The sequence below is a fragment of the Pseudomonas sp. FW305-3-2-15-E-TSA4 genome, assembly GCF_058787295.1.
The window spans coordinates 1-55,748 of the sequence record NZ_JBYSZP010000016.1; the positions used below are offsets into that span (position 1 = coordinate 1).

Sequence of the window (55,748 nt, forward strand, 5' to 3'; positions counted from 1 at the left end):
CCTGTAGGAGTGAGCCTGCTCGCGATGACGGCGGCACAGTCAACATCTTTACTGACTGGGCGACCGCTATCGCGAGCAGGCTCACTCCTACAGAGGGAGCGAGCTCAGCTCAGCACATAGTCCACCGGCAGCAACATCGGCGGCAGGTCGGTTTCGCCCAGTTCGCTGAGAATGTCACGCTCGATGGTGCGCACCAGCGAGTCAGTCGCCAAATCGTTTTCGTCGCGGCCGAACGGGTCTTCCAGTTCATCGGCAATCGCATCCAGACCAAAGAACGTGTAGCTGACAATCGCCGTGAACAGCGGGGTCAGCCAGCCCAGCGGTTCGGCCATGGCGAACGGCAGCAGGATGCAGAACAGGTAGATCGTGCGGTGCAGCAGCAAGGTGTAGGGGAAGGGCAGCGGGGTGTTTTTGATCCGCTCGCACACCGCTTGTGCCTGAGTCAGGCTGGTCAGGTGATTGGCCAGCAGCATGTAGCGCCACTCGCTCAGTTCACCGCTTTGATGCAGATCCGAACATTGCTGGCCGACCTGCTGCAGAATCCGTCCGCTGTAGTCCGGCACCTGCGCATCGTGTTGCGGGGTGATCCACTTGCTGCTGGCCGCCGCTTCGCTTTCCCGGCGCAACCGCGCGTTCAACGCATGAGCAAACCCGCAGAGGTTGAGCAGCAACGGCTTGCGCTGCGCCGATTCGCGGATGACATGGGTTTCGCGAATCACCGAACGAATGTGCACCAGCACATCGCCCCAGGCCTTGCGCGCTTCATACCAGCGGTCGTAGCAGGCGTTGTTGCGAAAATTCATGAAGATCGACAGTGACAGCCCGAGCAGGGTGAACGGCGTGGCGTTGACCTTGGTGAAGTTGCTCGGATGGAGCATTTCAATCAGCACGATGGCAGAAGCCAGCAGGGTGACCATCAGGGTGCGCAGGGCGATACGTTTGGCGATCGAACCCTTGAGGGTGAAGAGGATGGCGAATTGGTTGACCTTGGGTCTGATGATCATGCTGGGCGATCCCGGTTACGCAGGGTGAGGGCGGCTCAGCCGCCGGTCATGTTCATGAAGCGCACGACCTGAACGTCGTCGTTCACTTCGAAATTGTGCCGATACGGCTTGAGTTTCATCGCTTCGATGATGGCCTTCTCCAGCCGCTCTGGTTGCCCCGGATGAGCGCGCAGCACGGCTTTGAGATCCACCGAATGCTCGTTACCCAGACACAGTAGCAGGCGCCCCTCGACAGTCAGCCGCACCCGGTTGCAAGTACCGCAGAAATTGTGGCTGTGCGGCGAGATAAAGCCCAGACGAATATCCGGCGCCTCGGCCAGCCGCCAGTAGCGCGACGGGCCCTGGGTCGACTCGGCGGAGTCGATCAGGGTGTAGCGCTCGGCGATTTTTTCGCGCACCTGGGCGCTGGAGAAAAACGACTCCGCGCGGCTGTGTTCGCTGATGATCCCCAGCGGCATTTCCTCGATGAAGGAGACGTCGAGCTGGCGGTCGATGGCGAAGCTCACCAGATCGTTGATCTCCTGATCGTTGCGCCCCTGCATCACCACCACGTTGAGTTTGGTTCGGGTGAAACCGGCCTTGCGCGCCGCATCGATGCCGCTGATCACCTGCGCCAGATCACCGGTGCGGGTCATTTGCCTGAAGCGATCCGGGTCGAGGCTGTCGAGGCTGATGTTCAGTCGCTTGACCCCGGCGTCGAACAACGGCGCGGCGAGTTTGCCCAGCTGCGAGCCATTGGTGGTCATGCACAGTTCACGCAGGCCGGGCAGGGCGGCGATCTGCTCGCACAACTTGACCACGCCCGGACGAATCAGCGGCTCGCCGCCCGTCAGGCGAATCTTGCGCGTGCCCAGCGCCACGAAGCTCTGCGCCAGTTGATAGATCTCCTCCAGCGTCAGCACTTGCTGGCGCGGCAGAAACTGCATGTCCTCGGCCATGCAATACACGCAGCGAAAGTCGCAGCGGTCGGTGACCGACATGCGCAGATAGTCGACGCGGCGGTTGTAACCATCGATCAAGACACGCTCTGACATGACAGCCTCGCAGGAGTGGGAAGTCCGCATTGACGGAACCGGTTAGCGCAGATTATGGGCAACTTCAGATCTCGTCCAATCACTGTTTATGACTGCTTGATTGAGCGCGTCGATGATCAATTATTTTTGCTCGAAAGTTACCGCTTTAGTTTCGCAACACCCCGTAAATAAAGGGTTTTTAACCGTGATAGAGGGTTTCGATAGTGTGGTCATAAATAGCGATTAGACAATGTTTTGTAACGGTTCATATCCTTGCTCCGGCAACTGAAACGACCGCTTTATTGCTGTGCAAAGTCGGCCGTCGCTGTTTAACCAAGATCAGGTTTATGCCTGTGTGCATCGTCATGGAGATGTCCCATGTCACAAGTCGACCGTTACAAACCTTACAAGGGCGCCGCTGCCGGTTGGGGGGCTGTGATCAGCCTGACCAAAAGCTGGCTGGGCAGTGAAAACGCCCTGAAAAACATCCGCGCCATGCTCAAGACCAATCAGAACGGCGGCTTCGACTGCCCGGGCTGTGCGTGGGGTGAAGCGCCCGGTGCGAGCATGCTCAAGTTCTGCGAGAACGGCGCCAAAGCGGTGAACTGGGAGGCTACCGGGCGTTTGGTCGACCCGGCGTTCTTCAACAAGTACACGGTATCGAGCCTGGCCGAGCAGAGCGACTACTGGCTGGAATATCAGGGCCGGCTGACCCACCCGATGCGTTACGACGCGCGGGTCGACCGCTATGTGGAAACCACCTGGGAAGATGCGTTCGCGCTGATCGCCGAACATCTCAAGGGCCTGAAATCGCCGCACGAGGCCGAGTTCTATACCTCGGGCCGGGCCAGCAACGAAGCGGCGTTTCTCTATCAGTTGTTCGTCCGCGCCTACGGCACCAACAACTTTCCCGATTGCTCGAACATGTGCCACGAAGCCAGTGCGGTGAGCATGGGCGAGACGCTGGGCGTGGGCAAGGGCACCGTGGTCTACGAGGATCTGCATCATGCCGACGCGATTTTCGTCATCGGCCAGAACCCCGGCACCAACCACCCACGCATGCTCGAACCGCTGCGTGAAGCGGTGAAACGCGGCGCGCAGGTGGTGTGCATCAACCCGCTGAAAGAACGTGGCCTGGAACGTTTCCAGAACCCGCAGAACCCGCTCGAGATGCTCAGCAACGGTTGGGAAGCGACCAACACCGCGTACTTCCGCCCGGCGCTGGGTGGCGACATGGCGATGATTCGCGGCATGGTCAAATTCCTTCTGCAGTGGGAGCGTGAAGCCCAGGCCAGCGGTGGCGAACCGGTGTTCGACCATGCGTTTATCGCCGAGCACACCTCGGGTCTGGACAGCTACCTGGCAGAAGTCGACGCCACGACTTGGGAGCACATCCTCGAGCAGTCCGGCGTGCCGTTGCACGACATCGAACTGGCGGCGCGCATGTATGGCCGCGCCAAAAGCGTGATCATGTGCTGGGCCATGGGCCTGACCCAACACGTGCACTCGGTGCCGACCCTGCAGGAAGTCATCAATCTGCAATTGCTGCGCGGCAACGTTGGCCGTCCGGGCGCCGGTCTGTCGCCGGTGCGCGGGCACAGTAACGTGCAGGGCGACCGCACCATGGGCATCAACGAACTGGCGCCGAAGGAGCTGATGGACGCGCTGGAAAAACGCTTCAACTTCAAAGTACCGCGCATGCACGGCCACAACACGGTGATGGCGATCGGTGCGATGGAGCGTGGCGAAGCCAAAGTGTTTATCGGTCTGGGCGGCAACTTCGCTCAAGCCACGCCGGACACCCCGCGCACTCACGAAGCGATGCGCAAACTCGACCTGACCGTGCACATTTCGACCAAGCTCAACCGCAGCCATCTGGTCACCGGACGCGACGCATTGATCCTGCCGTGCCTCGGTCGCACCGACATCGACATTCAGGCCGAAGGCCCGCAAGGCGTGACCGTGGAAGACACCTTCAGCATGGTGCATTTGTCGTTCGGTCAGTTGAAACCGAAGTCGGCGCACTTGAAGTCCGAGCCGGCGATCATTGCCGGGATTGCCGCCGCGACCTTGGGCAAGCATCCAATCGACTGGGAGTGGGCGGTGGGCGATTACGGACGCATCCGCAACCTGATCGGCGACGTGATTCCGGGCTTCGAAAACTTCAACGAAAAACTGCTGACCCCGGGTGGCTTCCACCTTGGCAACGACGCCTCGGATCGGGTCTGGAACACCGAGTCGGGCAAAGCCCAGTTCACCCCGTGCGTGCTGCCGGAACACCTGATCAGCGAAGGCGTGCGCAACCTGCCGGTCAAGCCGGATCTGATCCTGCAGACCATGCGCTCCCACGACCAGTACAACACCACGCTGTACGGGCTCGACGACCGTTATCGCGGGGTCTATGGCATGCGCGACGTGATCTTCGCCAACGAACAGGACATCCAGCGTCTCGGTTTCGAACCGGGGCAGAAGGTCGATCTGGTGGCGCTGTGGGATGACGAGCGCGAGCGTCGGGTCAGCGGTTTCACCCTGATCGCCTACGACATTCCGCCCGGTCAGGCCGCGGCGTACTACCCGGAAACCAATCCGCTGGTGCCGCTGGAAAGCTACGGCGACCGGACCTACACGCCGACCTCGAAATTCGTCGCGATTCGCCTCGAAGCGGCCAAGGTCAGCAACCTGATCCCGTCGTCGCTGGCCTGACCCGCTACTTATAAAAACCTTGGCAATTTGACTGGCTGCAGGCGTTCGCGCCTGGCGGTGGCCCGGCGACGTGCTGCCGCTTTTCAGCCTGGATGAGGACATCATCATGCTCAACATGGAGGCACTGGACCTGGCGCGAATTCAATTCGCGTTCACGGTTTCGTTCCACATTATCTTCCCGGCGATCACCATCGGCCTGGCGAGTTTCCTCGCGGTACTCGAAGGCCTGTGGCTGAAAACCCGTGACGACACCTACCGCGATCTCTACCACTTCTGGTCGAAGATCTTTGCCGTCAACTTCGGCATGGGCGTGGTCTCGGGGCTGGTCATGGCGTACCAGTTCGGCACTAACTGGAGCGGGTTTTCCGACTTCGCCGGGAGCATCACCGGGCCGTTGCTGACCTATGAGGTGCTGACGGCGTTCTTCCTTGAGGCCGGTTTCCTCGGGGTCATGCTGTTCGGCTGGAACCGCGTCGGCCGTGGCTTGCACTTCTTCGCCACGGTGATGGTCGCTATCGGCACGCTGATTTCAACGTTCTGGATTCTCGCGTCCAACAGCTGGATGCAGACGCCGCAGGGCTTTGAAATTGTCGACGGTCGGGTGATGCCGCTGGACTGGCTGGCGATCGTGTTCAACCCGTCGTTTCCGTTCCGTCTGGCGCACATGGCGATCGCCGCGTTCGTCGCCACGGCCTTCTTCGTGGGCTCGTCGGCGGCCTGGCATTTGCTGCGCGGCAACAATACCGCGCCGGTGCGCAGGATGTTTTCCATGGCGTTGTGGATGGCGCTGATCGTGGCACCGATTCAGGCGGTGGTCGGTGACGCCCATGGCTTGAACACCCTGGAGCATCAACCGGCAAAAATCGCCGCCATCGAAGGCCACTGGGAAAACGCCGACAACGGCCCGACGCCGCTGGTGCTGTTCGGCATCCCCGACATGCAGGCGGAGAAGACCAAGTACGCGCTGGAAATCCCGTACCTCGGCAGCCTGATCCTGACCCACAGCCTCGACAAGCAGATCCCGGCGCTCAAGAGCTTCCCGAAAGAGGATCGGCCGAACTCGACCATCATCTTCTGGAGCTTCCGCGTGATGGCCGGGCTGGGCATGTTGATGATCCTCGTCGGTGTGCTCGGTCTGGCGCTGCGTCGTGGCGGCAAGCTCTATCAGCATCGCGGCTTCCAGCGTCTGGTGTTGCTGATGGGGCCGAGCGGGTTGATCGCGTTGCTGGCCGGCTGGATCACCACCGAAGTCGGGCGTCAGCCGTGGGTGGTTTACGGCTTGATGCGCACCCATGACGCCGCGTCGCACCACTCGGTGGCGCAGATGAGTACCTCGCTGCTGCTGTTCGTGGTGATCTACTGCTCGGTGTTCACCGTGGGCATCGGCTACATGATGAAACTGGTGCGCAAGGGCCCGCAGCCGCATCACGAACATCCGCCGGGGGGCGATCAGTTGCAAACCCCGCGCCGGCCTATTTCGGCGGCTACCGCCCCGATGAAGGAGCACTGAGTCATGGGTATTCAAGGTATCGATCTCTCGTTGATCTGGGGTGTGATCATCGCCTTCGGGGTGATGATGTACGTGATCATGGACGGCTTCGATCTGGGCTTGGGGATCCTGTTTCCGCTGATCCCGGATGAGCAGGAGCGCGACGTGATGATGAACACCGTCGCCCCGGTGTGGGACGGCAACGAAACCTGGCTGGTGCTCGGTGGTGCGGCGTTGTATGGCGCCTTTCCACTGGCCTACGGGGTGATTCTGGAGGCGCTGTACCTGCCGCTGATCCTGATGCTCTGCGGGCTGATTTTCCGTGGCGTGGCGTTCGAGTTTCGCTTCAAGTCGTCAGCGCAAAAGCGTCACTGGTGGGACAAGGCGTTCATCGGCGGTTCGCTGCTGGCGACGTTCTCCCAGGGTGTGGCGATCGGCGCCTACGTGTCGGGCATTCCCGTGGTGAATCGGCAGTTTGCCGGTGGCGGCCTGGACTGGCTGGCGCCGTTTCCGCTGGTGTGCGGCGTCGGTCTGGTGGTGGCTTATGCGCTGCTGGGCAGCACCTGGTTGCTGGTCAAGACCGAAGGCATGCTCGAGTCGCGGATGCGTCTGTTCACCCGGCCGCTGGCGTGGTTGCTGACGGCGATGGTGGTGGTGATTGGTGCGTGGACACTTAAGTTGCACCCGGAACTGGCCACTCGCTGGTCGACCAGCGGACACCTGATGGTGTTCGCCGGGTTGGTGGTGCTGGCGCTGCTGGCGTTGTTCGGGCTGCTGCGCACCTTGCGTCAGCGTCACACCCACTGGCCGTTCGTGTTCACTCTGGTGTTGATGCTGCTCGGTTACATCGGCCTGGCGTTGAGCATCTGGCCAAACATCATCCCGCCATCGGTGAGCCTGTGGGCGGCGGCGTCTCCGCCTTCGAGCCAGTTGTTCGCCTTGATCGGCGCACTGTTCATCCTGCCGGTGATCCTGATGTACACCTTCTGGAGCTACTACGTATTCCGCGGCAAAGTGAGGATTGGCGATGGCTACCATTGATTCGCGCGAGGTCAAAACCAGCCGCTGGTACAAGCGCCTGGGCTGGTTGTTGCTGATCTGGTTCGGCAGCATCGTGTCACTCGCCGTGGTGGCGAGTGTGCTGAAACTGGCGATGTATGCAGCGGGGATGAGAACCCACTGACAATAAAAAAACCGGAGCCATGACTCCGGTTTTTTTTGTGCCTGCAATTCTGAACATCGCAGATGTCCCCGGTGGGAGCGGGCTTGCTCGCGAAGGCGTCCGCTCAGTGGACATCGATGCTGAATGTGCCGGCCCCTTCGTGAGCAAGCCCACTCCCACCCTTTTTCTGGTGCACAGACACATCCTGCCAACAAACATGTTCGGCGCACTGTGATGGCTGATCTAGCCTTTTTTTGAATTCAACCATGAACAAGGCAAAGGAATGCCCAAGCGTTACTCATCACATCGCCTGCGAACCGGCCGTCATTGCGAAGAAAATCAGATCTACCTACTAACCGCCAATACTTTGGGGCGTGAGCCGGTGTTCACGGATTACAGGCTCGGCCGGTTGGTTGTGCATCAGTTCAGGCAGGCGCAGGAAGAGGGATTTGCCGACACATTGGCATGGGTGGTTATGCCCGATCATTTTCATTGGCTGATCCAATTGCAAAAAGGAACACTTGGCCAATTGATGTGCCAGGTCAAATCCCTGAGTACTCGTTCAGTCAACACAGCGAGCGGTAGATCCGGAGGCCTTTGGCAGCAAGGTTTTCATGATCATGCATTACGTCGAGAGGAGGATCTGGTGAAACTGGCCCGCTATGTAGTGGCTAATCCACTGCGGGCCGGACTGGTGGAAAAACTCGGTGACTACCCGCTATGGGACGCGGTCTGGGTTTGAACTCAGGATGCGCATTCACCGCATTACTTCAGAATAAGTGCGATCCCAGTGGGAGCGGGCTTGCTCGCGAAAGCGTCAGGTCAGTCGCCACCGATGCTGAATGTGCCGGCCCCTTCGTGAGCAAGCCCACTCCTACCCTGGATTTCGACCAGCCGCAAATCCTTCATCCAACAGCAATTCCCCTGTGATTTCGGCCAACCGTAAATCCCTGATGCACTGACTACCCCTGTGGGAGCGGGCTTGCTCGCGAAGGCGTCCGCTCAGTCGACATCGATGCTGAATGTGCCGGCCTCTTCGTGAGCAAGCCCACTCCCACCCTTGATAGCGGCCAGCCCTGAATTCTTCATCCACCACCAATCCCCACATCGGATCTTCGGTGTTTTCTGAAGGGGAGTTACTGCGCCCCAAACATCGCGGTCCAGTAAATCCCGGCGCTGCTCTTTGGATCGGTCGCGTAGGCGGCGCCGAGTTCTTTGTATTGCGGGTTCATCAGGTTGGCGCAGTGGCCGGGGCTGGCGAGCCAGCCGTCGACGACCTTGCGCACGGTGTCTTGCCCGGCGGCGATGTTTTCGCCGACCAGTTGCCCGCTGTAGCCGGCCAGTTCGGCGCGGTCACCGGGTGTGCGGCCGTCGCGGTCCTTGTGGTCTAAGTAGTTGTTGTTGGCCATGTCGCGGCTGTGATCCTGGGAAATGCTGCCCAATGTGGCGTTCCAGGTCAGTGGCCCGGCCGCGGCAAAGGCCTGGCCGCCGCATTGACGCGGTTGGGCGCGAGCAGCGTTGAGTTGTTCGAGCAACTTCTGGCCTTCGCTCTGCGCATCACCGAGTTTCGCCGAGAGCAACGGTCGCGCCAGCACAATGCGCCAGTCACGATCGGCGCGGCTGACACCGACATCGACGAACTGCGGATCCAGCACCACCTGACAGAAGCTCTCCTGAATCGCCTTCATCGCCGACGCCGCATCCCGTGGGCCGTTGAGGGTGATCGCCTGCACGTTGACCATCGGGTAGCTGGCGCTGGCCATGGCCTGTTGCAGATCGACCGCACCGGCGGCCGGCAGTCTCAGCCGTGGATCGGCCGACAGCGGTGGCAGTTCACTGGACGCCTGGCTGCCGCAACGCTGCGGTTGGCTGCGGTAGGCATTGATCGACTCGATCAGTTGCGACTCGTCGGCAGCCATGGCCGAGGCGGCCACGGCCAGCCCCACGGCCAGCGCGGCGAAACGCAAAACGGATGGCATGAAGCGCATGGAAATCTCCCTTGAGCTGAGTGCGCTCATGATGCGCGAAAGGCCCCCGGTCAGTGCAATGTCTTTTTCTTCATCGTGCGGATTTTTCTGCGGAACAATGCGCCGAAATTTGCCGTCTACACTCTCCGAAGGCCCCGGGAACCGGGCGTCTCCCCCACGAAACACCTTGCCCGGAACGGGCGCTGCCGGAAGAACAGACATGGGATTGAAATGGTTGGCTGGCTGTTTCGCATTAACCCTTATGGCCGGCGTTGTGAGCGCCACCGAACAGGCGCCGATCAAGGCCAAGGCCGAAGAGAAGGCTCAAGTGCTGGAAGAGAAGGCCGCCGACAAAGTCAGCGCGGCACCGGCACCCAAATCCGAAGCGATCACCCCCACCGAAGTGCAGGCGGTTGACCCCGCTGGCACCGCGCCGCTGGACGATCCGATCACCTGTCTGGCGCGCAGTATCTATTGGGAAGCCAAGGGCCGCGATACGCTGGAAATGGAGGCGGTGGCCAACGTGGTGATGAACCGCCTCGGCCATGACGGCTTCCCCGACACCGTGTGCGCAGTGGTCAAGCAAGGGTCGGAAACCAAGAGCTGCCAGTTTTCCTGGTGGTGCGACGGCAAGGCCGATCAGGTCAAGGAAGACGCCGAATACACCCTGGCCAAGGACATCGCCGGCAAGGCACTCAACCGCCAGTTGCCGGATCGCACCCATGGCGCACTGTACTTTCATGATCGCCAGGTGCATCCGAGCTGGGCCAAGGAGTACAAAAAGACCGCCGCGGTCGGCAAATTCCTGTTCTATAAACCGGCCGGCGGCGATGCGCGTTAGACGCAGACTTCCCGTACACAGTTGCGCAGCCAGCGGTGTGCCGGGTCGGCGTCCATCCGTGGGTGCCAGAGCATCGACACACTGATCGGCGGCATCCGGAAGGGCAGGGCGAAGCTGTGCAGGCCCATGCGCAGCTTGCTGGTGTGACGCTCCGGGACCGTGGCGATCAGGTCCGATTCGCGGACCAGCGTCAGCGCCGCCGAAAAGCCGCCGAATGAAGTAACGATATCCCGCGTCAGACCTGCGGCGAGCAACGCTTCGTCGACCGGGCCGCTGCTGCGCCCGCGCCGTGAGATCAGAATGTGCTGGCCGCCGGCAAAACGTTTGCTGCTGATCTTGCCCGAGCTCAACGGATGGCCCTCACGAACCACACCGATCCAGTGATCCTCAAACAGAATGCGGCTGTGCAGCGTCGGGTCGGTGCTGTCGTCGACCACGCCGGTCTCCAGATCGACCCGGCCTTCGCGCAGCGGCGTGCTGTCCTTGTCGGCTTTCTGCACAAAGCGCAGGCGCACGCCGGGTGCTTCTTCAGCGATGCGCGCGAGCAGCGCGGCGGCGAAGGTTTCGACAAAACCGTCGGTGTTGCGCAGGGTGAAGGTGCGCTGCAACTGGCCGGGATCGAGCACTTCGGCGGGACGCAACACCGCCTCGGCTTCCTGCACCAGAGCGCTGACCCGTTCGCGCAATTCCAGAGCACGCGGGGTCGGCACCAGACCTCGGCCGGCGCGCACCAGCAACGGATCGCCAGTGGTTTCGCGCAGCCGGGCCAGGGCACGACTCATGGCCGACGGGCTCAACCGCAGAATGTGCGCGGCGCGGGCGACGCTGCCTTCGCGCAACAACACGTCGAGGGTGATCAACAGGTTCAGATCCGGTGTGCTCATGACATGGCGTTCCGTGCAGGTATCAAGTGCAAAGCATGCGTCTTGCGCCTTGCCTTGTCGAGACGCAGGCTATGCCGTCTGACCTTTGCACCAGGAGCGCCCGATGCCCGGATCCCCCTTGCCCCCTCAAGCCCGCTGGGCGCTGACCAGTCTGGCGCTGTCGATGTTGATGCCGTCGCTGGACACCAGCATCGCCAATGCCGGATTACCGACCTTGGCTGCAGCGTTCGATGCGACGTTTCAACAGGTGCAGTGGATCGTGCTGGCCTACCTGCTGGCGGTCACCACGTTGATTGTCAGTGTCGGGCGTCTGGGCGATGTGTTCGGGCGGCGACGCCTGCTGCTGATCGGCATCGGCATTTTTACCAGTGCTTCGCTGTGCTGTGCGCTGGCGCCGGGGCTGGGCTGGTTGATCGGCGCGCGGGCCGTGCAGGGCCTTGGCGCGGCGATCATGTTCGCCTTGACGGTGGCGCTGGTGGCGGATGCGGTGCCCAAGGCGCGGGCGGGCAGTGCGATGGGCTTGCTGGCAACCATGTCGGCCACCGGCACCAGCCTCGGGCCATCGCTGGGCGGTCTGCTGATCACGCATGTCGGCTGGCCGTCGATCTTTGTCCTCAACGTGCCATTGGGCCTGCTCAATGCGTGGCTGGTTTATCGTTATCTACCGGCCGATCGCCCGGCCAAATCGGCAGTCGCGTTTGATTACCTCGGCACCGTGGTGCTGGTATTGACGCTGGCCGCCTACGCGCTGGCGATGACGCTCGATGGCTACACGCTGATGTTGCTGCTGGTCAGCCTGTGCGGGGCAGGGGTGTTTGTTGCGGTCGAGATGAACGCCAGGGCGCCGCTGATTCGCCTGTCATTGTTTGCCGACGCACGTCTGAGCAGCAGCCTGGCGCTAACGTTGCTGGTAACGACGGTGATGATGACCACGCTGGTGGTCGGGCCGTTTTACCTGAGCCGGGGCCTGGGACTGGGCAGCACCGTGGTCGGCCTGGCATTGTCGGTCGGGCCGCTGCTGGCGGCGTGTGGCGGGGTGCCGGCGGGGCGTCTGGTGGATCGCTTCGGTGCGCGGCGGGTGGTGCCGGGGGCGTTGTTCGGGTTGGCCGGTGGTTGCAGTTTGTTGGCGTTGTTGCCGATGAGATTCGGTCTGGTGGCGTATCTGCTGCCGATGGCTGTGGTTGCCAGCAGTTACGCGTTGTTTCAGGCGGCCAACAATAGCGGGTTGATGGCCATGGTCAGTCAGGATCAGCGCGGCGTGGTGTCGGCCCTGCTCGGGCTGTCACGCAATCTCGGACTGATCACCGGCGCGGCGGTCATGGGCGCGGTGTTCGCCTTCGCTACGGGTGACCCGACGCAAGCCCCGGCCGAGGTCATCGGCAGTGGCTTGCACTACACGTTCGGGGTTGCGGCGGCGCTGATGGTCGTCGCCCTGATCGTCAGCTGGCGTGGGTACTCAAGATGCTCGCCACTTGCTGCGGCTGGCAGTTGAGGTACGGCGAGGACTTCAGCCAGCGCTGGTCCGGGTACCAGGAGAACATGAACTGGCCGTCCTTGAGTTTATCGATCACCTGCTTCGCCACTTGCGGGCGCACCGCCGGGCAACCCTGGCTGCGACCGATACGGCCCTGACGCTTGCTCCACAACGGATTCACGTAGTCGGCGGCGTGGATCACGATGGCCCGGTCGCGGGCCAGGTCATTGAAGCCCGGTTCCAGACCGTCCATGCGCAGCGAATAACCGTGGGTCCCCTCGTAACTTTCCTGGGTGCGGAACAGACCGAGGCTGGATTGGTAACTGCCTTCGCGGTTGGAGAACTGGGTAGCGAAATTTTCCCCGGAATTTGAACCGTGGGCGACCAGATCGCGCAGCACCAGTTTCTTTCTGTTCAGATCGAAGATCCACAGCCGGCGGGCGGTGGAGGGCTGCGAATAGTCGATGATCGCCAGGTGGCGTGAGGGTCTCGCGCCATTGTTGACTGCGCATTGCATGGCGCTCAAGGCACCTTTCAGCGCTTGGGGATTGAGTTCCGGCGCGGCGTGGGCGAGGCTGGTGAAGAGCACCGGCGATGGTTTGCCGGCGGCGAAAGCTGGGCTGCTCACGACGACGAGGGTCGCGGTGGTCAGCAGAAGTCGGCGCAAATACGTCAACATTTATAAAGTGTCCTCACTTGCTACTTATTTGGCACTTTGGCTCCTGACTCCCAGTCATACCCGACAGACCCCTGTTTCGAGCCTGACTGTTCAGCGCACCTGATGTAAGGTTGACCGTCATTCAGACGGCCACGGATTGGAGTAAAGCAGTTGTTCAAAAAGTACGCATGCTACTTGAGCATTTGTTTGCTCGCTGCGCCGTTTGTCGCTTGCGCCGATGAGCCGCTGCCACCGTTGCAGACCCTACCGACGCCGCCGGCGGAAATGCCGCTCGAGCCGCAAAGTCCGCTGCAAGCGGTGCTGATCGGTTTACCCCAGGCGTGCCCGGCGATTGCCGCGCACCTGAGCGGCGCGGCGCTGACGCAATTGCAGGCGTTTTATCAGCAGCAGGACTGGCTGCCGGTGTGGGCCAGCGAGTCCGGGCGTTTGCCGGCCTTGCGCGCGCAGTTGCAGCTGTTGGCCGATGATGGCCTCAATCCCAAACGTTATCCAGTCGCCACTAATCCGCCGCAGGACGGCGAGTTGTGTGCCGATATCGATATCACTCGCTACTACCTGCAAGCCCTGCAGGATCTGCATTACGGTCGTCTGCTGCAATCGCATTTCGAACCGCTGTGGCATTCCGATGACACCCCGCGTGATCGTCAGGCGGAATTGCTGGCGATCGCCGTGCCCGGTCTGCAGGACATCAAGACTGCGTTCGATCTGGCGCGCCCGCGTCTGGCGCAATACCAGAGCCTGCGCCACCTCTACGCCAGCCAGCGGCTGCAGGCCTTGCCGCACTGGCAGTCGGTGGGCAACGGCCCGTTGCTGCGCCCGGCGATGGAAGACAAACGCGTGCCGGAACTGGCCCAACGCCTGTTCAACGAAGGCTATCTGACCCACGCCATCGGCACGCCCGGCAATGCCTATGAGGGTGTGCTGGTGGAAGCGGTGAAGAGCTTCCAGGCCAACCATTCGTTGCAGGCCGACGGGGTAGTCGGGCCGGGGACGATTGCCGAGCTCAACATCAGCCCGCTGACGCGCCGCGAGCAGTTGCGGGTCAACCTTGAGCGCTTCCGCTGGCTGGCGCAGGACATGGAACCCGACGGTTTGCTGGTCAACGTCGCCGCCGCTGAACTGACCCTGTATCAGGCCGGCGTGCCGGTCTGGCAGACCCGTACCCAGGTCGGTCGCGCCGAGCGGCAGACCCCGCTGCTCAAATCCCGGGTCACGCGCCTGACGCTGAACCCGACCTGGACCGTGCCGCCGACCATCTGGAAAGAAGACAAGCTGCCGGCGATCCGCAAGGACCAGACCTTCCTCAGCCGGCAGAATCTGCAGGTGCTCGACGCCCATGGCCAGCCGTTGGCCGCAGCGGATATCGACTGGGACAACCCCGGCAACATCATGCTGCGCCAGGAGGCCGGGCCGCGTAATCCGCTGGGGCAACTGGTGATCCGCTTCCCCAACCCCTTCGCGGTGTACCTGCACGATACGCCGAGCAAGGCCCTGTTCGACAAAGGCCCGCGCGCCTTCAGCTCGGGCTGTGTGCGGGTCGAGCACCCGATGCAACTGCGCGACCTGTTGCTGACCCCGGCGGAACGTACGCGCACCGACACCTTGCTCGCCACCGGCAGCACCCACGAATTCCGCCTGTCGGCACCGGTGCCGATCCTGATGACCTACTGGACGGCGCAGGTCGGCAAGGATGGGCAGGTGCGCTATGCGCCGGATATCTACAGCCGCGACAGTGCGCTGCTCGCCGGTCTCGACGGCGCACACTGAGTTCCGGATTTGTAGCAATCCCACCAGTGGGAGCGGGCTTGCTCGCGAAAGCGTCAGGTCAGCCAACATCAATGCTGACTGTGCCGACCCCTTCGTGAGCAAGCCCACTCCCACCCCTGATCGCGGCCAGGCCCCAATCCCTCATCCACCACAGCCCCCTGTGGGAGCGGGCTTGCTCGCGAAAGCGTCAGTTCAGTCAACATCAATGCTGACTGTACCGGCCCCTTCGTGAGCAAGCCCACTCCCACCCCTGATCGCGGCCAGCCCTGAATCCTTCATCCACCACAGCCCCTGTGGGAGCGAGCCTGCTCGCGAAAGCGTCAGGTCAGCCAACATCAATGCTGACTGTACCGACCCCTTCGTGAGCAAGCCCACTCCCACCCTTGATCGTGGCCAGCCCTGAAGCTTTCATCTACCACAGTCCCCTGTGATAGCCAGTGTGATTCGTGGCAGTTGCGCAGCGTCTAGCCCCAGTGTCCCCGCAATCCCATGGGGCGAGACTTCGGAACCCGGCATGCAAGCGCTGTTGAACGAGATTCTTGACGCTGTCCGGCCCCTGATCGGGCAGGGCAAAGTGGCTGATTACATTCCCGCCCTCGGCACCGTGCCGGCCAATCAGCTGGGCATCGCCGTGTATGGCAACGACGGCGAAATGTATTGCGCCGGCGACGCCGAGACGCCGTTCTCGGTGCAGAGTATTTCCAAGGTGTTCAGCCTGGTGCAGGCGATCGAGCATTCCGGTGAGGCGATCTGGGAGCGCCTGGGGCACGAGCCGTCCGGCCAGCCGTTCAACTCGCTGGTGCAACTGGAGTTCGAACGCGGGCGCCCGCGCAATCCGTTCATCAACGCCGGGGCGCTGGTGATCTGCGACATCAACCAGTCGCGTTTCGCCGCGCCAGCCCTGTCGATGCGCGACTTCGTGCGGCGCCTGTCGGGCAATCCACAGGTGATCGTCGACGGCAAGGTCGCCGAGTCCGAATACCAGCATCGCGCCCGCAACGCGGCCATGGCGTACCTGATGCAATCGTTCGGCAACTTCCACAACGACGTCGAAGCGGTGCTGCGCAGCTACTTCAGCCACTGCGCGCTGCGCATGAACTGCATCGATCTGGCCCGCGCATTCTGCTTCCTCGCCAACGACGGTTTCTGCAAGCACAGCGGCGAACAGATCCTCACTCGGCGCCAGACCCAGCAGGTCAACTCGATCATGGCCACCAGCGGTCTGTACGACGAGGCCGGCAACTTCGCTTATCGCGTCGGCTTGCCGGGCAAGAGCGGGGTTGGCGGCGGCATTGTCGCGGTGGTGCCGGGGCAGTTCACGGTGTGCGTGTGGTCGCCGGAACTCAACGCTGCCGGTAACTCGCTGGCGGGGATGGCGGCGCTGGAGATGCTCAGTTCGCGGATTGGCTGGTCGGTGTTCTGACCCGATCTTCCAAACACTGCAAAATCCTGTGGGAGCGAGCCTGCTCGCGAATGCGGTGGGTCAGCGAGAGATGCATCGACAGGCACGACGCTTTCGCGAGCAGGCTCGCTCCCACAAGGGTTTTGTGTTGCCTCGGAGAGCGCAGTTCCTATACATTTTCCGGCCGCCCCTCATATGGTGAATCCGCTTCATGTCTCTTGCGCTCGAACGTCTAGTCGCTGGCACGCCGATCCCTTTCGCTGGCAACCGTGTGACCGTGGTCAGCCCCGAACTGGCGGCGCGGTTTCAGCCCGGTGACCACCTGCTGGTCGAGCAGGTGAGTGGCGAGCTGTTGCTGATTCCGGTGGTCGATCAACAAGCGGCTGCGGTGGCAATCGAGCGTGCTGAAGCGGCATTCACTGCATTGTCGGCAGTGTCCGACGAAGCCATCAGTCGCTTCTTCGACCTGTTCGCGCAACGCCTGGAAACCCCGGAATGCTGGACCTTGATCGAAGCCGCGAACCTGGCCGACATCGAACGCGCCAAGGCCCGTGGTCGCTCGACCACCCGACTGCTCGCCGACGAGCGCATGCGCCGCGACATGATCGCCGGTCTGCGCGCCTGGCGTGATGCGCCGGCCACGCGCGGCAAGGTCATCAGCTGCGTCGAACACGACGGCTGGAAGGTCGAGCAAGTGGTGTCGCCGCTGGGCATCGTCGCCTTCGTGTTCGAAGGACGACCGAATGTGTTCGCCGATGCCGCCGGCGTACTGCGCACTGGCAACACCGCAGTGCTGCGCATTGGCAGCGACGCGTTGGGCACCGCGCAAGCGATCGTCACTCACGCGCTGAACCCGGCGCTGGCCGATGCTGGTTTGCCGGCAGGTGCGGTGTCGCTGGTGGAAAGTGTCAATCACGCGGCCGGGTGGGCAATGTTCGCCGACCGGCGTCTGTCGCTGGCGGTGGCCCGGGGTTCGGGGCGTGCGGTCAGCCAGTTGGGCAGCATCGCCCAGCAGGCGGGCACGGCCGTCAGCCTGCATGGCACCGGCGGCGCCTGGTTGATTGCTGACCGTGATGCCGATGCCACACGTTTCGCCGCCGTGGTGCGCAATTCGCTGGATCGCAAAGTCTGCAACACCCTGAACGTCTGCCTGATTCACCGCGAGCGTGCTGCCGAACTGGTGCCGCTGTTCCTCGATGCCCTGAAGCAGGCCGGCAATGCACGCGGGCAGGGCTGCAAATTGCACATCGTCACAGGCACCGAAAGTTACCTGCCGGCCGAGTGGCAGAACGCGACGGTCGAGGTCTATCGCGCTGAGGGTTATCAGACCGAAGCCCTGGCCGAAACGCTTGCGGAATCAGAGCTGGGCCGCGAGTGGGAATGGGAAGAAACCCCGGAAGTCAGCCTGATGATCATCGACGATCTGGATCAGGCGATCACGTTGTTCAACCGCTACAGCCCGCAGTTCACGGTGTCGCTGATCAGCGAGGATGCGGGCGCCCAGGAACGCTTTTACAACGCGGTGAACGCGCCGTTTGTGGGCAATGGGATTACCCGCTGGGTCGATGGTCAGTACGCGCTGAACAAGCCGGAACTGGGGCTTTCGAACTGGGAGAGCGGGCGCTTGTTTGCGCGCAGTGCGATTCTTTCGGGGGATGGGGTGTTTACGGTTCGTAGCCGTATGACCCAGATCGACCTCAGCGTAAAACGCTGAAAACGCGTTATCCCATTGATGCACACCGGCCCTGTGGCGAGGGGATTTATCCCCGATGGGGCGCGAAGCGGCCCCAAGAGATCGGGCCTGCTGCGCAGTCCATCGGGGATAAATCCCCTCGCCACAAGTTCCTCTTCACCTCAGCGGACTTGTATCAGGCAACTGCGCTGGCGTTTGCCTGAATGGCACAAGTCGCCGGCTGCTCAGCCAGAGGCACAAACGTACGCCGATCCGCCGCCAGCGCATCGATCGAGCCGGTCTCGATGTCATACACCCAGCCATGCAGGTTCAGCAGGCCCTTCTCCTGGGCCAGACGTACGCTCGGGTGGGTCTGAATATTCGCCAGTTGCGCGATCACATTTTCCCGCACCATCGAACTCAATTTCGCCGCGTCATTGGCATGCGGCCGCGCCTCGTTCACCACTTTCGCCGACTCGGCATGTTGCAGCCAGCCGCTGACGGCGGGCAGGTGATCCATGCATTTGCATTGGGCAATCGCGGTCATCGCGCCACAATCGGAGTGGCCGCAGATCACGATGTCCGTCACCCCAAGCACCGCCACCGCGTATTCCACCGTCGCCGACACCCCGCCCGGATGCGGGCTGTAGGACGGCACGATATTGCCTGCGTTACGGATCACGAACAGCTCGCCGGGTTCTTGCTGGGTCAGCAGTTCCGGGACGACGCGGCTGTCGGAACAGGTGATGAACAAGGTGCCCGGGGTTTGAGTGGTCGCCAAGTGCTTGAACAGCTCGGTGCGTTGCGGAAACGCCTCGTTCTGGAACTTCAGAAAGCCTTCGATCAGGTTTTTCATGGTGTTGTCCTCTCAGTTCGAACAGCCGGTGCCGAATTCGCTGTATTGAAGAATGTGTTTTGCGCCGTGGCTGTCGAGGTAGGTCATCTCGACCGGTACAGCGCCGCAGACGTCGGTGACCGGGGTGATGCTCACGATTTCAGCAATATCCAGAGTCATGCCGTAGCGGTAGGCAATCGCCTCTTCATCAGCCTGGGCCTGGGCGGCAAGGCCGGCGAGCAGGGTCAGGGTCAACAGAATTTTGTGCATGGGGCAGCCTCCAGGCAGATGTGGTGACGACTTGGCTATTGAGGTTTGGATGGGCCCGCACACGGGGTGCGGGCCGGGGTGGATCAGAACGGGCGCAGCGGCAGGAACTTGCCGTCGAGGGTGACCACGGCGCGGGAGCCGCCTTCCGGGTCTTCGACTTTCTTGATGTCGAGTTTGAAGTTGATGGCGCTGATGATGCCGTCGCCGAACTGCTCGTGGACCAGGGCTTTGAGGGTGGTGCCGTAGATCTGGATCATCTCGTGGAAGCGGTAGATGGTCGGGTCGGTCGGCACACCGCTGAGGCTGCCACGCAGCGGGATGATCTGCAGGGCGGCAACGGCGTCGGCGTCCAGTTCGAGTTTGTCGCCAACCACTTGCGCGGCGTTTTGTGGCAGTGGGTGCTGGCCGAGGAGGGCGGCGGTGACGTAGGCCAGGCTCAGGCCGGTGCCATCGGCAAGATCCTGCCATGACAAATTCTTGCGGGCCTTGATGTCGAGAATGCGCGTGGTCAGGGCCAGGCTGGCATCGTTATAGGCGTGGGACTGTTGCATGGTGTCACTCCTTTCAAGGTTGGCTTGCTGTGTGGGAGCCATCTTCTGCCGATTGATCCATAGCGTCCAAGACCGATATACAATACTTCGCATAAGTCCTGCCTATAGATGGTGATCCCATGCTGCTGCGACATTTGCGATATCTGCTGGCCGTGGCCGATCACGGCGGCTTCACCCGGGCGGCGGAGGCGTTGCATGTGTCGCAGCCGACCTTGTCGCAACAGATCCGCCAACTGGAAGAAAGCCTCGGGGTGAATCTGTTCGACCGCACTTCACGCACCGTTAAACCCACCGATGCCGGTGAGGCTTACATTGAGTGTGCGCGGCGCGTGCTGGTGGAACTGGAGGCGGGCAAGCGGGCGTTGCATGACGTTAAGGATCTGTCGCGGGGGCGCTTGCGGCTGGCCATGACGCCGACGTTCATGGCCTATCTGGTCGGGCCGTTGGTACGTGATTTCGCCGCACGCTATCCGGGTATCCATCTGCAGATTTTCGAGCTGTCGATGGACGACATCGAGGCGGGGCTGGCGGACGATTCGCTGGATATCGCGATTGCCTTTACCCCGGGGCGCCACCCGGACATCGAGTGCATCCCGGCGTTTACCGAAACCCTGGGAATCATGGTCGGGCGCGAGCATCCGCTGTACGACAGCAGTGCGGTGCTGACATCGCGTGATCTTGCGCAACTGGATTTCGCCTTGCTGGCGCCAGATTTCATCACCCGGTTATCGATCGATGAGTATTTCCGTCAGCAGGGGATCACGCCGCAGGTGCGGATCGAGGTGAACTCGGTGAATACGTTGCTGGAAGTGGTGCGGTATTCGCCGATGGCGACGATGTTGCCCGAAGCGATTGCCAGCGAAGACCGGGCGTTGCGTCGCTTGAGCGTCGAGAACGAAGCGCCGCAGCGTGGGGCGGCGTTGTTGCGGCGGCGGAATAATTACCACAGTGCGGCGGCGCTGGCGTTTATGAATCTGGTCCTGCAAACGAAAATCTGACCAACAACACAGCCCCCCTGTGGGAGCGGGCTTGCTCGCGAAAGCGGTTTATCAGTTGAATAGATGTCGACTGACACGGCCCATTCGCGAGCAAGCTCGCTCCCACAGGGTTACATGACTCGCAGATGTAAAAAGGGCCTGCTTCCTTTGGAAGCAGGCCCTTTTATTTATTGAAGTTGTAAATCAGTAGAACCGGTCAATCACCCGAACTTCATTCTTGTTCTGCATCGAATCCCACGCCTGTTTCAGCGTCTGCAGGACATTACTGATGAAGTCCTTGTCGGCCGCAGCTTTCTTGCCGACATAACCGTGGCCGCGGCGGTACATCTTCAGGCGGGCCAGCAGGTTCTGGTTGCTGCGGTCGAATTCTTCTTCACCAGCGTGGGGTGACAGGCAGTCGATATGCACCTGACCCGACTTGCTGATCCAGAGAATGTGGCTGTCGTGGCTGTCTTTTTGTGCAGCGAACATACGAGCCAGTTCTTCGATAGTAGGTTGATTGTTCAGATTCATGATGTTTGCCCCTTGACCAGTCTGGTGATCTTTCAAAGTTGATTCGCTAATACAGGTAGCCCATCGGTTAGTTGATCCCTGGCACCGAAACCAGGACGTCAGCGGTCGCCCGTGTGAAGTACGGGGTCATGCGTCTGTTGCATGTAGTCGTGTTGAATAACTGCTACGCAATAGCGTCACAACGAGGAGAAGCAGCGAAAACCGGGAGGCTCCTTGACGACGTTTTCAGGGTCGGCCACAAGCGTCTTGAGAATTTTCGCCAGCGCTTCTCGTCCTTGTACTGGACGTTCAGGCCAGGTCAGCTTCTTCAATCTGCCTTGTGGGCAGCGTGTATCCGGAAAAAACAACTCGGCGGTCAGACGAGTTTGCTCAAGCGTGTTACCGATGTTCCCGATCGGGGAACGTCTTCATCATGCAAAAGCAAAACGGTGCCGTCAACGGTTTTGTAGTGATTATTTTTGTTCACTACATATTGTCGGACAAAGCTGTTTTGGAATGAGAAAAGTTCCGTTCAGGCAGCGGAAGCGGGGACGTGCAGGACATAGAAGGTGCAGGGATAACCGTCCACGGCGCGCTGTTGGCGGGTGAATGCGCCGCCAGTCAATTCGGGGATCAACCTGGCCCAGAAGCGCTGCGCAGGCAGGTTGGCGTCGATGTGGAAAATCTGCCATTGACCGGGCAGACGGCTCAAGAGGGCAGAGACGACAAACTGCGCGACGCCTTGGCCACGAAAACGCCGGGTGAGGAAGAAGTAGCCGATGTTGTGTTCGGCGCCGTCGATGTGGGTGTCGTTATCCACGGTCACGAAGCCGGCCAGTTCACCGTCGACGCGGATCAGGAACGGTTGGGTAGCGGGATTGCGCCAGTAATCGTCTTTCTGCTGAATGCTGAAGAAGCCATGTTCGCCGAGTTTCAGTGGTAGCCATTGGCTGAAGTCGTACATGTAGAACTGCATGAGGTTTTCGATGGTTTGCAGTTCGTCGCGGTGGGCGGCTAGCAGTTCGATGCTGGGCATTGGGTTAACTCCCTGCGGTGATGAACCCGATAATGTGAACTCACACCTTGTGGCGAGGGGATTTATCCCCGATGGACTGCGCAGCAGTCCTCTAGTTTAAGTAAAAGCTGGGGCCGCTTCGCAGCCCATCGGGGATAAATCCCCTCACCACAGAATCCCCCACCACAGGACTGATCATTACTTCGCTGTGCGCTTGGCTGCGCTGGCAGTTTTGCTTCGGGTCGATTTACGCTTTTTCTTCCACGGCGCAGCAGCCTTGCCGGCCGGTGGCGGGCCGCTGATGGTCAGGCTCAGCGCAGAACAGCGGGTGACCTGCTTGCTCATCCACGCCGCCTGTTTGGTGACGAACTCCTCCAGGCTCATTTCGCCACTCTGCACCATGTCCAGCGCCTGTTCCCAGATGGCGGTGGTGCCGGGATCGGCAATCGCCCGGGGCACGGCGTCGATCAGGCTGAAGGCCGCCGGCGTCGCGGCCAGTGCCTTGCCGTTCTTCACGAGATAACCTCGATCCAGCAGACCCTGAATGATCGAAGCGCGGGTCGCTTCGGTGCCGATGCCGGTGGTGTCCTTGAGTTTCTGTTTGAGCAGCGGATCTTCCACCAGTTTGGCGACGTTCTTCATCGCCTTGATCAGGTCGCCCTCGGTGTAGGGCTTCGGCGGCTGGGTCCACAGATCCTTGAGGTTCACGCCGGCCACGGCGCAATCGATACCCTGGCTCAGCGCCGGCAGGGTTTGCGGGGCTGGCGCTTCGCGGCCCTTGGCCGGGGCGAGGGCTTCGGGCAGGGCGCGCTTCCAGCCCGGTTCGATGATCTGCTTGCCGACGGCGCGCAAGGCTTCACCGGCACAATCGAAGTCGGCCTGGGTGCGATCGTATTCGTGGTTAGGCAGAAATTGCGCCAGATAACGCGCACGAATCAGCGTGTAGACCGCCCGGTGTTTACCGCTCAGACGCTCGAGATTCTTGGCTGCCGCTGTGGGGATGATGCCGTGGTGGGCGCTGACCTTGGCGTCGTTCCACGCCCGCGAGCGGCGCTGCGGGTCGAGGTGACCGTTCAACACGTCAAGGCTCGGGTCGGCCTGACGCAGTGCCGCCAGTATCCCCGGCGCCTCGCTGTGCTGGCTCAGCGGCAGAAAGCCGCAATCGCTGCGCGGGTAGGTGATGACCTTGTAGGTTTCGTAAAGGGCCTGGGCGATGTCGAGAGTTTCCTGGGCGCCGAGACCGAGTTTCTTCGAGCAGACCTCCTGCAGGGTGCCCAGATCGAATGGCAGCGGTGCCACTTCACGCATGCGTTCAGTGCGCAGTTTGACCACCCGCGCACTGGCGGCGCTGTTCAGAGCGGCGGCTGCCTGCTGGGCCAGCGCCTGATTCAGACAGCGATCCTGCTCGTCGCAAACGTCCGAGGGCGCACGCCATTGTGCGGTGAACGGCGTGCCATCGTGCAGCAGTTGCACATCGATCGCCCAATACGGCACCGGCACGAAGTCGGCGATGCTGCGGTCGCGATCCACCACCAGCCGCAGTGTCGGCGTCTGTACCCGGCCGACGGGCAGCACACCCTGATAGCCGGACTGCCGGCCCAATAGCGTGAACAGGCGACTCATGTTCATGCCGATCAGCCAGTCGGCCCGCGAGCGCCCCAGCGCCGAGTGATACAGGCTGAAGGTTTCCGCCCCTGGCTTCAGCGCGGCCAGAGCCTTGCTGATCGATGCTTCATCCAGCGCCGACAGCCACAAGCGGCGGATCGGCCCGCGATAGCGGCAGTGCTCGACCAGTTCCCGGGCGATCATTTCGCCCTCACGGTCGGCGTCGGTGGCGATGATCAGTTCGCTGGCCTCGCCGAGCAGGCGCTTGACCGCTTTGTACTGGCTGGCGGTGCGCGGCTTGACGGTCATTTTCCATTTGTCGGGAATGATCGGCAGATCCGCCAGCACCCAGCGCTTGTAGCGCGCGTCGTAGGCATCCGGCGGCGCGGTTTCCAGCAGATGGCCAATGCACCAGGTCACTGTGACGTCCGTTCCCAGCCAGCAGCCGTCGCCCCGACGCCTGGCGCCCAGCACGGCCGCGATGTCTTTGGCCTGGGAAGGTTTTTCACAGAGGTACAGCCGCATAACCACCGTCGTCGATCAGTTCACTGGAGGTGCACAGGATGGCCGCAGTTGGCGCCCGGAGCAACTTTTATCTGTATGGATATACAGATCAAAACGTTGCCGGGGATGACCGGTATTACCGGGACGTCGCGAGCGGCTATCGAGAAATCGATTGGCAAGGCAGTTGACGCCCGTGTCAGGTTCACCGGGCTTCTCAGAAACGCGAGTGACCGGACGATCTCGCTAGTGGATCGCCGTGCTCGACGCGTACTGCCAACTCTGAAACAAGGAAGTCCCACCATGGCTCAAGCCAAAGCAAAATCCAGCAGCGCCTATGACGAAGTGAACGCCTTCAGCCACCTGTACGACCGTGGCGTCGGCCTGGTGAACGGCAAACCGTCGTTCACCGCCGATCAGGCAGCCGACGAAATCCTGCGCAAAAACCTGTCGTGGCACGACAAGAACGGCGACGGCAAAATCTCCCTGACCTACACCTTCCTCACCGAGAAACCGGCGAACTACAACCCGAACCTCGGCAACTTCAGCCAGTTCAGCGCTCAGCAAAAGGCTCAAGCCATACTGGCCATGCAATCCTGGGCCGACGTGGCCAAGGTCACGTTCACTGAAGGCAAGGGCGGCGACGGCTACATGACCTTCGGCAACTACGACGTCAGCACCGGCGGCGCGGCGTTCGCCTACCTGCCGAGCGGCGGCAGCTATGACGGTCAGTCGTGGTACCTGATCAACAATCAATATCAGGTCAACAAGACCCCGGACACCAACAACTACGGGCGTCAGACCCTGACCCACGAAATCGGCCACACCCTTGGCCTGTCGCACCCGGGCGCCTACAACGCCGGCAACGGCAGCCCGACCTACAACGACGCCAAGTACGCCGAAGACACCCGTGGCTACAGCCTGATGAGCTACTGGAGTGAAGCCAACACCGACCAGAACTTCAGCAAGGACGGCAGCGGCGCTTACGCCTCGGCACCGTTGCTCGACGATATCGTGGCGGTGCAGAAACTCTATGGCGCCAACTATGCAACCCGCGCCGATGACACCACCTACGGTTTCGGCTCCAACGCCGGCCGCGATTTCTACAGCGCAACATCGGCGGCGTCGAAAGTTGTGTTCTCAGTGTGGGACGGTGGCGGTAACGATACGCTGAACTTCTCCGGCTTCACCCAGAACCAGAAGATCAACCTCAATGAGGGTTCGTTCTCTGACGTTGGCGGGCTGGTCGGCAACGTATCGATTGCCTATGGCGTGACCGTGGAGAATGCGGTTGGCGGTTCGGGCAATGACCTGCTGATCGGCAACTCGGCCGTTAACCATCTGTTCGGCGGAGCCGGCAACGACATCCTTTACGGCGGTGGCGGCGCGGATGTGCTGTGGGGCGGCGAGGGCGCAGACACCTTCGTGTTCGGTGCGGCCAGCGACTCGACCAACAACCAGCCGGACTGGATCATGGATTTCAAGAGCGGCGTGGACAAGATCGACCTCTCGGGCATCGCTGCGTTTGCCACGGGGGCGGCGTCACTGAACTTTGTCAGCAGTTTCACCGGCCACGCGGGCGATGCGATCCTGACTTACTACGCGCAGAACGGTCAGACCGGGCTGCTGGTCGATCTGACCGGGCAGGGGCAGGTTGACTTTGCCGTGGGTGTGGTGGGGCAGGCGGTGGCGACTGATATCGTGGTTTGATGCCAGAAGAGTAGCCCTCACCCTAACCCTCTCCCCGTGGGAGAGGGAACCGATCGTGGGATGCTGAAAACATGCACCGACCTGATTGCACTTCGCTGAATCCACAATCGATAAAGCACTTTCAGGTCGGTGTAGAACGAAAGACACTTCGGCAGGCTCCTTCTACCTCCGGGAGAGGGCCGGGGCGAGGGGCTTTGGCCGTTCGGCTGCAAAATCACCCTGGTCTGAACCTATGGGCTATACCTGAACCGGTCTCTCTGCGCCGTATTCAGGAGTAACCCCAATGAGCACCACCGGCCTCAATCCCGTCATCACCCTCGAAGAACTCCCCGGTTGCCTGCTGGTGAAATTCCACGGCATCCAGGTCGCGGCGTCCTCTCACGTGCTGGTTCTCCATGAAGCCAACTACCCGCCGGTGTACTACGTGCCCCGCGAAGACATCGACGAGAAATACTTCGCCCGCACCGACCACACCAGTTACTGCCCGTACAAGGGCGATGCCAATTACTTCAGCCTGCAAGTGCCGGGGCATGAGGGGGCGAATGCGGTGTGGACTTACGAAAATCCGAAAGTCTCGGTCGCGCCGATTCGTGACTACGTGGCGTTTTATCCGGATCAGGTGAAGTTCGAGGTGATCAAGGCTGATGCCTGACTCTTGGCTGAGGAGATTCAATTGTGGCGAGGGGATTCATCCCCGATGGACTACGTAGTAGTCCCCTTTTTCACGGGGGGCGCTACGCACCCCATCGGGGATAAATCCCCTCGCCACAGGTTTTTTTACCAAAGGATCATGTTTCAGATTCAGTTCTTATCGAGATCGATATTCTTCGTCTCTCGCAGACAGATCATCCCCACCACCAGGCTGACCCCGGTAATCAGCACCGGGTACCACAGCCCATAGAAAATATCCCCGGTGTACACCACCAGCGCGAACGACACCGTTGGCAGGAAACCGCCGAACCAGCCGTTGCCGATGTGGTACGGCAGCGACATCGAGGTGTAGCGGATGCGCGTCGGGAACAGTTCGACCATCAGCGCCGCCAGTGGGCCGTAGCACATGGCCGAGATGATGATCAGCGCGACGATCAGCGCCACGATCATCGGTTTGTTGATCTGTTGCAGGTCGGCCTGTTGCGGGTAGCCGGCGAGGGTCACCGCGCCGCGCAGGGCGGATTCGTCGTAGCCGTCGATTTTCACGTCGCCGACGCTCACCTGCACGCCGCTGCCGGCCGGGGCGGCGACGCTGGAGTAGGGCAGGCCCTGCTTGACCAGGAAGGTCTTGACCTTGTCGCACGGGCTGTCGAATTTGGCCTTGCCCACCGGGTCGAACTGGAAGGTGCAGGTGGCCGGATCGGCCAGCACGGTGATCGGCGCCTGACGGCTGGCCTGATCGATAGCCGGGTTGGCGTAATGCGCCAGGGATTTGAAAATCGGGAAGTACAGCGCCGTCGCCAGCAGCAGGCCGAGCATCAGCACCGGTTTGCGTCCGACCTTGTCCGAGAGCCAGCCGAAAATGATGAAGAACGGCGCACCGATCACCACACTGATGATCAGCAGGCTGTTGGCCACCGCCGGGTCCATTTTCAGGAACTGGGTGAGGAAGAACAGCACGTAAAATTGCGCAGCGTAGAAGGTCACCGCTTGCCCGGCGTTGATGCTGAACAGGGCGATCAGCACGACCTTGAGGTTCTCCCATTTGCCGAAGGATTCGCGGATCGGCGCTTTCGAGGCTTTGCCTTCCTCTTTCATTTTCAGGTACGCCGGCGACTCGTGCAGGCTCAGGCGGATCCAGGTGGAAATGCCCAGCAGCACGATCGACAGCAGGAACGGAATACGCCAGCCCCAGACTTCAAACTGATCGCCAGTGGAGTAGCGGCACCCGAGCACCACCAGCAGCGACAGCAGCAGGCCGAGAGTGGCAGTGGATTGAATCCAGCTGGTGTGGAAGCCGCGTTTGCCGATCGGCGCGTGTTCCGCCACATAGGTCGCAGCGCCGCCGTATTCACCGCCCAGGGCCAGACCCTGGAGCATGCGCAGCACCACCAGAATGATCGGCGCGGCAATGCCGATGCTGGCGTAGGTCGGCAGCAGGCCGACGCAGAACGTGGCGATCCCCATCAGAATGATGGTCGCGAGGAAGGTGTATTTGCGCCCGATCATGTCCCCCAACCGACCGAACACCAGCGCCCCGAACGGCCGCACGATAAACCCGGCGGCAAAGGCCATCAGCGCGAAGATGAACGCCGTGGTGTCGTTGACCCCGGCGAAAAACTGCTTGCTGATCACCGCCGCGAGGGCGCCGTAGAGGAAGAAGTCATACCACTCGAACACCGTCCCCAGGGACGAGGCGAAGATGACTTTCTGCGTGGCATTGCTGGTGCTGGCGCCGCTCGCGGCGTCCAGCGGCTGAGCGTGTTCTGACATATCGGTATCCCTCACAGTGATTGTTTTTGTTGTTCCACTGGTGTTGCGTGTCCGGGTGTTGCGCGTTGCCTTGAATCTGCTGCTGATTCCTGTGGGAGGGGGCTTGCTCCCGAAGGGGCCGTGTCAGTCAAATCATGGGTGAATGACACTCCGCTTTCGCGAGCAAGCCCGCTCCCACATTGGTGCTTTGAACAGGTCCTGAAAGGATCAACTGCGCCGCCTTCTCGGCAATCATCAGCGTAGGCGAACAGGTGTTGCCCGAGGTGATGCGCGGCATGATCGAGGCGTCGGCGATGCGCAGGCCGGTTACGCCATGCACGCGCAGTTGCGCATCGACCACCGCTTCAGCGCCATTGCCCATGCGGCAGGTACCGACCGGATGGAAAATCGTCGTGCCGATTCGCGCCGCCGCTTCGTGCAATTGCTCCTCGCTTTGCAGGTTGTCGCCGGGCAGATATTCCACCGGTTTGAACGCTTGCAGGGCCGGGGCGCTGACGATGCGTCGGGTCAGGCGGATCGCGTCGGCGGCCACGCGCAGGTCTTCAGGATGGCTGAGGTAATTGGGTTGAATCAGCGGTGCTTCCTGCGGGTCTGCCGAACGGATGTCGATGCGGCCACGGCTCTGCGGACGCAGATCACACACCGACGCGGTGAACGCCGGAAAGCTGTGCAGCGGCTCGCCAAAACGCTCCAGCGACAGCGGCTGCACGTGATACTCAAGGTTCGCCGAAGTCTGCTCCGGCCCGGATCGGGCAAACGCTCCGAGCTGACTCGGCGCCATCGACAGCGGCCCACTGCGGTCATACAGATAGCGCAGGCCCATGCCCATCTTGCCCCACACGCTGCCGGCGATCTGATTCAGGGTGCGGGCGTTTTGCAGTTTGTAGATCAGGCGCAGTTGCAGGTGATCCTGCAGATTGCCGCCGACCCCCGGCAACTCATGAATCACCCCGATGCCCAGACGCTCCAGCAAAGGACTCGGGCCGATCCCGGAGCGTTGCAGAATGCTCGGCGAACCCACGGCGCCAGCGCAGAGGACGATTTCCTTGCGCGCCTTGAAGCTTTTCACCTGACCTTCGTGACGCGCGCTGACTTTTGAAGCACGGCCGTTTTCCAGCAGCACCCGATCCACTTCAACCCCGGTCAGCACCGTCAGATTGGCCCGCTCGCGAACAGGTTTGAGAAACGCCTTGGCCGCGTTCCAGCGCACCCCGGCCTTCTGGTTGACCTGAAAGTAGCCGCAACCCTCGTTGTCGCCCTGATTGAAGTCGTCGATGCTGGCGATGCCGCTCTGCTCGGCTGCGCTGCGAAACGCGTCGAGAATCGGCCATGACAGCCGCTGTTGCTCGACCCGCCATTCACCCTTGGCACCGTGAAATTCAGCGGCGCCGGCAAAGTGGTTTTCGCTCTGTTTGAACAGCGGCAGCACGTCGTTCCAGGCCCAGCCCGAATTGCCCTCGGCGGCCCAGCCGTCGTAGTCACCAGCCTGGCCGCGCATGTAGATCATGCCGTTGATCGAGGAGCAGCCACCGAGCACTTTGCCGCGTGGGTAGCTCAGGCTGCGACCTTGCAGGCCGGGTTGCGCTTCGGTCTTGAAGCACCAGTCTGTGCGCGGGTTGCCGATGCAGAACAGGTAACCCACGGGGATGTGAATCCACGCATAGTTGTCGCGTCCGCCGGCTTCGAGCAGCAACACCCGCTGCTGTTTGTCTGCCGACAGTCGATTGGCCAGCAGGCATCCGGCGGGGCCGGCGCCGACCACGATGTAGTCGTATTCTTCAAGGGAAGTCTGCATTCCCTGACCTCGCTTTTTGTTTTTATTGTCGGACACTCTAGTTGTTAGCTTTCGTTAAAAGAATGTTAGTTTTTGCGCAGCCGCTGTGCGTTTTCAAACAGCCCGGATTGACCATAGCTGACAAGGACACCCCATGTTCGACTGGAATGACCTGCGGTTCTTTCTGGAGTTGCAACGCAGCGGCCGCCTGCTCACCGCTGCCCGGCGCTTGAACACTACTCACGCCACCGTGGCCCGACACATCGAGGCGATCGAAAAAAGCCTCGGCACCGCGCTGTTCGTCCAGCACGCCCAAGGCTATGAAATGACCCCGGCAGGGGAGGCGCTGCTCAAGCACGCCGAAGCCATGGAAAACGTCGCGCTGCTGGCCCAGGAAGAAATCACCCAGTCCACCGCACCGCTGGGCAAGATCCGCGTCGGCGTCACCGAAGGGCTGGGCATCAAGTTTCTCGCCAGTCGGATGATCGGCCTGTTCGAACGCTATCCGGGGCTGGAAGTGGAACTGGTCGCCGTGCCGCGCTTCGTCAGCATCCTCAACCGCGAGGCGGAAATCAGCATTCATCTGGAGCGCCCGGCAGCGGACATGCTGGTCACGCGCAAGCTCACCGACTATCGATTGGCGCTCTACGCCAGCCAACGCTACCTCGACAACGCACCGCCGTTGAGCAGCCGCGAAGACCTCGCGCGGCATGCGTGGATCGGTTATGTCGATGATTTGCTGTTCAGTCAGGAACTGATGTTCCTCAACAGCTTCTGCCGCAGTCCGCGCGTGGTGTTCCATAGCACCAGCGTCATCGCCCAGCAGGAAGCGGCGCGCTCGGGATTGGGCATTGCCGTGCTGCCTTGCTACATGGCCGCGTCGGATCCGGATCTGGTGGCGTTATTGCCGGATGACAGCATCGAGCGCAGTTACTGGATCAGCACCCGGCGCGAGCTGCACAAGTCGGTGCGGCTGCGGGTGGTCTGGGATTATGTCGTCGGCCTTTGCGAGGCGGAGCAAGGCCTGTTGCGCGGCTGATCCTGCCCACACAAATCCCTTGTAGGAGTGAGCCTGCTCGCGATAGCGGTGTATCAGGCGACTTCTGCTTCACAGGCATACCGCTATCGCGAGCAGGCTCACTCCTACAAGGGATCGCATCCGGGGTTGAATAATATATGGATATCCGTATATTCGGTTTTCCATATGTTCGAGCCCGCCCCCATGCTCACCCCCACCGAACTGTTCAAAAGCCTGGCCGACGAAACCCGTGTCCGCGCCACCTTGCTGATCGCCGAGCAGGGTGAGCTGTGTGTCTGCGAGCTGATGTGCGCCCTCGACGACAGTCAGCCGAAAATCAGCCGCCACCTCGCGCAACTGCGCAGCAATGGGTTGTTGCTCGATCGCCGTCAGGGCCAGTGGGTCTATTACCGGCTCAACCCGGATCTGCCGGATTGGGTTCACCAGATCCTCAAGGTCACCGCGACGGCCAATGCCGATTGGCTCAAGGACAATGCCTGTCGCCTGCACAACATGGACGGCCGTCCTGCCCGCGAAACCGCGTGCTGCTGAATTTCTAATATCCCCGGAGCTATCCATGCGTGTCCTGTTCATGTGCACGGCCAACAGTTGCCGCAGCATTCTTTCCGAAGCCATGTTCAATCATCTGGCACGCGAGGGTTTCGAGGCGGTGAGCGCCGGCAGTTTCCCCAAGGGCCAGGTGTTGCCACGCAGCCTGACGACGCTGCAACAGGCCGGTATCGCTATCGACGGTTTGTACAGCAAAGGCAACGACGCCTTTGAAGGCAACCCGCCGGACATCGTCATCACCGTCTGCGACAAGGCAGCGGGCGAAACCTGCCCGGTGTACTTCGGCCCGGCGATCAAATGTCATTGGGGGCTGGAAGATCCCTCTGATGTGAGCGGTGACGAGGCCGCAGTGGATGCCGCGTTCCGTGCCACGCTGGCGATCATCGAGCGCCGCTGCGCAACCTTCCTCGGTCTTCCTTTCAAATCACTCAGCCGCGTTGAGCTTCAGCGCGAACTGGATCGCATCGGCTCCCTCTGAGCCGGAGGACATATGTCAGAGCACTTGCCCAATCTTGATCACACGCTGTTCGAAGGCCGGATCACATCACCTTCGCACGAACACAAACCACGCATCCTGCTGCTCTACGGCTCGACCCGCGAACGCTCCTTCAGCCGTCTGCTGGTGGAGGAGGCCGCACGCTTGCTGGAGCACTTCGGTGCCGAGACGCGCATCTTCAATCCGTCCGGTCTGCCGTTGCCTGATGACGCCCCGGTCGACCATCCCAAAGTCCAGGAACTGCGCGAGCTGGTGCTGTGGTCGGAGGGTCAGGTCTGGTGTTCACCGGAACGCCACGGCGCGATGTCGGCGGTGTTCAAGGCACAGATCGACTGGATTCCGCTGGAGCTCGGCGCGGTGCGTCCGACTCAGGGCAAAACCCTCGCGGTGATGCAGGTCTGCGGCGGTTCGCAGTCGTTCAACGTGGTCAATCAACTGCGCGTGCTGGGGCGCTGGATGCGCATGTTCACTATCCCTAATCAGTCTTCGGTGCCCAAGGCCTTTACGGAATTCGACGAGGCGGGGCGGATGAAACCTTCAGCGTTTTATGACCGCGTGGTTGATGTGATGGAAGAGCTGGTGAAGTTCACCGTGCTGCTGCGCGAGCGCCAGGATTTTCTGGTGGATCGCTATTCCGAACGCAAGGAAAGTGCCGAGCAGTTGATGGCGCGGGTCAATCAGCGCTCTATCTGAAATGCACAAACCTTCTAGCCTCAACCCGCCAATTGTGGATTACTGGCCCCAGCCCACCACTGTACGCACGCCATGAGCAACTGGATCGACCTTGCCCGCGACCGGGAAACCGGCATCGAAACCCTGCACGCGCATTTCGCCGGGCACGCGCACGCCTACGATCCGCACTGGCATGAAACCTACCTGATCGGCTTCACCGAGCAAGGCGTGCAGCGCTTCAACAGCCGTCGGGCGCGGCATGACAGCACGCCGGGCAAGGTCTTTATGCTTGAACCCGGCGACATCCATGACGGCGATGCGCCGAGCCCGGACGGCTTTACCTATCGCATGCTCTACCTGCAACCTTCGTGGCTGGAGCAGGCGCTGGACGGTTTGCATCTGGGCAGTTACGGCAGCGGCTTGCCGGGGATCGGCAGTGTGCTCAACGATGATCCCGAACTGGCTCGCGCCACCTTGTTTGCGTTCAATGCGCTGCATAAGCAGGACGTGCGCATGGTGCGCGATGTGGCGCTGGATGCGTTGCTCGAACGACTGGCGATTCATCTGTACCGGCGACCACAACCCACCGCCGTATCGCGCGCGCCATTGATCGCCCGGCAGGCGCGCGATTATCTGGTGGCCTTTCACGAACAGGACATCAGCCTGCAAACCCTGGCCGAGGTCTGCGGCACCGACCGCTTTCGCCTGACCCGCGCGTTCAAGGCGGCCTATGGTCTGGCGCCGCACGCGTGGCTGATCCAGCTGCGCCTGAGCCGTGGCCGGCAGATGCTCGCCGCCGGCATGCAGCCAGTGGAAGTCGCCAGCCGCCTCGGCTTCGCCGACCAGAGCCATCTGGGTCGCTGGTTCGTGCGTGCCTACGGCATCACGCCGGGCGCCTATCAGCAACGCGCCATCGGCACATTGCGACGCTGAACAAACGTTCAAGACCAACACGCTGCTCAGCCATCACAGTAGGCCCTGACTTTCTACAGGGCCGTGCCATGCTTGCGTTCATCCTCTTTGCCTTCGTTGCCTCGGTCACCCCGGGGCCGACCAACCTGATCGTCCTCAGCACCAGCGCCCGACGCGGCTGGCGGCCGTGCCTGCCGATCATTCTCGGCGCGGGGGCGGGCGCCGCGTCGTTGGTGTGGGTCGCCGGTGCGGGCGCCAGTGCGCTGATGCTGCCCGGTGTGCGCCCGGTGATCAGTGCGCTGGGGATGGGCTGGATGCTGTGGCTGGCGTGGCAGATTTTCACCGCGCCGGCCACCGCCATCGATCCCGCCGCCGGCGAGGAAAAAGCCGAACTGGGCCTGCTCGGCGCCGCGCTGTTGCAATGGGTCAACCCCAAGTCGTGGATGATGGCGATTGCGGTGATCAGCGTATTTACCGCGCAAGGGCAGGGCTTGAACGCGTTGTGCCTGGCGTTCTTTCTGGTGTCGTTGCCGTGTCTGGCGCTGTGGGCATTGCTCGGTCGCGGTGCTGCGCGCTGGTTGAGCAATCCGGCGCAGTTGCAGTGGCTGAACCGGATTCTGGCGGTGTTGCTGGTGGTGTCATCCGCCGCTGCGTTGCTGCACAACTGAGGCGATGCGTTGAGTGAGATAGCAAAGTTTTTTTCACAAAATTTGCAGGTGAAGTGAGGATAATGAGCGGGCAATCTGCAGGGTCTTGAAGCTGCAAGGGCAGGGTGGTGCAATCGGTTCGCCCTGCCATTGCGACGAGACCGTCGCTCACGACAATCACGAGGCACGTTATGACTCGCGACACCGCCGTAACCCGTTATGGAAAACTCTCAATCACCCTGCACTGGCTGATGCTGGCGTTGTTTGTCGGCGTCTACGCCTGCGTCGAAATCAAGGGCTTCATGCCCAAGGGCAGCGAAGCGCGCGGCCTGCTGATGGGCTTCCACGGCTTGTTCGGCGCGAGCATTTTCGTGCTGGTGTGGGTGCGTCTCCTCGGCCGCTTGAGCCCACGCCCGCCGATCACTCCCAAGCCGCCAGCCTGGCAGACCGGCATCTCGCACCTGATGCACCTGGCACTGTACGTGCTGATGATCGCCACGCCGATCCTCGCCTGGCTGATGCTCGCCGCCGCCGACAAACCGTTCCCGTACTTCGGCTTCCACGTCCCGGCACCAGTCGTCATCGACCCGGACTTCGCCAAACAGCTCAAGTACTGGCATGAAACGCTGGGCAGCGCCGGCTACTGGCTGATCGGCTTGCACGCGGCGGCGGGGCTGTTTCACCACTACTGGGTGCGGGATAACACGCTGGTGCGGATGTTGCCGGGCCGCACCGAATAACCCTGACCTGCTTCAACCCCCAATCCCTGTGGGAGCGAGCTTGCTCGCGAAAGCGGTGTGTCAGTCAGCGATGATGCCGGCTGACACGACGCCTTCGCGAGCAGGCTCGCTCCCACAGGTTTTTGTGGTGTCTCGAAGAGCGCTGCAGTTGCCCGAATCACACTTCGCGTCCACTCTATGACCTGCCGACAAGGAGCGTCGCCGACCCTCCGTCGTGACCCAAGGGAGCTTGCAGCATGAGCGAAGACAACAAGGTAAAAGGCCCGGCGTCGTACTTTCCCTCCATCGAAAAAAAGTACGGCCAGCCCATCGAACACTGGCTGAACCTGCTCGCCGGCATCACCGACAAGAAACACATGGAACTGGTGGCGTTGCTCAAGGATGAACACGGCATGGGCCACGGCCATGCCAACGCGCTGGTCGCGCACCATTTGGCCGCAGGCAAAAAGTGAGGGCAGGGCAGCCATGAACTTTACCCACCGGCCAGTGACGGCCGACGACGTCAAAACCCTGTGCAGCTTTCCGCAGGGCGTTCAAGAGTTGTACTTCATGTTCCCGAAAGCGCAGTACCCGCTGACGGAAGAACAAATGCACACCGCGATCAGCCAGCGCTTCGACTCCACGGCGTTCTTGGCCAACGGCGAGTTCGTCGGCTTCGCCAACTTCTACCGTGCCGAGCACGACGGCGTCTGCTGCATCGGCAACGTCATCGTCGCGCCCTACGCCCGTGGCCAGGGCGTCGCGCGCTACATCGTCGAAACCATGACTGCTGTCGGCTTTGAAAAGTATCAGGCCAGGGAAGTGCAGCTTTCATGTTTCAACGAAAACACCGCTGGGTTGCTGCTCTACCCGAAACTCGGCTTCGTTCCGTTCTTCATCGAAGAGCGTGCTGCGCCGGGCGGCAGACGTGTGGCGCCGATCAACATGACGCGCCACCGAGATTAGTCATCCCCCAATCCCTGTGGGAGCCGGGCTCGCCCGCGATGACGCCAGCCCGGCCAGACACCCTCCCAAGCCTGACCCAAAACCTGTGGGAGCGAGCCTGCTCGCGAAGACGCCAGCCCAAACGACACCGTACTGCATCCATAAACACGATCATCCAGGCACCCGATGACTCAAACCTCCTCACCCCTAAGCTGACGACTCATCAGATCGCAACTCGCCGACCACGACGTCAGCCACGCCGGCATCTCCGGCGACTGTTCAGGCAACCCCAACTCCCTGACAAACTCACCCGGCGCAATCGTGCCTTTCGCCGAACGAAACAGCCCACGCATCACCACCACGCCGATCACCCGTCCCTTGCTCACGAATCGATGCTCCATGAAGCTCCATTTGTCGTCCCAGCCAAGCATCCGACTGTGAATTTCAAACGCTTCAAACAGCTTCAGCTCACGCCGAAACTTACCCCACGTATCGCCAACGATCGGCAACGCTTTAGCACGCAGCGCCACCCGAAACGCGCCACTGCGCAACACAAAATCCATGCGCCCGACATCAGCCATGGTGAAGTAGCGACCATTGGTGACGTGCCGATTCAAATCAAGATCCAACGGCCACACGCGCATGCGGATCACGGTGGATTCCAGCGCATTGACCGGCTTGCGCCACGGGCGGCGAAAAAGCATGCAGAGCAGTCGAAACCACAGATTCATCAGTACGTCAGCCAGTTGAAAAGAGCGCTGCACTCTAGCGAGCTGGGCGATGGCGAGGTAGGTGCGTAAATGACTTTTTTGGACGGAACAGTGCATTCCGATCATTGCCGGGTGGGTGCTGGATCGGTAGCCCGTTCAATCGGCGGATAAACAGGAAATATTCGGGATGTTTATATGAAGCCTGCGGTTACCACCGACGCCCTACAACGCCTTGCGCCATCGCCTACGAGTACGCCAGAATCCGCCGGCTTGTGCGTCTGGCGCGCCCTCCGTACCTTGATTCCTGTCACTGCTCATCAGTGATCGGGTCTGCAAGCCCGCCGGAAAACCAGTCGCATAGCTACGCCAAATGGACGCTCGTTCGGGTCCACAAAATGGCAGCTTTGTGCGGGAGACCTTCGGGTCTGCCGGGTTCCTGGTTTCCCGGTCTTGCAGACCCGCGCACAGCTGCCACCCATCATCTGCAAGTGATGCTGGTAGCTCCTAATGAACAATCAGGAGTTTCACCATGATCAAACCAACACCCAACCCGCCAGAAACCGACCTCGCATCCCCCTACGAATCCCTCGATTCGAAAAAACTCCACGAAGCCGCCGAACGCGCCCTCGACCATTACCTGTCCCCGGCCACCCAAATCATGGCCAGCCCGCACAAACCCGAACCCATGTACCTCGCCAACCCGAAGTGCGACACCGAATCCCTGCTCGCCAACGCCAGCGAAACCCTCGGCTCCGCCAGCGAAATGCTCAACAACTTCGCCGCCACACTCGACATTTCCCACCGCAAAACCGCACTGGGCATCGCCCAGGTCGTCATGCTCGGCGAACTCGCCGTAAACCAGGCCCTCGACAACGTCGAAATCGCCCACTAGCCATGCCCGTGCGACGAGCCAAACCCTCGTCGCACCCAGCAATTTCAACCGAGCTGGCACAGAGCCACGCCTTGCGCCCCCAAGCCTCGGCTGTCACCCTTCGGCCCGTTCTTCAAGGATCAGAACAAGGAATCAAGGATTGAGTGGCTACGTTCCCAACCCCCCGAAAAACTACCGCTACGAAGAAGCCAAACCCGTCGACATTCATGCCCAGCGTTGGGCTGAGTACGAGAAACACGGGAAAGAACCTGCGCGCGAGCCTGAGAAAATCGGCATTGCGTTGAGGATTGGGGTTTTCTTTGATGGTACTGGTAACAATGCGAATAACACGGCAGCAGGGTTGCTGTGCGGTGCGCAGCATCCGATTGCGCCGCAGGATATTCCTGCTAGCTGTCAGCCCTATATGAGGGATCCGGACAGCAGCTATGGCGCTGGCGCGACCAATATAAAAAAACTTGCCGACCTGTATTACGAAGCTCCGATTGCAGAAGGAGAGGGTTCGATAAAGCAGGTCTCCCGACCCGTTTATATTGAAGGCATTGGTACACGATCCAGCGAGAAGGACAGCGTCGTCAGCCAAGGCACTGGGCGGGGAGAGACGGGAGTTGTGGGACGTGTTCAGACTTCGTTTACTTTCATCAAGCAAATCATCGAGGATGCCCTTCAGGAAAATCCGAACAGTGAAATTGCGTCAATCACCTTTGACACTTTCGGTTTCAGTCGAGGTGCAGCCGCCGCTCGGCATTTTGCAAATGAAATTGTAAGAGGCAAGCAGGGGCCGTTAAGGGATTCATTGACGACTTACGCCAACAACTTCAGTCGTACGTTCGTTGATCAGTACGGTAGTAGCATCAACATGGGGTTTATCGGCCTGTTCGATACGGTAGCGTCAATCGCTGGCTTCACGAATTTGGGCAGAGTGTCGAGCCCAATCGCTCCTGGCGTAAAACTGTACCTTGATCGACGTTTCTTCAAAGATGTCGTTCATTTGGTGGCCCGTGACGAATGTCGGGCTAACTTCGCACTCAGCAGAGTCAAACCTGACTATCCCGAATACACATGTCCTGGCGTCCACTCGGACATCGGAGGCAGCTACCTCGATGAGGTCGAAGAATGTGTTTTGATCAGCCCCATGCAAACACTTGATGTATGGAGCAACACGGATGTCAAAACGACTTCGATCTACCAAGATGCCGTTCAAGTAAAAAGTCAGTGGATAGCCAAGGGCTGGCCTGCACACATGCTGGAAGTCGTAACGCCAGCGGCGCTCGCATTGCCGCCCGACCCGCAAGATCGGTTCGGACCCAAGCAAAAACGCGTGTACGCGGGATTGCAACTCAAACGCCCGGTCAGCGGTAAACTTTCCACGGTTTATTTGAGAGTGATGTATCAGTTGGCCAAGGAGAAAGGCGTTCCTTTCACCGATATACCTGGGCGTACGGAGTATGCCGTTCCCCAAGAGCTGCAATCGATCTGTGACAGATTCGTCGCCGGCGACTACACCACCTCTCCCGATGACGAGCAATTGCTGAAATTGAAATACATCCACACCTCTGCCAACTGGAACCACCCCCAAGGCAGGCGGGACGGCAGCGGTTTGCGAGCTGTTTACATCAATGCACCCACGGAGGATGGCATTCGCGTGCAGCATCCTCACGTAGCTGATTGGAAGCTTTGGTAATGAGAATACTCGTAGCTCTGTTGAGCATTTTGGCCTTCACCGGATGTAACGCAACAAGCTCCAACTCCGGAGAAAACGATCCTAAGTACCCTTGGTGGGAACTGGCGTTTATCAAACCCAATTTTATGAACGTATGGGTTGAAGATAGCTCCGTGGAGGACATCGACGGTAAAACCTTTCTGCGAGCCGGGGGAGGGAACGCCAGCGGTGCAGAACCGAATGATGACAAGGAGTCTGCTCGCGGTTGGATTGGTGTCGGAGGTACAGGCAAACCGGTTATTGGGGCTGGACTACCCAAACGCATCTTCGTCCGCTGGCAATCGATACCGGAACAAAAAACCTACCGGGCTTGGGTAGATATTCCTGAGGAGGCCAGACAGGTGATGGTGACGTCTACCCACCAGCGTTGCCCGGAGACTCCCGAGAAAACAGCACGCTTCATGGCCTCGGTCTATTTGGGACTCGCACCGGGTGGAGTGGTGCAGGTGTGGGTGAGAGACCTTTGTCGGCGCCCAGTTAAAGTCGCTCGCGCTCAGGCTGAGTTGGAGCCGCTGGGGCCTGAGTTGGGCAAGAACGGCGGTCAATATGCTTATCCTGTGAGCGAAAAGGCTAAGCGGTATATCGATAAGTACGGCATTCCGTACGGGAGTTGGTAACCGTCGTCCGATGAAAAGATTTCCAACGATACTTTTTGCCCTGTTGATTAGCGGCTGTGATTCAAGTGATCCGCTATCAGCCAAAAACGACCCCAAATCTCCTTGGTGGGAACTAGGCTTTACCGAGCCCAACTACATGAAAGTCTGGGTTGAGGACACTTCGGTCGAAGACATTAAAGGCAGAGTATTCCTGCGTGCCGGAGGTGGATCGGCCTCAGGCGGGCAGCCAGAGGATGGAACAGCATCTGCTCAAGGTTGGCACGGCGTGGGAAGCAACGGAAAAGCTGTTGTAGGTGCTGATCTTCCCAAAAGGATCTATGTCCGTTGGCAGTCCATTGTTGAACCGCAAACGTACAAGGCCTGGGTAGATATCCCAGAGGAAGCCAGGCAACTCATGCTTGAGTCCGTCAATCAGCGCTGCGCTAAAACACCTGAACAAAAGGGGCGCTATAACGCGTCTCTCTATTTGGGCTTGGCGCCCGGTGGTGTCGTGCAAGTCTGGGTTCGAGACTCATGCCACCATCCTGTCAAAGTCGCCAGAGCACAGGCAGAGGTCGAACCGCTGGGGCCTAGTCAAGGTAAGAACCAAGGGCGATACGCGTATCCTGTCAGTGAAAAGTCCAAGCGGTATATCGAGAGATCCGGCATTCCGTACGGGAGTTGGTAGGAGGCAGCAAGAAGACATCTCCTGCCTGTCCTTATGTCGAGTCATTGCTGCGTCCAACGAAGGGCCGCTTTCGGCCAAAAGCTGCCCTTCACATCAGTGAAATACTGAAAGACTGGCAATACCCCAAGTGATACCTACAGCGAGGTTGAATGTGAGTCGCGACCTCCGGTGCTTTGCAACTCTGAGAATCATCCGGCGCGGGCGGCAAGCATTTATCCGTTTCAAAATAGCCAGATTCCGTAGCGGAATTGGCTGTCTGCGGTACACTAATGCGGAAATTTGAAACGAATCTATTGATTGGTAGCTCACTTGGAATATCTTTCCGAAATACTGAAAATCCTTGATGGTGCCTTGAAGGCTAATGCCAGCATGGCTTCGAACTATGCAGGGCTTCTTGCCGATAAGCTGGAGCAGGCCGGAGATGGTAAGCAAGCCCGTATGATTCGCGAGCGGCTTGCCCGAGCACCTGTCGCGCTAGCAAATGCCCAGGATGCTTCGAACGGGTTCAGCTTTGGCAACCTGCCAGTTGACGGTGAAAGCCACTTGCATACGGTGGACGTAAGCCATCCATTGGAAGATGAAACTTCTCTTCTGCTGCCGAGTGCGATCGCCTCACGAATCAGTGATTTCATAGCCAACGTCCAACGTTACGACGAGCTCGCGCGGGTTAATGCAGCGATGCCGAGTAGGCTGTTAGCTTACGGACTACCTGGAACCGGAAAAACCAAATTGGCGCGCTATATCGCTGCTAAGCTCAGTCTGCCGCTGCTTACAGTGCGCTGCGATACCCTGGTGAGTAGCCTTCTAGGGCAGACCAGTAGAAACCTGAGAAGAGTTTTCGAATTCGCGCAACAAAGGCCTTGTGTACTACTTCTCGACGAGTTTGATGCCCTCGCAAGCGCTAGGGGGAATGATCGAGATGTTGGAGAGCTTCAACGTGTCGTTATCGCGCTGCTGCAGAACATCGACGCGATGACTGAAAGCACCGTCGTCATTGCTGCCACGAATCATGATCGCTTGCTGGATCCAGCTGTATGGCGACGTTTTGGTTTCCGCGTACCCATGCCTATTCCAGACACTGCTTTACGTAGGCAGCTATGGGCTCAGTTTTTGTTGCCCTATACGGATGAGGGAATTGACCTGGACCATCTCGCGGGAATCTCCGCAGGTATTACCGGTGCGAATATCGAGCAGGTTTGCCTGGACACGAAGCGAACGACTGTTTTGGCAGGCGCTAAAGAAATTAGTGAGTTAGAGCTGGTACGGCGGCTAGGTTTAAATCTTGCGATAACCAGTGGCATACTGCTATCAACCGTCGAGGCTGAGATTTATTGGCTGCGAGAGTGGTCTCCTAAGCATTTTTCCTTGAGAGCACTGGCAAAGCTGTACGGCTTGTCGACAAGGCATATAGGCAAAATAATCAAGGAAGGCAGCGACCATGGCACGCAAGAAAGGTCCAGAATCAGTCCAGGATCGGCTCAATCCACGGACTGAAAACCCCTTTATTCATGTCCCATTTTCCCCGATAGACCTCAGTTCGGTAGAGCGTCCACCGGGTGGGGGCAAGAAGATTCTAGTGCCGGTGGATGACGAATACCGAAAAACTCTTTCGCAGAGCTTGCTGCAAGCCTCGTCAGCTTTGTCTGGTGAGCAGGAAAGGTATCCATCGCAGCTGTCGACGTTTGTCTTCCGCCTTAGGGAGAAAGGGATAGCGAAGTCCCATCGACCAATCGAGCTTACTCAAGAGACGGGACTGCAACCTGCAGGTCACGCCAACATTGACGAGATGTTAGTTTCTGCAGATGGAAGAGCTATCTCTGCTCTTAACAGCGCCATTTTGACGCGCAGAACGAAAGTGATCACTGCTAATCTCAGCGCTATTGAAGGGATTGAGCCTTGGGGCCGTGCTCGTCGTAACCCTGGTGGTTCCGCTGAGCTACAGCAGAAGGGAAGCGGCCTGCTGAGACTTTTCCAATATCAGCGGTCAGATTTCAACAGCATCAATCAGGAAACCATCCTCCGGTTGTTGAAATCGCTGAGCATTGACTACTCCGAAATCCCCATCGGTAGAGGTCTGCCTCTCATTGCGATACGGCGCTTAGATCGACTCGATGACTCAGCTCTTTCGAGCTTGCTGGACTACCCCGGCGCACGCCAGATATACGCCGAACCAACCTTCTACAGTCGTAACTCAGTAAGTGTGCCGGTAACTGCCGCATCAGGTAGTGCAGCCACCCCCGCTAACACTGTTTATCCTACAGTGGCAGTCTTCGACACGGGAGTCAGCAGAGACGCGTTGGCGATAACCGACTGGGTAAAAAGTCGAGACACTTACGTTCTTCCGCCTGACACGAATTTTGAGCACGGCACGGCAGTTGCCTCCCTCGTGGCCGGTGCGGCTCATTTTAATGATGGGCACTCTTGGATACCTCCGACACAGGCCTATGTACATGACGTATGCGCGCTAGAAGCTGCAGGATCTTCCTTCGGTGAGTTGGAGCTGAGGTTGCGAGAGGCGGTTCAGCGTCGACCGGATATCAAAGTATGGAATCTTTCGCTTGGCGGCGCGGCGTGTGATGAGCACAGCTTCAGCGAAATGTCCATGGCACTGGATGACCTTAGCGACAAATATGGAGTTCTCTTCGTTGTTGCCGCTGGAAACTATCTCGATCAGCCGCGCCGGACATGGCCAAACCCTGCGCAGCTTGCCGACCGCGTTTCATGTCCTGGTGAATCTGTTCGAGCTCTAACCGTGGGATCGATCTCTCACGTTGACGCTGCCGGGGCGCTCTCTGCAGCCGGGCACCCTACGCCATATTCTCGCTGCGGCCCAGGCCCGGTCTTTACACCTAAACCAGATATAAGCCACGTGGGGGGAGGCGTTCATGCGCCATGGGCAGCAGGTCCGTGCAGCCTCAAAGTACTCACGCCGAAAAATCAGTTGGGCTACGGCTTTGGGACGAGTTACGCGGCTCCCATCGCATCTGCAATGGCCGCCAACGCCTGGTTGTCCGTGACTGGGCATGGAGCTTTGACACCGACGCCTGCATTGGTAAAAGCCCTGATGATTCACTCTGCGCAGCTGTCGTCGCCTGATTACGAGGCGTTTGAGCGCCGATATCATGGAGCAGGTAGGCCAGAGGCGATTCTGAAATGTCTGTATGACAGCGACGACAGCTTCACGTTGGTTTTCCAAGCGGACCTGGTACCTGGAATGCGGTGGCGTAAAGCTTCATATCCAATCCCGGCTGCTCTGGTTCACAACGGAAAATTTCGAGGTGAGATCATCATTACCGCTGCCTACGCACCACCGGTTGATCCTGGGGCCGGCAGTGAATACGTTCGTGCCAATGTTGAACTTAGCTTTGGCGAAATCGATGGTAACAACATTAAAGGTAAGGTCCCCATGGATGGCGAGGAGGGACAAAGTGGATATGAAGCTGCCCAAGTGGAGCATGGAAGTAAATGGTCGCCGGTTAAGGTTCATCGCAAGAGCTTTCCTCAAGGCACAGCCGTTGAAACTTGGGGGCTTCAAGCCACGGCAATGCTTCGAGCTTTCGAACCGGCTCTGACGCATGCGCTTCCGGTTACCATCATCGTCACGCTTCGTGCTCTTGATGGAAACCCAGATGTTAGAAGTGATGGAATTCGGGCGCTGACGCAGGCCAACTGGATTCATGCCGCGCTTCCCGTGCGCACGCCTATCCGCACGTGACATTGACGCATCGCTGGCTATCCGCTTTTGGTCCAGTTAGCTGCCTTTCGAGAAAGGCAGCTCTGGGCCGTTTTCAGTCCTTAGCGCCGGGCAGTAATAGACCTAAAGCTGCCGCTGGGCTGCGACTGCTGGCGTTGACGCGATTTTGCTCTAAGTGCTGATTTTTGCTTACCAATTTGTGATTTTCGGGAGGCTAATTAGAGGTAGCGCGTGAGAAAGTAAATTGGCTGTACGATAGATTCAAACTGGAAGAAAATCTAAAATGCCACTACTCTCTATAGCTCATATAAAGTTAGCACGCAGGCAACAGCTAAGCACTAGCATCTGCCCATTTTTTGGCAACAATCGCTGATGCGCCGTAATCTTGAGAGGCACGATGGAAGTTCTAAAATTCGTAGCGCACAGCAAAAAAGTTATATCAATAGCGAAAGAATATGGTTGGCATCCGGGAGCAAGGTATACAAATCTCCGTGATGTTAAAACGTTTGGTTTTAATGATCGTGGTTTTCTGGATATCAACTGGAAAAGTTATAGCTATGAAAAGCACGTTGAAGCGGCAGCCGAAACAAACCCGCGATTAACTATAGCAAGGGACGTTGAATGCATCTTTAGTTTGGAAAAAATCATTAAGGAAGCTGAAGCTCTGCTAAAGTATAGCGGGCATGTCGCTATCGTGCCTAAAGATACATTGATGAATGGTCGGCTAAAAGAGTTGATACCGAAAGAATTTTTGTTGGCTTATAGTGTTCCGACCAAATATGGTGGTACAAAAGTTTCGATAGAAAGCTTTGATAGGCCCGTTCATTTATTAGGTGGTCGACCTGATACTCAACGGGCACTAGCTGAGAAGTTGAAGGTTTTTTCAATAGATTGTAATAGGTTTACTCTAGATGCCAAATATGGTGATTATTTTGATGGGATTAAATTTGTACGCCATCCGATCGGTGGGTATGAGCGGTGTATAATAGATTCAATCGAAAATATAAACAAAATTTGGTCTGGATATGGCATTCATGATGATGCGCTTAGTTTGATGGAGGTGAGCCGTGAGCAGAGAAGACCTGCTACTTAAGATGTATGATCAAATGTTTAATGATATCAATCGTCATATAATGGTTGTATGGCAAAGCGTAGGCGTTCTAGTTGGGGCGTTTGCAGTTTTCGCTTTAGTTGAAAAGAATATCGTTCCGTTGGATTTTGCAGTATGCATTGTCTTGCTTTTAGCGCTCTGGCTGATGGCACATCTATTTGATGCTGCTTATTGGTATAATCGTAACTTGGTCATCATAGCGAATATTGAACGACAGTTCTTGCTCAAAGAAGACCTTAAGGAGATACACTACTATTTTGGTTCCCATAGGCCGAACAATAAAATGATATACCATTTGCGCATACAGATGACGCTGGGTGTCGCGTTGGTGTTAATGGTCTTGAGCTACCATTTCTATGTGCAAGTGGTGCCAGGTTTCGATTTGCCGTTGAAGAATATTTCCCTGGTGAGATGTCTGCCTTATCTACTGACATTTGGTGCAGCGGTTTATTTGTTTAGATTGAAAAAACGATTGTAAGACAAAGTACGAAGAGTTTTTGCGTGAGTCGCCAGGGAAAGTTGTTGATACGACAGGAACGTCATTTGGTATTGGTCACGGGCATTAAGATTCAAGAGATGCTGCAAGAATCGATACCTAGTGTTGGCGTGGTGTGAGCGGCCTAGATTGCTTTGAGCGCGCTAGAGTCTGGGCGTTTTGTGATTGCACACATTCTCACCGCTCTACCAAACGGGTGTCCCTGAGCATCAATTATCTCAACGTCGAGGTTCCGTTTTTGGCCGTGCTCTGTCCTTGGTAATAGGCAGGAAATGGCCGAAAGCAGCCCCATCCGATATTCCCTATAACTCCGACTACTGCCAGATCAGCGGAATCCATCAGCAGTATCAATCAGCAACAATCTCAAACGCAGCCCCCCCCAAAACCTCCCCATTCACCAAAACCCTAACCCCATGCCGCCCAACAAAATGCTTCCGCGTCGTAAAATCCCGAATCACCTGCCGCCTCCCCACAACCACTTCCCCAAACCCCGCCAACACCACCGTCTTCAACTTGAAAACCTTCCCCGAAACCCCGCCATTCGCCTTCACATAGTCAATCGCATAATCAATCACCAACCGCTGTTCATGCGCCACCGTCGACTTCACCGTAAACGACAACGTAATCGCCTCACCCAACCTCACCACCGCCGGTTCAACCCGCACATCCAGCAACTCAACCTCAGCCTTGGCCCCCGCGCCAATCACCGTCAGCGCGCGCAGATCTCCCTGTTTGATCAAACTGCGCAACGCATGCTTGGCAATCCACGCGGTGTGTTTGTTCTCCAGTGGCCAGCCTTCAATCGTGTCCAGCACCCATTCCGGATGTTCCTTGGTTACGTCATTCAGATGGTTCGCCACGGACTTGCGCACGTACAGACTCTCGTCGGCTTTCAATCGATCGAGAATTCCGGCGGTCAATTGCGGGTTGGCTTGCACGGCTTCCAGGCGGAATGACCAGGGCAGGCGAGGGCGGGTGCCTTCGCTGGCGAGGCGGCGGACGTGGTGGTTTTGGTCTTGGGTCCAGTCGTGCATGAGTTCCAGCGAGCGTTCGAGGTCGCTGCGCAGGAAGTGGCGGATGGCGAATTCGGAGGAGCCGAAGGTGGTGAAGTATTTCAGTGCTTGCATCGAGGTATCGAAGGCGTGGCCGCCGTAGCTGGCGACGTAGTGCGGCAGGCACATGCTGACGAATCCGCTGTTGAGGCGGGGGGCGAGTTCGCGCAGGACTTCGAGGGAATCTTCGTAGTCCAGCGGCAGCACGGCGTGCAGGCTTTCGCTGACGCGGGCCATGCGTTGCATCACCGACAGTTCCTCTAGCCCTTGGTTGGCGTGCTTGAGAAACGCCTTGGCCTTGAACGCCGGGTACACGGCGCTCATTTCGCTGGCGATGTGTTGCAGGCGCTCGGCGTTGAAGATTTCCTTTAACGCCGGGGCGGCGGTGTCGGTGGTGCTCATGGTCAGGTCATCGGGGTGCTGACGAACGCTTCGAGGGTTTCGGCGTACGCGGTGTATTGGGTGATGTGCGGGTAGCGGCGGGTGTCGATCTGGTCGGGGACGACGAGGTCGGTGAAGCTCCAGGCGACGGCGAGGCTGATGCCGGCCTGGGTGAGGGTGCCGTCGGTGGGCAGGCCGGTTTTTTCCAGTTCCTGTTCGAGGGCGGTGAAGGCAGCGGCGAGTTGGCCTTCGACGCGCTCGACCCACGGTTGGTATTGAATGTCGGCCGGTCGCAGGTTGCGTTCGTAATAGAGTTGCACAGCTTTTTCGCAGGCGGCGAGGCTGAGGCCGATCAGGCGCAGGGCGTGGGCGCGTTGTTTGAGGTCGCTCGGCAGCAGGCTTTTGCCGCTGGCGGCTTCGAGGTAGTCGAGGATGAGGGTGGAGTCCATCAGGACCACGCCGTCGTCGAGGATCAGCGTGGGCGCCTTGACCACCGGGTTGATCTGCTGGAATTGCTCGAAGTGGCGGAACACCGAGACCGATTCATGTTCGAGGTCGATGCCGAGGCGTTTGGCGGAGATCGCCACGCGGCGCACGTAGGGGGAGTCCAGCATGCCGATCAGTTTCATGACGCGTTCCTTCAAGTCGAACCGGTGGGAAGGCATAACCTAGCCGAGCCTGAGGCAAATGTCAGTCGTCAAAACCGGCCTGCTCATGAATCTCATCCACATTCAATTCCAGCCGATACGCCACCGCCACAAATAACGCCTGACACAAACACAAGGTCGCACTCAGCGAACGAAACGCCAGTGCGCTGCCCTCATTCACCAGCAGCAGGCTGTTGGCGTTTTTGGCCAAAGGCGAGAGGTGGCTGTCGGTGAGGATCAGGGTGTTGGCCTGTTGCTGGCGAGCGTAGCGCAGGCAGTGTTGGGTTTCCTTGGCGTAGGGGGTGAAGCTGATGGCGATGACCAAATCACCGCTACGCACGCTGCGCATCTGCTCGCGATAACTGCCACCCAGCCCGGAAACCAGGTGAATCCGCTTGTGAGTGTGTTGCAAGTTGTAAACGAGGTAGTCGGCGACGGCGAAGGAGCGACGTACGCCGACGACATAGATGTTGTCGGCGTTGACGATCAGGTCGACGGCTTTTTCGAACGCGACGTCGTCGAGTTCGCGGCCCAGGCGTTCGATGCCGGAGCGGGTGGCGTCGATGCATTCGCGGGCGAGGTCGCCGTCGCTGGCTTGCTGCGACTGGTTGGCGATCATGCTGCGGATGCGTTGCTGGTAGTTGTGCACCGGCGAGGCTTTGTGGGTGTAGGCGGCGCGGAACAGCGCCTGCATCTCGCTGAAGCCGCTGAAGCCGAAGCGCTGCGAGAAACGTACGATGGCGGACGGATGCACCTCGCATTCCCGGGCGATGTCGCTGATGCGATCGACCATGATCCGGTCGCTTTGCTGGCTCATGTAGCTGGCGATGCGCTTGAGTTGGCGCGGCAGGGTGTCGTATTCGTCGGTGATCAGTTGCAGCAGACGCTCGGCATTGATCGGGGGGCTGGCGAGGGGGCGCTCGTCGTTGGCCGGCAGATCGGGGCGGGGCATAAGTCTTCCTTCAGGCTGATCAAATCACACAAAGTGCTGGGATGTGCCTGATGTTAGGAGGGCTTTTGGGGTTCTGCTTGGCTGAAACGATGCACCGGGAGAAGAAAAATTCGCGATGAGGCACCAGCGGTTAGCCGTTTGTCTTCTATATACAGCCGCTCGACTGAATTTCTTGCTATAAACGCACTCCGATGACCGCCATGAAGCCTGTGTCAGACCCGTTTACGGCTGTTGTCGGACAAATTCCCGGTATTTACAGTTGCTGAGGCCTCAAACGGGCCTTAGACTGCCGCCCCTTCGTAAATTGAGTGCCGGGTGGCGTTTGCAATAAACGATGCCTTTTCGTCGACCGGACACGGTTCGCCGGAACGCTCCCTATTTCGCCTTAATGCACGTTTTTTTATAGAGATATCAATGACAAAGGACAAGTTGCTGGCCATGCCGGCAGATGACTACATGAATGCCGAGCAACACGCTTTCTTCACCGAGCTGTTGCAGAACATGAAAGTCGAAACCCACGAGCGCATTGAGCAAAACCGTATCGCCATCGAAAGCCTGGACACTCCGGCCGACCCGGCGGACGCGGCTTCGGTTGAAGAAGAGCGCACCTGGCTGGTGAACGCGATCGATCGCGACCAGCGCATGCTGCCGCAACTGGAACAAGCCCTTGAGCGCATCAAGGAAGACAGTTTTGGCTGGTGCGACGACAGCGGCGAGGCCATTGGCCTGAAACGCCTGCTGATCAGCCCGACCACCAAGTACTGCATCGAAGCTCAAGAGCGTCACGAGCAGATCGACAAGCACCAGCGTCAGGCCTGATTCCATGGCTGCCCCCTGAATCGGGGGCGCCTGCAAAAGATCGCAGCCTTCGGCAGCTCCTCCACGAGCTGACGGGGCTGCGATCTTTGCTTTTGCTCGTCTGCGATATTTTGCGCGTCGTTCCATTGACTTGCTGCAGACTCCACGACTAACGGACCATGGATAATGGCGTTATAGTGGCGTTCTAGTGGCGTTTAATGCAGTCACAACAATGAGAACAAGCGTGGGGTGTTGATATGACGAGAGATGGATCTCTGGTTGGGGCTTTGCCCGCACCAGTGCTGTTGCCGAAAAACCGCTGGATCGCTCCGACCCTGCAAAGCATCGCCCTGATGCTGTTGCTCGCCGGTATGACGCTGGGTGGATGGTCGCTGTACATCGGCATGCCGCTGGCGGTGCTGATTGTCTGGCTGCCGCGCCTGCGCTCGCGTGCCGTCGCCGATGTTGCGTCTGTCGATACAGGTAGCGCGATTGCCGAACTCACCCGCGATCTTTCCTACACCACCAGTCATAACGCACTGTCAGCTGCCGGTGTGGCGTTTTCCGTCAAGCAACTGGCGAGCAAACTTGAATCGCAACTCGACGCGGCGGCGCAGATTGTCAGCAACGCCGAAGTGATGATCGCCACCGAACACGCCACTTCGCAGCTCAGTCGTGAAGCGCTGGACGCCGCCAGCGAGGCGCATCACAGCAGCGCGGCGGGGCGCACCGAACTGGTGGATTCGATTGCACGCATGCATCAACTCAGTCAACGCGCCAATGCCAGCCGTGAGCTGATCGAAGCCCTGAGCCTGCGCAGCGACGACATTCAGCGGGTGACCTTGGTGATTCAGTCCATCGCCAGCCAGACCAATCTGCTGGCCCTCAACGCCGCGATTGAGGCGGCGCGGGCTGGCGAGCATGGCCGTGGTTTTGCGGTGGTGGCGGATGAGGTGCGGGGTCTGGCAGCGCGGACTGCCTCGGCGACCGGCGAGGTCGGGGAGATGGTTGCCGACATTCAGCAGCGTACAGCGCAAGTGGTGGAGCAGATCCGCGAGCTGTCCAGCGATCTGCAGACCGGTGTCGAGCAGGTCGAGAATACCGGTCAGCATCTGGAAAACATCGCGCGGCTGGCGGCGGGAGTGGAAACTCAGGTCGGTGAAATCGCCCGTGGCGCGGAAACCAATCGCGAGCAGCTCGACAGCCTGTTCAAGGCCATCGAGCAGATGCGCAGTGATCTGGCGATCAGCGATCAGCAGACCCGCCGTCTGGCCGAGGCCGCTGTGCAGATGGAAGGGCAGGCGGAAACCATCAGCGAGCGTCTGGCCGAAGTCGGTCTGGATGACTATCACCAGCGCGTCTATGACCTGGCGCGGGAGGGCGCGAGTCAGATTGCGGCGCGGTTCGAGGCGGATGTCGAGCAGGGGCGGATCAGTCTTGAGGATTTGTTCGACCGTCAATATCAACCGATTCCCGGGACGCAGCCGGCGAAGTTTCAGACCCGTTTCGACCGCTACACCGATCAGGTGCTGCCGGCGATCCAGGAGCCGTTGCTGCCGCGCCATGAGGGGTTGGTGTTCGCCATCGCCTGCACGCCGCAGGGTTATGTGCCGACGCACAACCTGGCGTTCAGTCAGCCGTTGACTGGTGACCAGCAGATCGACGCGGTGGGTAATCGTACCAAACGCAAGTTCGCCGACCGCACCGGGATCCGCTGCGGCAGCCATCAACAGGCGGTGTTGCTGCAGACCTACACCCGTGACACCGGGGAGCTGATGCACGACTTGTCGGTGCCGATCATGGTCAAGGGCCGGCATTGGGGCGGTCTGCGCCTGGGTTACAAGCCGGAGAATCCGCGCTGATCGATTGTTACCGCTCGCGCAATGAATCTGTGCACGGGCGTTGCTGTTTCCTCTGCGATGAAGTCATTAACATGGCCGTTAGTTAGGTAGCTAATGAAATCGAGAGGTCAGTATGTGCAGAGTCGATGTCGCGGTGATGATTGGCAGTGGTGTGCCCGCCGGATTGCGCGCGATGGGCCAGAGCGTCTGCTGGGTGGTGTTGCTCAATGGTGAGCGGCGTGGCACCGCGTTCGCCAGTCGCGACGAGGCGGAGGAGTGCAAGGCTGCCTGGCTCGCGCAACTGATGGCCGAGCCTGGCGACAGCCTGCACTGACATTTATTAACGTCCGTCGTGCAGGCGTACGTTCAATTCATCGACCATCACCGCTTCTTCGCCGTCGGCGCGCAGCCACTCCTTCAGCAGTTGCGCCTGTTGCGGCGTCCAGAACTCGGCATCGATCAACTTGGTGTTGGCATCCAGCGGATGTGCTTCGATGAAATCGTCGATGGCCCCGTTTTCCGATGGCAGGCCCAGTTGGTCGAACAGGGTTTTCAGATCATATGCAGGCAGTTCCATCGTGTACTCCTTTTTGCGTGTGCCGGAATGGCGCTGTCGCTCGCTCTTTATCTGAGGCAGCCGTTGGACAAGAGTTCGATCCGTGATTCAAGCAAGCGGGCGAGGGCGCACGCTTCGTTGTGGTCTTCGCGGAAACCTCTTACACGACCGGTGGAAGATTCCTTGATATGAAAGAACGCGTTACCTGCCGGGACCACCTGAAATCGTGGGGTCTGAACGCTTTGTGCGTATTGCGCAAGTTCCGGCAAATCAGTGCCGTGCAGCACGAAAGGCGTATCCATGACTGGTTTGGAGGGCTGGGCAAAGTGAGTCAGAGTGCACATATGAAGTCCTTTTCATGAGATAGCCGACGGTTACAGGTCGGTTCGGGTAGTCGGAAGCAGCATCGCTGCTCTAGAATCGCCAGTGTCTGCTGGCGACAGGTGCCTATCTAAAGCAATTTTTTACCGGCGATATGTCGGAAAAGGGCTTTTTTTCGTCAGTTTTTTCCCTAAAGTTTGTAGTCAGTCTTCGTTGCGCTTCAATGAAGATTTTTCCTTCAAGGCCTGGCGAACATCGAGGCAAGTTTCTCGCCTGACTTTCCAGTAGTCTTGCGAACTTGTGATGTATGGGCGCTCCGCTTGTTTCAGGTGTACTGAAGTCATTCGGTAACAGCATCGGCCTGGCCGTTTTTTTGCCGTGCGCGTTTTGGCGCCGGGTACTTTTTCAGATGTGGGGATGTTTCTTTGGCAGTCAGTAACCTCGATATGCATGCTTTGTTCGTGTTGGGTGATTTGCGTGCAAAGCTGGTCAAGCTGTTCCAGTCGCGTTTTGTTTACATCACCGAACAGAACGCCGAAGGCATTTACGTGGCCGAGATCGACACCGAAAGTGCGTTGGTAGTCGATGATAAACCGGGGCTCAAGCTCAAGGTCGGTGATCATTTCAGTGCGGCCGTGCTGCCCAGCCGTGAAGGCGGCAAGATGGACATCCGCTTTCGCGAAATCAAACTGACGGTGTACGGCCTGGGCGACTACGCCTTTGTCGATACAGCGGACGGCCACGCGATCCTGTTCAAGGAAGGCCACAGCGTGGTGACGGTGTTTGCCGCGCACCAGCAACTGCAGGAAGGCCTGACCAAGACCCTGAAAGCCGTTACCGGTAAAGCGGCGAAGTGGCGCAAGGGCGAACTGATCACGTTCAAGGCCAGCGAGTGATCGGTGGTGTGAGTCGCGCCGACTTCCATTCGCAGAACCTCGACCGTGCGCGTGAGGAGGCCTTGCGCCTGTTCAACGCCAAAGCCGAATTGCAGGGTGCATGGCTGAACTGGGTGGCAGCGCAGATCTACACCTTGCGGCCTGCGGAATACGCCAGCATGGTCAGACGCGAGCTGCAAAGCTTGCAGGAAAAGTCTGAAACGTAACCTCGCCGGGATTGCGGCCCGGAAAAAGCAGGAACCTCGGCTACAGTCAGTTGACTGAGTATTCAGAGGCTTGCGGTCTTCTGCCAGGCCATCCTGCTATTGCTGTGAACAGCACGAGGTGCAAAGCATGAAAGGAATTCGACGGCTATTGGCCGCCAGCGTGGTTTCGTTCGGTGTGCTGACGGCCGCGCAGCCGGCAGCGGCGGCACAGGCACCGATTCATTTTGCCGATCTGAACTGGGAAAGCGGCAGCCTGATCACCGATGTCCTGCGGATCATCGTCGAGAAGGGCTATGGCCTGCCGACCGATACGCTGCCCGGCACCACCATCACCCTGGAGACCGCGCTGGCCAACAATGACATTCAGGTCATTGGCGAAGAGTGGGCCGGGCGCAGTCCGGTGTGGGTCAAGGCTGAAGCGGAGGGCAAGGTCGTCAGTCTCGGCGATACGGTCAAGGGTGCCACTGAAGGCTGGTGGGTGCCGGAGTACGTGATCAAGGGTGACCCGGCCAAGGGCATCAAGCCGCTGGCGCCGGACTTGCGCAGTGTCAGCGATCTGAAGAAATACAAGGACGTGTTCAAGGACCCGGAAAATCCGAGCAAGGGTCGGTTCCTCAACAGCCCGATCGGCTGGACCTCGGAAGTGGTGAACAAGCAGAAACTGACCGCTTACGGGCTGCTGGACGACTACACCAACTTCCGCAGTGGCTCGGGTGCGGCGCTGGATGCCGAGATCAGCTCTTCGATCCGTCGGGGCAAACCGGTGCTGTTCTATTACTGGTCGCCGACGCCATTGCTGGGCAAATTCAAACTGGTGCAGCTGGAAGAGCCACCGTTCGATGCCGAGGCGTGGAAGACCCTGACCGATGCCGATAACCCCAATCCGAAACCGACCCGTTCGCTGGCATCGAAGCTGTCGATCGGGGTGTCTACGCCGTTCCAGAAGCAGTATCCGCAGATTGCCGAATTCTTCAGCAAGGTGGATTTCCCGATCGAGCCGCTGAACAAGGCGTTGGCCGAGATGAGCGAGAAACACACCGCACCACGGCAGGCGGCTGAGGCCTTCATGAAGGCGCATCCGGAGGTGTGGCAGGCGTGGGTGCCGAAGGATGTGGCGGAGAAGGTGGCGGCTGATCTGAAATAAACGTTGAGATTGCTGGCCTCTTCGCGAGCAAGCCCGCTCCCACAATTGGAGCGCTCTGTCCTGTGGGAGCAGTCTCACTCCCACAATTGGAACGCGTTCTCCTGTGGGAGCGGGCTTGCTCGCGAAGCTTTCATGCTTTTAGAACTTCGTTTGCACCGCCAATTCAAAGGTGCGCGGCGTACCCAGATAGTAAGCCGGCGATACATGCGCAAACTCGGCATACACCTCGTTGGTCAGGTTGCGCACTCGGCCGGTGACGGTGGTGTGCGAGTCGACCTTGTAGCTGAGGAAGCTGCCGAACAGCGTGTACGACGGCACGGTCATGGTGTTCGCCGTGTCCGCATATACCGATGCCACATACCGCGCATCGACTCCACCTTGCCATTGCGGCGAGAAATCATAAGTCAGCCATAGATTGCCGACCCGATCCGGAACGTTGGTTGGCGTGTTGCCCTTGCGTGAGACCACCGCGCCGGCGGCGTTCTTTTCGGTGAAATCATCGTATTGCGCATCGACCCAGGCGAAGTTGCCTTCGGCCAACAGCTTGTCGGTAATCCGCAGGGAGCTGGCGATCTCGATGCCCTTTGAGGTTTGCTGACCTACCGGGATGCTGCTGGTAGGGTCCAGCGGGTCAGTCACGGCGAAGTCCTTGCGCTCAATGGTGTACGCGGCAACCGTCGCCGAGCCACGGCCGTTGAGGTAGTCGAACTTGCTGCCGATTTCCCATTGCTTGCCGGTGGAAACATCGAAGTCCTGCGTGCCGTTCGGTTGCTCGGCGGCAGTGCTGTATTGCACGTAGACGCTGGCGGATGGGATGAACTGGTAGGTCAGGCCGA

The 55,748-nt window shown here is 59.5% G+C and carries 56 protein-coding genes (1 of these 56 running past the window's edge); 36 read left to right on the top strand and 20 right to left on the bottom strand.

Translation table 11 applies throughout. From position 1 onward, the window contains the following. Positions 1-104 precede the first annotated feature (104 nt). Together AC3WMV_RS21330 and moaA are read right to left on the bottom strand one after the other, a co-directional pair. Complete coding sequence (locus tag AC3WMV_RS21330; RefSeq protein ID WP_103368906.1) at positions 105-1,004, bottom strand: bestrophin family protein; 900 nt, start codon at positions 1,002-1,004, stop codon at positions 105-107. Positions 1,005-1,039: 35 nt separating this feature from the next. Continuing rightward, positions 1,040-2,038: a GTP 3',8-cyclase MoaA gene (moaA, locus tag AC3WMV_RS21335; RefSeq protein WP_103368905.1), complete on the bottom strand. Its 999-nt coding sequence runs from the start codon at positions 2,036-2,038 to the stop codon at positions 1,040-1,042. Positions 2,039-2,395: 357 nt separating this feature from the next. Here moaA and AC3WMV_RS21340 point away from each other — a divergent pair, with 357 nt between their 5' ends. The 5 genes from AC3WMV_RS21340 (at position 2,396) to AC3WMV_RS21360 (ending at position 8,113) form a co-directional block, all read left to right on the top strand. Then, positions 2,396-4,720, top strand: coding sequence for an FdhF/YdeP family oxidoreductase (locus tag AC3WMV_RS21340; RefSeq protein WP_027611713.1), 2,325 nt, complete (start codon positions 2,396-2,398; stop codon positions 4,718-4,720). A 106-nt stretch (positions 4,721-4,826) separates the two neighbouring features. After that, positions 4,827-6,230: a cytochrome ubiquinol oxidase subunit I gene (locus tag AC3WMV_RS21345; RefSeq protein WP_103368908.1), complete on the top strand. Its 1,404-nt coding sequence runs from the start codon at positions 4,827-4,829 to the stop codon at positions 6,228-6,230. A 3-nt stretch (positions 6,231-6,233) separates the two neighbouring features. Next, a complete protein-coding gene (gene cydB, locus AC3WMV_RS21350; RefSeq protein WP_096796447.1) occupies positions 6,234-7,250 on the top strand; it encodes a cytochrome d ubiquinol oxidase subunit II in 1,017 nt (338 codons plus the stop codon). Beyond that, positions 7,237-7,392, top strand: a complete 156-nt coding sequence (locus AC3WMV_RS21355; protein ID WP_103368904.1) for a DUF2474 domain-containing protein — start codon at positions 7,237-7,239, stop codon at positions 7,390-7,392. The genes cydB and AC3WMV_RS21355 overlap by 14 nt, the downstream gene beginning before the upstream one ends. 262 nt (positions 7,393-7,654) lie before the next feature. Beyond that, a complete protein-coding gene (locus AC3WMV_RS21360) occupies positions 7,655-8,113 on the top strand; it encodes an REP-associated tyrosine transposase (RefSeq protein WP_097090270.1) in 459 nt (152 codons plus the stop codon). A gap of 394 nt (positions 8,114-8,507) precedes the next feature. Here AC3WMV_RS21360 and AC3WMV_RS21365 read toward each other — a convergent pair whose 3' ends face one another. Continuing rightward, the gene (locus AC3WMV_RS21365; RefSeq protein ID WP_103368903.1) at positions 8,508-9,359 is read right to left on the bottom strand and encodes a CAP domain-containing protein; all 852 of its coding nucleotides are present in this window, start codon (positions 9,357-9,359) and stop codon (positions 8,508-8,510) included. A gap of 199 nt (positions 9,360-9,558) precedes the next feature. On the opposite strand from AC3WMV_RS21365, the gene AC3WMV_RS21370 reads away from it, so the two are divergent. Continuing rightward, entirely contained in the window at positions 9,559-10,179 is a 621-nt protein-coding gene (locus AC3WMV_RS21370) for a cell wall hydrolase (RefSeq protein ID WP_103368902.1), read from the top strand. Here the strand turns inward: AC3WMV_RS21370 and AC3WMV_RS21375 are convergent. After that, positions 10,176-11,063, bottom strand: coding sequence for a LysR family transcriptional regulator (locus AC3WMV_RS21375; RefSeq protein WP_027611719.1), 888 nt, complete (start codon positions 11,061-11,063; stop codon positions 10,176-10,178). The genes AC3WMV_RS21370 and AC3WMV_RS21375 overlap by 4 nt on opposite strands. 103 nt (positions 11,064-11,166) lie before the next feature. Here AC3WMV_RS21375 and AC3WMV_RS21380 point away from each other — a divergent pair, with 103 nt between their 5' ends. Beyond that, positions 11,167-12,555 (top strand): MFS transporter, encoded by a 1,389-nt coding sequence (locus tag AC3WMV_RS21380; protein WP_103368901.1) that lies wholly within the window; start codon positions 11,167-11,169, stop codon positions 12,553-12,555. Here AC3WMV_RS21380 and AC3WMV_RS21385 read toward each other — a convergent pair. Then, on the bottom strand, positions 12,503-13,216 hold the full coding sequence (locus AC3WMV_RS21385; RefSeq protein WP_027611721.1) for a murein L,D-transpeptidase catalytic domain family protein: 714 nt from the start codon (positions 13,214-13,216) through the stop codon (positions 12,503-12,505). The two genes, AC3WMV_RS21380 and AC3WMV_RS21385, sit on opposite strands and share 53 nt — an antisense overlap. A gap of 150 nt (positions 13,217-13,366) precedes the next feature. Between AC3WMV_RS21385 and AC3WMV_RS21390 the strand changes: the two genes are divergently transcribed. The 3 genes from AC3WMV_RS21390 to AC3WMV_RS21400 all read left to right on the top strand — a co-directional run bounded on the left by AC3WMV_RS21390 (position 13,367) and on the right by AC3WMV_RS21400 (position 18,099). Further along, a complete protein-coding gene (locus tag AC3WMV_RS21390) occupies positions 13,367-14,983 on the top strand; it encodes a L,D-transpeptidase family protein (RefSeq protein ID WP_103368900.1) in 1,617 nt (538 codons plus the stop codon). A gap of 514 nt (positions 14,984-15,497) precedes the next feature. Beyond that, positions 15,498-16,406, top strand: coding sequence for a glutaminase B (gene glsB / locus AC3WMV_RS21395; protein WP_003226050.1), 909 nt, complete (start codon positions 15,498-15,500; stop codon positions 16,404-16,406). Positions 16,407-16,596: 190 nt separating this feature from the next. After that, positions 16,597-18,099 carry an aldehyde dehydrogenase family protein gene (locus tag AC3WMV_RS21400; RefSeq protein WP_103368898.1) on the top strand — a complete coding sequence of 501 codons (1,503 nt, stop codon included), beginning with the start codon at positions 16,597-16,599 and terminating at the stop codon, positions 18,097-18,099. A 154-nt stretch (positions 18,100-18,253) separates the two neighbouring features. Here AC3WMV_RS21400 and AC3WMV_RS21405 read toward each other — a convergent pair whose 3' ends face one another. From AC3WMV_RS21405 to cynS, 3 genes are all read right to left on the bottom strand, one after another. Further along, positions 18,254-18,913, bottom strand: a complete 660-nt coding sequence (locus AC3WMV_RS21405) for a carbonic anhydrase (RefSeq protein ID WP_103368897.1) — start codon at positions 18,911-18,913, stop codon at positions 18,254-18,256. Between the two features lie 12 nt (positions 18,914-18,925). Next, on the bottom strand, positions 18,926-19,162 hold the full coding sequence (locus tag AC3WMV_RS21410) for a DUF2790 domain-containing protein (RefSeq protein ID WP_096796353.1): 237 nt from the start codon (positions 19,160-19,162) through the stop codon (positions 18,926-18,928). Between the two features lie 83 nt (positions 19,163-19,245). Continuing rightward, positions 19,246-19,713, bottom strand: coding sequence for a cyanase (gene cynS / locus AC3WMV_RS21415; protein ID WP_047597616.1), 468 nt, complete (start codon positions 19,711-19,713; stop codon positions 19,246-19,248). Positions 19,714-19,832: 119 nt separating this feature from the next. Between cynS and cynR the strand changes: the two genes are divergently transcribed. Next, a complete protein-coding gene (gene cynR / locus AC3WMV_RS21420) occupies positions 19,833-20,711 on the top strand; it encodes a transcriptional regulator CynR (protein ID WP_103368896.1) in 879 nt (292 codons plus the stop codon). 183 nt (positions 20,712-20,894) lie between these two features. On the opposite strand, the gene AC3WMV_RS21425 is transcribed toward cynR, so the two are convergent. The 3 genes from AC3WMV_RS21425 to AC3WMV_RS21435 form a co-directional block, all read right to left on the bottom strand. Further along, complete coding sequence (locus tag AC3WMV_RS21425) at positions 20,895-21,224, bottom strand: hypothetical protein (RefSeq protein ID WP_027611729.1); 330 nt, start codon at positions 21,222-21,224, stop codon at positions 20,895-20,897. 511 nt (positions 21,225-21,735) lie between these two features. Beyond that, complete coding sequence (locus AC3WMV_RS21430) at positions 21,736-22,239, bottom strand: GNAT family N-acetyltransferase (protein ID WP_103368895.1); 504 nt, start codon at positions 22,237-22,239, stop codon at positions 21,736-21,738. A gap of 177 nt (positions 22,240-22,416) precedes the next feature. Then, complete coding sequence (locus AC3WMV_RS21435; RefSeq protein ID WP_103368894.1) at positions 22,417-24,348, bottom strand: DNA topoisomerase III; 1,932 nt, start codon at positions 24,346-24,348, stop codon at positions 22,417-22,419. Positions 24,349-24,627: 279 nt separating this feature from the next. Between AC3WMV_RS21435 and AC3WMV_RS21440 the strand changes: the two genes are divergently transcribed. Both AC3WMV_RS21440 and AC3WMV_RS21445 read left to right on the top strand, forming a co-directional pair. Continuing rightward, positions 24,628-26,034 (top strand): serralysin family metalloprotease, encoded by a 1,407-nt coding sequence (locus AC3WMV_RS21440; protein ID WP_103368893.1) that lies wholly within the window; start codon positions 24,628-24,630, stop codon positions 26,032-26,034. Positions 26,035-26,317: 283 nt separating this feature from the next. Next, entirely contained in the window at positions 26,318-26,686 is a 369-nt protein-coding gene (locus AC3WMV_RS21445) for a DUF427 domain-containing protein (RefSeq protein WP_103368892.1), read from the top strand. A 149-nt stretch (positions 26,687-26,835) separates the two neighbouring features. On the opposite strand, the gene AC3WMV_RS21450 is transcribed toward AC3WMV_RS21445, so the two are convergent. Beyond that, on the bottom strand, positions 26,836-28,458 hold the full coding sequence (locus AC3WMV_RS21450; protein ID WP_103368891.1) for an MFS transporter: 1,623 nt from the start codon (positions 28,456-28,458) through the stop codon (positions 26,836-26,838). A gap of 127 nt (positions 28,459-28,585) precedes the next feature. Next, on the bottom strand, positions 28,586-30,253 hold the full coding sequence (locus AC3WMV_RS21455; RefSeq protein WP_103368890.1) for a GMC family oxidoreductase: 1,668 nt from the start codon (positions 30,251-30,253) through the stop codon (positions 28,586-28,588). Between the two features lie 133 nt (positions 30,254-30,386). Here AC3WMV_RS21455 and AC3WMV_RS21460 point away from each other — a divergent pair, with 133 nt between their 5' ends. The 9 genes from AC3WMV_RS21460 (at position 30,387) to AC3WMV_RS21500 (ending at position 36,232) form a co-directional block, all read left to right on the top strand. Then, on the top strand, positions 30,387-31,271 hold the full coding sequence (locus AC3WMV_RS21460) for a LysR family transcriptional regulator (RefSeq protein WP_103368889.1): 885 nt from the start codon (positions 30,387-30,389) through the stop codon (positions 31,269-31,271). Positions 31,272-31,454: 183 nt separating this feature from the next. Next, positions 31,455-31,802, top strand: coding sequence for a metalloregulator ArsR/SmtB family transcription factor (locus tag AC3WMV_RS21465; RefSeq protein ID WP_095136524.1), 348 nt, complete (start codon positions 31,455-31,457; stop codon positions 31,800-31,802). Between the two features lie 25 nt (positions 31,803-31,827). Continuing rightward, entirely contained in the window at positions 31,828-32,298 is a 471-nt protein-coding gene (locus AC3WMV_RS21470) for an arsenate reductase ArsC (RefSeq protein WP_103368888.1), read from the top strand. Between the two features lie 12 nt (positions 32,299-32,310). Beyond that, a complete protein-coding gene (gene arsH, locus AC3WMV_RS21475; protein ID WP_007966871.1) occupies positions 32,311-33,009 on the top strand; it encodes an arsenical resistance protein ArsH in 699 nt (232 codons plus the stop codon). Positions 33,010-33,081: 72 nt separating this feature from the next. Next, complete coding sequence (locus tag AC3WMV_RS21480; protein ID WP_103368887.1) at positions 33,082-33,921, top strand: AraC family transcriptional regulator; 840 nt, start codon at positions 33,082-33,084, stop codon at positions 33,919-33,921. Between the two features lie 68 nt (positions 33,922-33,989). Further along, positions 33,990-34,568 (top strand): LysE family translocator, encoded by a 579-nt coding sequence (locus tag AC3WMV_RS21485; RefSeq protein ID WP_103368886.1) that lies wholly within the window; start codon positions 33,990-33,992, stop codon positions 34,566-34,568. Positions 34,569-34,738: 170 nt separating this feature from the next. Then, complete coding sequence (locus tag AC3WMV_RS21490; RefSeq protein WP_103368885.1) at positions 34,739-35,287, top strand: cytochrome b; 549 nt, start codon at positions 34,739-34,741, stop codon at positions 35,285-35,287. A 236-nt stretch (positions 35,288-35,523) separates the two neighbouring features. Beyond that, complete coding sequence (locus AC3WMV_RS21495) at positions 35,524-35,739, top strand: DUF4287 domain-containing protein (protein WP_103368884.1); 216 nt, start codon at positions 35,524-35,526, stop codon at positions 35,737-35,739. 13 nt (positions 35,740-35,752) lie between these two features. Then, positions 35,753-36,232, top strand: a complete 480-nt coding sequence (locus AC3WMV_RS21500; RefSeq protein WP_103368883.1) for a GNAT family N-acetyltransferase — start codon at positions 35,753-35,755, stop codon at positions 36,230-36,232. 170 nt (positions 36,233-36,402) lie between these two features. Here AC3WMV_RS21500 and AC3WMV_RS21505 read toward each other — a convergent pair whose 3' ends face one another. Continuing rightward, on the bottom strand, positions 36,403-36,942 hold the full coding sequence (locus tag AC3WMV_RS21505; protein ID WP_103368882.1) for a thioesterase family protein: 540 nt from the start codon (positions 36,940-36,942) through the stop codon (positions 36,403-36,405). Positions 36,943-37,450: 508 nt separating this feature from the next. On the opposite strand from AC3WMV_RS21505, the gene AC3WMV_RS21510 reads away from it, so the two are divergent. The 8 genes from AC3WMV_RS21510 to AC3WMV_RS21545 all read left to right on the top strand — a co-directional run bounded on the left by AC3WMV_RS21510 (position 37,451) and on the right by AC3WMV_RS21545 (position 46,100). Further along, complete coding sequence (locus AC3WMV_RS21510) at positions 37,451-37,813, top strand: DUF6124 family protein (protein ID WP_103368881.1); 363 nt, start codon at positions 37,451-37,453, stop codon at positions 37,811-37,813. Positions 37,814-37,952: 139 nt separating this feature from the next. Continuing rightward, the gene (locus AC3WMV_RS21515) at positions 37,953-39,494 is read left to right on the top strand and encodes a phospholipase effector Tle1 domain-containing protein (protein ID WP_103368880.1); all 1,542 of its coding nucleotides are present in this window, start codon (positions 37,953-37,955) and stop codon (positions 39,492-39,494) included. Then, positions 39,494-40,150: a DUF2931 family protein gene (locus AC3WMV_RS21520; protein WP_027614309.1), complete on the top strand. Its 657-nt coding sequence runs from the start codon at positions 39,494-39,496 to the stop codon at positions 40,148-40,150. Before AC3WMV_RS21515 ends, AC3WMV_RS21520 begins: the two co-directional genes overlap by 1 nt. 10 nt (positions 40,151-40,160) lie before the next feature. Continuing rightward, entirely contained in the window at positions 40,161-40,817 is a 657-nt protein-coding gene (locus AC3WMV_RS21525) for a DUF2931 family protein (RefSeq protein ID WP_103368879.1), read from the top strand. Positions 40,818-41,126: 309 nt separating this feature from the next. Continuing rightward, a complete protein-coding gene (iteA, locus tag AC3WMV_RS21530) occupies positions 41,127-42,311 on the top strand; it encodes an anti-phage ATPase IteA (RefSeq protein WP_207264427.1) in 1,185 nt (394 codons plus the stop codon). Further along, positions 42,256-44,532 (top strand): S8 family anti-phage peptidase IteS, encoded by a 2,277-nt coding sequence (gene iteS, locus AC3WMV_RS21535; RefSeq protein WP_103368878.1) that lies wholly within the window; start codon positions 42,256-42,258, stop codon positions 44,530-44,532. Before iteA ends, iteS begins: the two co-directional genes overlap by 56 nt. A gap of 376 nt (positions 44,533-44,908) precedes the next feature. Then, positions 44,909-45,604, top strand: a complete 696-nt coding sequence (locus tag AC3WMV_RS21540; RefSeq protein WP_146038505.1) for a DUF6610 family protein — start codon at positions 44,909-44,911, stop codon at positions 45,602-45,604. Further along, complete coding sequence (locus AC3WMV_RS21545; protein ID WP_103368877.1) at positions 45,579-46,100, top strand: hypothetical protein; 522 nt, start codon at positions 45,579-45,581, stop codon at positions 46,098-46,100. The genes AC3WMV_RS21540 and AC3WMV_RS21545 overlap by 26 nt, the downstream gene beginning before the upstream one ends. Before the next feature lie 365 nt (positions 46,101-46,465). Here the strand turns inward: AC3WMV_RS21545 and AC3WMV_RS21550 are convergent, their stop codons facing one another. From AC3WMV_RS21550 to AC3WMV_RS21560, 3 genes are all read right to left on the bottom strand, one after another. Beyond that, positions 46,466-47,572, bottom strand: coding sequence for a DNA alkylation repair protein (locus tag AC3WMV_RS21550; RefSeq protein ID WP_103368876.1), 1,107 nt, complete (start codon positions 47,570-47,572; stop codon positions 46,466-46,468). A gap of 2 nt (positions 47,573-47,574) precedes the next feature. Next, positions 47,575-48,180, bottom strand: a complete 606-nt coding sequence (locus tag AC3WMV_RS21555) for a glutathione S-transferase (RefSeq protein ID WP_103368875.1) — start codon at positions 48,178-48,180, stop codon at positions 47,575-47,577. Positions 48,181-48,241: 61 nt separating this feature from the next. Beyond that, complete coding sequence (locus AC3WMV_RS21560) at positions 48,242-49,150, bottom strand: MurR/RpiR family transcriptional regulator (RefSeq protein WP_007966905.1); 909 nt, start codon at positions 49,148-49,150, stop codon at positions 48,242-48,244. A gap of 414 nt (positions 49,151-49,564) precedes the next feature. Here AC3WMV_RS21560 and AC3WMV_RS21565 point away from each other — a divergent pair, with 414 nt between their 5' ends. From AC3WMV_RS21565 to AC3WMV_RS21575, 3 genes are all read left to right on the top strand, one after another. After that, positions 49,565-49,969 carry a TraR/DksA family transcriptional regulator gene (locus AC3WMV_RS21565; RefSeq protein WP_003225981.1) on the top strand — a complete coding sequence of 135 codons (405 nt, stop codon included), beginning with the start codon at positions 49,565-49,567 and terminating at the stop codon, positions 49,967-49,969. Between the two features lie 617 nt (positions 49,970-50,586). Continuing rightward, the gene (locus tag AC3WMV_RS21570; RefSeq protein ID WP_409077697.1) at positions 50,587-51,810 is read left to right on the top strand and encodes a methyl-accepting chemotaxis protein; all 1,224 of its coding nucleotides are present in this window, start codon (positions 50,587-50,589) and stop codon (positions 51,808-51,810) included. Between the two features lie 112 nt (positions 51,811-51,922). After that, entirely contained in the window at positions 51,923-52,123 is a 201-nt protein-coding gene (locus tag AC3WMV_RS21575; RefSeq protein ID WP_007966907.1) for a hypothetical protein, read from the top strand. Positions 52,124-52,129: 6 nt separating this feature from the next. Here AC3WMV_RS21575 and AC3WMV_RS21580 read toward each other — a convergent pair whose 3' ends face one another. Further along, on the bottom strand, positions 52,130-52,366 hold the full coding sequence (locus AC3WMV_RS21580) for a DUF2789 family protein (protein WP_095666879.1): 237 nt from the start codon (positions 52,364-52,366) through the stop codon (positions 52,130-52,132). Positions 52,367-52,413: 47 nt separating this feature from the next. Next, positions 52,414-52,689, bottom strand: coding sequence for a hypothetical protein (locus AC3WMV_RS21585; protein WP_027612961.1), 276 nt, complete (start codon positions 52,687-52,689; stop codon positions 52,414-52,416). A 402-nt stretch (positions 52,690-53,091) separates the two neighbouring features. Between AC3WMV_RS21585 and AC3WMV_RS21590 the strand changes: the two genes are divergently transcribed. From AC3WMV_RS21590 to AC3WMV_RS21600, 3 genes are all read left to right on the top strand, one after another. Further along, complete coding sequence (locus AC3WMV_RS21590; protein WP_007966910.1) at positions 53,092-53,562, top strand: hypothetical protein; 471 nt, start codon at positions 53,092-53,094, stop codon at positions 53,560-53,562. An 8-nt stretch (positions 53,563-53,570) separates the two neighbouring features. Further along, on the top strand, positions 53,571-53,768 hold the full coding sequence (locus AC3WMV_RS21595; protein WP_027612962.1) for a hypothetical protein: 198 nt from the start codon (positions 53,571-53,573) through the stop codon (positions 53,766-53,768). A 127-nt stretch (positions 53,769-53,895) separates the two neighbouring features. Next, positions 53,896-54,912 (top strand): ABC transporter substrate-binding protein, encoded by a 1,017-nt coding sequence (locus tag AC3WMV_RS21600; protein ID WP_103368873.1) that lies wholly within the window; start codon positions 53,896-53,898, stop codon positions 54,910-54,912. A gap of 138 nt (positions 54,913-55,050) precedes the next feature. Here the strand turns inward: AC3WMV_RS21600 and AC3WMV_RS21605 are convergent, their stop codons facing one another. Next, positions 55,051-55,748, bottom strand: partial view of a TonB-dependent receptor gene (locus AC3WMV_RS21605; RefSeq protein ID WP_103368872.1) — the end only. Its footprint extends 1,435 nt past the window's final position; 698 of the gene's 2,133 nt are visible here — the last part of the coding sequence; the start codon falls outside the window, past its right edge — the gene reads right to left on this strand; the stop codon is at positions 55,051-55,053.

Coding starts and splice junctions, on each gene's coding strand:
- AC3WMV_RS21330 (WP_103368906.1), bottom strand. CDS start 1,004: ATGATCATCAGACCCAAGGTCAACCAATTCGCCATCCTCTTCACCCTC.
- moaA (WP_103368905.1), bottom strand. CDS start 2,038: ATGTCAGAGCGTGTCTTGATCGATGGTTACAACCGCCGCGTCGACTAT.
- AC3WMV_RS21340 (WP_027611713.1), top strand. CDS start 2,396: ATGTCACAAGTCGACCGTTACAAACCTTACAAGGGCGCCGCTGCCGGT.
- AC3WMV_RS21345 (WP_103368908.1), top strand. CDS start 4,827: ATGCTCAACATGGAGGCACTGGACCTGGCGCGAATTCAATTCGCGTTC.
- cydB (WP_096796447.1), top strand. CDS start 6,234: ATGGGTATTCAAGGTATCGATCTCTCGTTGATCTGGGGTGTGATCATC.
- AC3WMV_RS21355 (WP_103368904.1), top strand. CDS start 7,237: ATGGCTACCATTGATTCGCGCGAGGTCAAAACCAGCCGCTGGTACAAG.
- AC3WMV_RS21360 (WP_097090270.1), top strand. CDS start 7,655: ATGCCCAAGCGTTACTCATCACATCGCCTGCGAACCGGCCGTCATTGC.
- AC3WMV_RS21365 (WP_103368903.1), bottom strand. CDS start 9,359: ATGCGCTTCATGCCATCCGTTTTGCGTTTCGCCGCGCTGGCCGTGGGG.
- AC3WMV_RS21370 (WP_103368902.1), top strand. CDS start 9,559: ATGGGATTGAAATGGTTGGCTGGCTGTTTCGCATTAACCCTTATGGCC.
- AC3WMV_RS21375 (WP_027611719.1), bottom strand. CDS start 11,063: ATGAGCACACCGGATCTGAACCTGTTGATCACCCTCGACGTGTTGTTG.
- AC3WMV_RS21380 (WP_103368901.1), top strand. CDS start 11,167: ATGCCCGGATCCCCCTTGCCCCCTCAAGCCCGCTGGGCGCTGACCAGT.
- AC3WMV_RS21385 (WP_027611721.1), bottom strand. CDS start 13,216: ATGTTGACGTATTTGCGCCGACTTCTGCTGACCACCGCGACCCTCGTC.
- glsB (WP_003226050.1), top strand. CDS start 15,498: ATGCAAGCGCTGTTGAACGAGATTCTTGACGCTGTCCGGCCCCTGATC.
- AC3WMV_RS21400 (WP_103368898.1), top strand. CDS start 16,597: ATGTCTCTTGCGCTCGAACGTCTAGTCGCTGGCACGCCGATCCCTTTC.
- AC3WMV_RS21405 (WP_103368897.1), bottom strand. CDS start 18,913: ATGAAAAACCTGATCGAAGGCTTTCTGAAGTTCCAGAACGAGGCGTTT.
- AC3WMV_RS21410 (WP_096796353.1), bottom strand. CDS start 19,162: ATGCACAAAATTCTGTTGACCCTGACCCTGCTCGCCGGCCTTGCCGCC.
- cynS (WP_047597616.1), bottom strand. CDS start 19,713: ATGCAACAGTCCCACGCCTATAACGATGCCAGCCTGGCCCTGACCACG.
- cynR (WP_103368896.1), top strand. CDS start 19,833: ATGCTGCTGCGACATTTGCGATATCTGCTGGCCGTGGCCGATCACGGC.
- AC3WMV_RS21425 (WP_027611729.1), bottom strand. CDS start 21,224: ATGAATCTGAACAATCAACCTACTATCGAAGAACTGGCTCGTATGTTC.
- AC3WMV_RS21430 (WP_103368895.1), bottom strand. CDS start 22,239: ATGCCCAGCATCGAACTGCTAGCCGCCCACCGCGACGAACTGCAAACC.
- AC3WMV_RS21435 (WP_103368894.1), bottom strand. CDS start 24,348: ATGCGGCTGTACCTCTGTGAAAAACCTTCCCAGGCCAAAGACATCGCG.
- AC3WMV_RS21440 (WP_103368893.1), top strand. CDS start 24,628: ATGGCTCAAGCCAAAGCAAAATCCAGCAGCGCCTATGACGAAGTGAAC.
- AC3WMV_RS21445 (WP_103368892.1), top strand. CDS start 26,318: ATGAGCACCACCGGCCTCAATCCCGTCATCACCCTCGAAGAACTCCCC.
- AC3WMV_RS21450 (WP_103368891.1), bottom strand. CDS start 28,458: ATGTCAGAACACGCTCAGCCGCTGGACGCCGCGAGCGGCGCCAGCACC.
- AC3WMV_RS21455 (WP_103368890.1), bottom strand. CDS start 30,253: ATGCAGACTTCCCTTGAAGAATACGACTACATCGTGGTCGGCGCCGGC.
- AC3WMV_RS21460 (WP_103368889.1), top strand. CDS start 30,387: ATGTTCGACTGGAATGACCTGCGGTTCTTTCTGGAGTTGCAACGCAGC.
- AC3WMV_RS21465 (WP_095136524.1), top strand. CDS start 31,455: ATGCTCACCCCCACCGAACTGTTCAAAAGCCTGGCCGACGAAACCCGT.
- AC3WMV_RS21470 (WP_103368888.1), top strand. CDS start 31,828: ATGCGTGTCCTGTTCATGTGCACGGCCAACAGTTGCCGCAGCATTCTT.
- arsH (WP_007966871.1), top strand. CDS start 32,311: ATGTCAGAGCACTTGCCCAATCTTGATCACACGCTGTTCGAAGGCCGG.
- AC3WMV_RS21480 (WP_103368887.1), top strand. CDS start 33,082: ATGAGCAACTGGATCGACCTTGCCCGCGACCGGGAAACCGGCATCGAA.
- AC3WMV_RS21485 (WP_103368886.1), top strand. CDS start 33,990: ATGCTTGCGTTCATCCTCTTTGCCTTCGTTGCCTCGGTCACCCCGGGG.
- AC3WMV_RS21490 (WP_103368885.1), top strand. CDS start 34,739: ATGACTCGCGACACCGCCGTAACCCGTTATGGAAAACTCTCAATCACC.
- AC3WMV_RS21495 (WP_103368884.1), top strand. CDS start 35,524: ATGAGCGAAGACAACAAGGTAAAAGGCCCGGCGTCGTACTTTCCCTCC.
- AC3WMV_RS21500 (WP_103368883.1), top strand. CDS start 35,753: ATGAACTTTACCCACCGGCCAGTGACGGCCGACGACGTCAAAACCCTG.
- AC3WMV_RS21505 (WP_103368882.1), bottom strand. CDS start 36,942: ATGAATCTGTGGTTTCGACTGCTCTGCATGCTTTTTCGCCGCCCGTGG.
- AC3WMV_RS21510 (WP_103368881.1), top strand. CDS start 37,451: ATGATCAAACCAACACCCAACCCGCCAGAAACCGACCTCGCATCCCCC.
- AC3WMV_RS21520 (WP_027614309.1), top strand. CDS start 39,494: ATGAGAATACTCGTAGCTCTGTTGAGCATTTTGGCCTTCACCGGATGT.
- AC3WMV_RS21525 (WP_103368879.1), top strand. CDS start 40,161: ATGAAAAGATTTCCAACGATACTTTTTGCCCTGTTGATTAGCGGCTGT.
- iteS (WP_103368878.1), top strand. CDS start 42,256: ATGGCACGCAAGAAAGGTCCAGAATCAGTCCAGGATCGGCTCAATCCA.
- AC3WMV_RS21540 (WP_146038505.1), top strand. CDS start 44,909: ATGGAAGTTCTAAAATTCGTAGCGCACAGCAAAAAAGTTATATCAATA.
- AC3WMV_RS21550 (WP_103368876.1), bottom strand. CDS start 47,572: ATGAGCACCACCGACACCGCCGCCCCGGCGTTAAAGGAAATCTTCAAC.
- AC3WMV_RS21555 (WP_103368875.1), bottom strand. CDS start 48,180: ATGAAACTGATCGGCATGCTGGACTCCCCCTACGTGCGCCGCGTGGCG.
- AC3WMV_RS21560 (WP_007966905.1), bottom strand. CDS start 49,150: ATGCCCCGCCCCGATCTGCCGGCCAACGACGAGCGCCCCCTCGCCAGC.
- AC3WMV_RS21565 (WP_003225981.1), top strand. CDS start 49,565: ATGACAAAGGACAAGTTGCTGGCCATGCCGGCAGATGACTACATGAAT.
- AC3WMV_RS21570 (WP_409077697.1), top strand. CDS start 50,587: ATGATCGCCACCGAACACGCCACTTCGCAGCTCAGTCGTGAAGCGCTG.
- AC3WMV_RS21575 (WP_007966907.1), top strand. CDS start 51,923: ATGTGCAGAGTCGATGTCGCGGTGATGATTGGCAGTGGTGTGCCCGCC.
- AC3WMV_RS21580 (WP_095666879.1), bottom strand. CDS start 52,366: ATGGAACTGCCTGCATATGATCTGAAAACCCTGTTCGACCAACTGGGC.
- AC3WMV_RS21585 (WP_027612961.1), bottom strand. CDS start 52,689: ATGTGCACTCTGACTCACTTTGCCCAGCCCTCCAAACCAGTCATGGAT.
- AC3WMV_RS21600 (WP_103368873.1), top strand. CDS start 53,896: ATGAAAGGAATTCGACGGCTATTGGCCGCCAGCGTGGTTTCGTTCGGT.